Origin of the sequence: Paractinoplanes hotanensis (genome assembly GCF_023717965.1) — a bacterium.
GTDB lineage: Bacteria > Actinomycetota > Actinomycetes > Mycobacteriales > Micromonosporaceae > Actinoplanes > Actinoplanes polyasparticus.
Genome location: NZ_JAMQOL010000031.1, coordinates 1 through 55,241 on the forward strand (window position 1 = coordinate 1; position 55,241 = coordinate 55,241).

At 70.8% G+C, this 55,241-nt stretch carries 58 protein-coding genes and 1 tRNA gene (1 of these 59 running past the window's edge); 32 read left to right on the forward strand and 27 right to left on the reverse strand.

The features are described from left to right. Positions 1 to 73: 73 nt before the first annotated feature. The 8 genes from LXN57_RS22425 to LXN57_RS22460 form a co-directional block, all read right to left on the reverse strand. Positions 74 to 877 (reverse strand): RelA/SpoT-related domain-containing protein, encoded by an 804-nt coding sequence (locus tag LXN57_RS22425; protein ID WP_251800141.1) that lies wholly within the window; start codon positions 875 to 877, stop codon positions 74 to 76. Positions 878 to 1,001: 124 nt separating this feature from the next. After that, the gene (locus LXN57_RS22430) at positions 1,002 to 2,282 is read right to left on the reverse strand and encodes a glycoside hydrolase family 18 protein (RefSeq protein WP_251800142.1); all 1,281 of its coding nucleotides are present in this window, start codon (positions 2,280 to 2,282) and stop codon (positions 1,002 to 1,004) included. Positions 2,283 to 2,359: 77 nt separating this feature from the next. Further along, the gene (locus LXN57_RS22435; RefSeq protein ID WP_251800143.1) at positions 2,360 to 3,466 is read right to left on the reverse strand and encodes a bifunctional RNase H/acid phosphatase; all 1,107 of its coding nucleotides are present in this window, start codon (positions 3,464 to 3,466) and stop codon (positions 2,360 to 2,362) included. Between the two features lie 84 nt (positions 3,467 to 3,550). After that, positions 3,551 to 4,285: a zinc ribbon domain-containing protein gene (locus tag LXN57_RS22440; RefSeq protein WP_251800144.1), complete on the reverse strand. Its 735-nt coding sequence runs from the start codon at positions 4,283 to 4,285 to the stop codon at positions 3,551 to 3,553. After that, positions 4,282 to 5,103 (reverse strand): Nif3-like dinuclear metal center hexameric protein, encoded by an 822-nt coding sequence (locus tag LXN57_RS22445; protein WP_251800237.1) that lies wholly within the window; start codon positions 5,101 to 5,103, stop codon positions 4,282 to 4,284. The genes LXN57_RS22440 and LXN57_RS22445 overlap by 4 nt, the downstream gene beginning before the upstream one ends. Positions 5,104 to 5,186: 83 nt before the next feature. Beyond that, positions 5,187 to 5,714 carry a flavoprotein gene (locus tag LXN57_RS22450; RefSeq protein ID WP_251800238.1) on the reverse strand — a complete coding sequence of 176 codons (528 nt, stop codon included), beginning with the start codon at positions 5,712 to 5,714 and terminating at the stop codon, positions 5,187 to 5,189. A gap of 69 nt (positions 5,715 to 5,783) precedes the next feature. After that, a complete protein-coding gene (locus tag LXN57_RS22455; protein ID WP_251800145.1) occupies positions 5,784 to 7,013 on the reverse strand; it encodes a helix-turn-helix domain-containing protein in 1,230 nt (409 codons plus the stop codon). Positions 7,014 to 7,400: 387 nt separating this feature from the next. Further along, positions 7,401 to 7,991 carry a helix-turn-helix domain-containing protein gene (locus LXN57_RS22460; protein ID WP_251800146.1) on the reverse strand — a complete coding sequence of 197 codons (591 nt, stop codon included), beginning with the start codon at positions 7,989 to 7,991 and terminating at the stop codon, positions 7,401 to 7,403. A 47-nt stretch (positions 7,992 to 8,038) separates the two neighbouring features. Here LXN57_RS22460 and LXN57_RS22465 point away from each other — a divergent pair, with 47 nt between their 5' ends. Continuing rightward, positions 8,039 to 8,875, forward strand: a complete 837-nt coding sequence (locus LXN57_RS22465) for an NAD(P)/FAD-dependent oxidoreductase (RefSeq protein ID WP_251800147.1) — start codon at positions 8,039 to 8,041, stop codon at positions 8,873 to 8,875. Here the strand turns inward: LXN57_RS22465 and LXN57_RS22470 are convergent. After that, on the reverse strand, positions 8,835 to 9,695 hold the full coding sequence (locus LXN57_RS22470) for a hypothetical protein (RefSeq protein ID WP_251800148.1): 861 nt from the start codon (positions 9,693 to 9,695) through the stop codon (positions 8,835 to 8,837). The two genes, LXN57_RS22465 and LXN57_RS22470, sit on opposite strands and share 41 nt — an antisense overlap. A 223-nt stretch (positions 9,696 to 9,918) precedes the next feature. Between LXN57_RS22470 and LXN57_RS22475 the strand changes: the two genes are divergently transcribed. The 3 genes from LXN57_RS22475 to LXN57_RS22485 are packed head-to-tail and all read left to right on the forward strand — an operon-like array spanning position 9,919 to position 11,638. Beyond that, complete coding sequence (locus tag LXN57_RS22475) at positions 9,919 to 10,428, forward strand: ribonuclease FAU-1 family protein (RefSeq protein WP_251800149.1); 510 nt, start codon at positions 9,919 to 9,921, stop codon at positions 10,426 to 10,428. Continuing rightward, positions 10,425 to 11,057 (forward strand): maleylpyruvate isomerase family mycothiol-dependent enzyme, encoded by a 633-nt coding sequence (locus LXN57_RS22480; RefSeq protein WP_251800150.1) that lies wholly within the window; start codon positions 10,425 to 10,427, stop codon positions 11,055 to 11,057. The genes LXN57_RS22475 and LXN57_RS22480 overlap by 4 nt, the downstream gene beginning before the upstream one ends. Before the next feature lie 56 nt (positions 11,058 to 11,113). Further along, entirely contained in the window at positions 11,114 to 11,638 is a 525-nt protein-coding gene (locus tag LXN57_RS22485) for a hypothetical protein (protein WP_251800151.1), read from the forward strand. A gap of 163 nt (positions 11,639 to 11,801) precedes the next feature. Here the strand turns inward: LXN57_RS22485 and LXN57_RS22490 are convergent, their stop codons facing one another. Both LXN57_RS22490 and LXN57_RS22495 read right to left on the reverse strand, forming a co-directional pair. Further along, on the reverse strand, positions 11,802 to 12,770 hold the full coding sequence (locus LXN57_RS22490; RefSeq protein WP_251800152.1) for a zinc metalloprotease: 969 nt from the start codon (positions 12,768 to 12,770) through the stop codon (positions 11,802 to 11,804). A gap of 19 nt (positions 12,771 to 12,789) precedes the next feature. Then, the gene (locus LXN57_RS22495) at positions 12,790 to 13,098 is read right to left on the reverse strand and encodes a hypothetical protein (protein WP_251800153.1); all 309 of its coding nucleotides are present in this window, start codon (positions 13,096 to 13,098) and stop codon (positions 12,790 to 12,792) included. Between the two features lie 144 nt (positions 13,099 to 13,242). Between LXN57_RS22495 and LXN57_RS22500 the strand changes: the two genes are divergently transcribed. From LXN57_RS22500 to LXN57_RS22515, 4 genes are all read left to right on the forward strand, one after another. After that, a complete protein-coding gene (locus tag LXN57_RS22500) occupies positions 13,243 to 13,929 on the forward strand; it encodes a UCP032817 domain-containing protein (protein WP_251800154.1) in 687 nt (228 codons plus the stop codon). Between the two features lie 41 nt (positions 13,930 to 13,970). Further along, a complete protein-coding gene (locus tag LXN57_RS22505; RefSeq protein ID WP_251800155.1) occupies positions 13,971 to 14,663 on the forward strand; it encodes a class I SAM-dependent methyltransferase in 693 nt (230 codons plus the stop codon). A gap of 102 nt (positions 14,664 to 14,765) precedes the next feature. Continuing rightward, positions 14,766 to 15,341, forward strand: a complete 576-nt coding sequence (locus tag LXN57_RS22510) for an RNA ligase 1 family protein (protein WP_251800156.1) — start codon at positions 14,766 to 14,768, stop codon at positions 15,339 to 15,341. After that, the gene (locus LXN57_RS22515; RefSeq protein ID WP_251800157.1) at positions 15,338 to 15,580 is read left to right on the forward strand and encodes a hypothetical protein; all 243 of its coding nucleotides are present in this window, start codon (positions 15,338 to 15,340) and stop codon (positions 15,578 to 15,580) included. The genes LXN57_RS22510 and LXN57_RS22515 overlap by 4 nt, the downstream gene beginning before the upstream one ends. Before the next feature lie 136 nt (positions 15,581 to 15,716). On the opposite strand, the gene LXN57_RS22520 is transcribed toward LXN57_RS22515, so the two are convergent. From LXN57_RS22520 to LXN57_RS22535, 4 genes are all read right to left on the reverse strand, one after another. Further along, positions 15,717 to 15,788 (reverse strand) — tRNA-Val (locus tag LXN57_RS22520). 31 nt (positions 15,789 to 15,819) lie between these two features. Further along, positions 15,820 to 16,284 carry a peroxiredoxin gene (locus LXN57_RS22525; RefSeq protein ID WP_251800158.1) on the reverse strand — a complete coding sequence of 155 codons (465 nt, stop codon included), beginning with the start codon at positions 16,282 to 16,284 and terminating at the stop codon, positions 15,820 to 15,822. Positions 16,285 to 16,347: 63 nt separating this feature from the next. Then, positions 16,348 to 16,779 carry a DUF3052 domain-containing protein gene (locus tag LXN57_RS22530; protein ID WP_221376358.1) on the reverse strand — a complete coding sequence of 144 codons (432 nt, stop codon included), beginning with the start codon at positions 16,777 to 16,779 and terminating at the stop codon, positions 16,348 to 16,350. 96 nt (positions 16,780 to 16,875) lie between these two features. Then, positions 16,876 to 19,146: a thiamine pyrophosphate-dependent enzyme gene (locus tag LXN57_RS22535; RefSeq protein WP_251800159.1), complete on the reverse strand. Its 2,271-nt coding sequence runs from the start codon at positions 19,144 to 19,146 to the stop codon at positions 16,876 to 16,878. A gap of 54 nt (positions 19,147 to 19,200) precedes the next feature. On the opposite strand from LXN57_RS22535, the gene LXN57_RS22540 reads away from it, so the two are divergent. The 3 genes from LXN57_RS22540 (at position 19,201) to LXN57_RS22550 (ending at position 24,730) form a co-directional block, all read left to right on the forward strand. After that, the gene (locus tag LXN57_RS22540; RefSeq protein ID WP_251800160.1) at positions 19,201 to 19,605 is read left to right on the forward strand and encodes a YjbQ family protein; all 405 of its coding nucleotides are present in this window, start codon (positions 19,201 to 19,203) and stop codon (positions 19,603 to 19,605) included. A 158-nt stretch (positions 19,606 to 19,763) separates the two neighbouring features. Continuing rightward, positions 19,764 to 22,502 (forward strand): pyruvate dehydrogenase (acetyl-transferring), homodimeric type, encoded by a 2,739-nt coding sequence (gene aceE, locus LXN57_RS22545; protein WP_308206648.1) that lies wholly within the window; start codon positions 19,764 to 19,766, stop codon positions 22,500 to 22,502. A gap of 92 nt (positions 22,503 to 22,594) precedes the next feature. Continuing rightward, positions 22,595 to 24,730, forward strand: a complete 2,136-nt coding sequence (locus LXN57_RS22550; RefSeq protein WP_251800161.1) for a methyl-accepting chemotaxis protein — start codon at positions 22,595 to 22,597, stop codon at positions 24,728 to 24,730. Here the strand turns inward: LXN57_RS22550 and LXN57_RS22555 are convergent. Further along, positions 24,720 to 25,037 carry an ArsR/SmtB family transcription factor gene (locus LXN57_RS22555; RefSeq protein WP_251800162.1) on the reverse strand — a complete coding sequence of 106 codons (318 nt, stop codon included), beginning with the start codon at positions 25,035 to 25,037 and terminating at the stop codon, positions 24,720 to 24,722. The genes LXN57_RS22550 and LXN57_RS22555 overlap by 11 nt on opposite strands. Before the next feature lie 37 nt (positions 25,038 to 25,074). Further along, complete coding sequence (locus LXN57_RS22560) at positions 25,075 to 25,608, reverse strand: dihydrofolate reductase family protein (RefSeq protein ID WP_251800163.1); 534 nt, start codon at positions 25,606 to 25,608, stop codon at positions 25,075 to 25,077. A 199-nt stretch (positions 25,609 to 25,807) separates the two neighbouring features. Here LXN57_RS22560 and LXN57_RS22565 point away from each other — a divergent pair, with 199 nt between their 5' ends. The 3 genes from LXN57_RS22565 (at position 25,808) to LXN57_RS22575 (ending at position 29,451) form a co-directional block, all read left to right on the forward strand. Further along, positions 25,808 to 27,049, forward strand: coding sequence for an MFS transporter (locus LXN57_RS22565; RefSeq protein ID WP_251800164.1), 1,242 nt, complete (start codon positions 25,808 to 25,810; stop codon positions 27,047 to 27,049). Positions 27,050 to 27,062: 13 nt separating this feature from the next. Then, complete coding sequence (gene gltX / locus LXN57_RS22570) at positions 27,063 to 28,475, forward strand: glutamate--tRNA ligase (protein WP_285904659.1); 1,413 nt, start codon at positions 27,063 to 27,065, stop codon at positions 28,473 to 28,475. Positions 28,476 to 28,797: 322 nt separating this feature from the next. After that, complete coding sequence (locus LXN57_RS22575; protein ID WP_251800165.1) at positions 28,798 to 29,451, forward strand: hypothetical protein; 654 nt, start codon at positions 28,798 to 28,800, stop codon at positions 29,449 to 29,451. Positions 29,452 to 29,470: 19 nt separating this feature from the next. On the opposite strand, the gene LXN57_RS22580 is transcribed toward LXN57_RS22575, so the two are convergent. The 4 genes from LXN57_RS22580 to LXN57_RS22595 form a co-directional block, all read right to left on the reverse strand. Continuing rightward, complete coding sequence (locus LXN57_RS22580) at positions 29,471 to 30,244, reverse strand: hypothetical protein (RefSeq protein WP_251800166.1); 774 nt, start codon at positions 30,242 to 30,244, stop codon at positions 29,471 to 29,473. After that, positions 30,241 to 30,720 carry a SigE family RNA polymerase sigma factor gene (locus LXN57_RS22585; protein WP_251800167.1) on the reverse strand — a complete coding sequence of 160 codons (480 nt, stop codon included), beginning with the start codon at positions 30,718 to 30,720 and terminating at the stop codon, positions 30,241 to 30,243. The genes LXN57_RS22580 and LXN57_RS22585 overlap by 4 nt, the downstream gene beginning before the upstream one ends. Before the next feature lie 46 nt (positions 30,721 to 30,766). After that, on the reverse strand, positions 30,767 to 31,306 hold the full coding sequence (locus LXN57_RS22590) for a TetR/AcrR family transcriptional regulator (protein ID WP_221376368.1): 540 nt from the start codon (positions 31,304 to 31,306) through the stop codon (positions 30,767 to 30,769). An 88-nt stretch (positions 31,307 to 31,394) separates the two neighbouring features. After that, complete coding sequence (locus LXN57_RS22595; protein WP_251800168.1) at positions 31,395 to 31,619, reverse strand: hypothetical protein; 225 nt, start codon at positions 31,617 to 31,619, stop codon at positions 31,395 to 31,397. A gap of 204 nt (positions 31,620 to 31,823) precedes the next feature. Here LXN57_RS22595 and LXN57_RS22600 point away from each other — a divergent pair, with 204 nt between their 5' ends. The 5 genes from LXN57_RS22600 (at position 31,824) to fabF (ending at position 36,587) form a co-directional block, all read left to right on the forward strand. Next, a complete protein-coding gene (locus tag LXN57_RS22600; protein ID WP_251800169.1) occupies positions 31,824 to 33,020 on the forward strand; it encodes a PucR family transcriptional regulator in 1,197 nt (398 codons plus the stop codon). A 155-nt stretch (positions 33,021 to 33,175) separates the two neighbouring features. Beyond that, positions 33,176 to 34,120, forward strand: a complete 945-nt coding sequence (locus tag LXN57_RS22605) for an ACP S-malonyltransferase (RefSeq protein ID WP_251800170.1) — start codon at positions 33,176 to 33,178, stop codon at positions 34,118 to 34,120. After that, positions 34,117 to 35,067 (forward strand): beta-ketoacyl-ACP synthase III, encoded by a 951-nt coding sequence (locus tag LXN57_RS22610; protein ID WP_251800171.1) that lies wholly within the window; start codon positions 34,117 to 34,119, stop codon positions 35,065 to 35,067. Before LXN57_RS22605 ends, LXN57_RS22610 begins: the two co-directional genes overlap by 4 nt. A 49-nt stretch (positions 35,068 to 35,116) precedes the next feature. Next, positions 35,117 to 35,359: an acyl carrier protein gene (locus LXN57_RS22615; RefSeq protein WP_184953034.1), complete on the forward strand. Its 243-nt coding sequence runs from the start codon at positions 35,117 to 35,119 to the stop codon at positions 35,357 to 35,359. Between the two features lies 1 nt (position 35,360). Then, positions 35,361 to 36,587 carry a beta-ketoacyl-ACP synthase II gene (fabF, locus tag LXN57_RS22620; protein ID WP_251800172.1) on the forward strand — a complete coding sequence of 409 codons (1,227 nt, stop codon included), beginning with the start codon at positions 35,361 to 35,363 and terminating at the stop codon, positions 36,585 to 36,587. Between the two features lie 161 nt (positions 36,588 to 36,748). Here the strand turns inward: fabF and LXN57_RS22625 are convergent, their stop codons facing one another. After that, on the reverse strand, positions 36,749 to 38,476 hold the full coding sequence (locus LXN57_RS22625) for a glycoside hydrolase family 3 protein (RefSeq protein ID WP_438872900.1): 1,728 nt from the start codon (positions 38,474 to 38,476) through the stop codon (positions 36,749 to 36,751). A 223-nt stretch (positions 38,477 to 38,699) separates the two neighbouring features. After that, a complete protein-coding gene (locus LXN57_RS22630) occupies positions 38,700 to 39,191 on the reverse strand; it encodes a DUF3145 domain-containing protein (RefSeq protein ID WP_221376373.1) in 492 nt (163 codons plus the stop codon). Positions 39,192 to 39,425: 234 nt separating this feature from the next. Here LXN57_RS22630 and LXN57_RS22635 point away from each other — a divergent pair, with 234 nt between their 5' ends. Continuing rightward, complete coding sequence (locus LXN57_RS22635; protein WP_251800173.1) at positions 39,426 to 39,752, forward strand: hypothetical protein; 327 nt, start codon at positions 39,426 to 39,428, stop codon at positions 39,750 to 39,752. 107 nt (positions 39,753 to 39,859) lie between these two features. On the opposite strand, the gene LXN57_RS22640 is transcribed toward LXN57_RS22635, so the two are convergent. After that, complete coding sequence (locus LXN57_RS22640) at positions 39,860 to 40,480, reverse strand: carbonic anhydrase (protein WP_251800174.1); 621 nt, start codon at positions 40,478 to 40,480, stop codon at positions 39,860 to 39,862. Positions 40,481 to 40,658: 178 nt separating this feature from the next. Here LXN57_RS22640 and LXN57_RS22645 point away from each other — a divergent pair, with 178 nt between their 5' ends. Further along, positions 40,659 to 41,603, forward strand: a complete 945-nt coding sequence (locus LXN57_RS22645) for an alpha/beta fold hydrolase (protein WP_251800242.1) — start codon at positions 40,659 to 40,661, stop codon at positions 41,601 to 41,603. A gap of 153 nt (positions 41,604 to 41,756) precedes the next feature. Then, positions 41,757 to 43,880 carry a HelD family protein gene (locus LXN57_RS22650; RefSeq protein WP_251800175.1) on the forward strand — a complete coding sequence of 708 codons (2,124 nt, stop codon included), beginning with the start codon at positions 41,757 to 41,759 and terminating at the stop codon, positions 43,878 to 43,880. 3 nt (positions 43,881 to 43,883) lie between these two features. On the opposite strand, the gene LXN57_RS22655 is transcribed toward LXN57_RS22650, so the two are convergent. Continuing rightward, entirely contained in the window at positions 43,884 to 44,807 is a 924-nt protein-coding gene (locus LXN57_RS22655; RefSeq protein ID WP_251800176.1) for an SMP-30/gluconolactonase/LRE family protein, read from the reverse strand. A gap of 177 nt (positions 44,808 to 44,984) precedes the next feature. Between LXN57_RS22655 and LXN57_RS22660 the strand changes: the two genes are divergently transcribed. The 4 genes from LXN57_RS22660 (at position 44,985) to surE (ending at position 48,161) form a co-directional block, all read left to right on the forward strand. After that, a complete protein-coding gene (locus tag LXN57_RS22660) occupies positions 44,985 to 45,899 on the forward strand; it encodes a cation diffusion facilitator family transporter (protein WP_251800177.1) in 915 nt (304 codons plus the stop codon). Positions 45,900 to 46,002: 103 nt separating this feature from the next. Then, on the forward strand, positions 46,003 to 46,335 hold the full coding sequence (locus LXN57_RS22665) for a hypothetical protein (protein WP_251800178.1): 333 nt from the start codon (positions 46,003 to 46,005) through the stop codon (positions 46,333 to 46,335). Positions 46,336 to 46,389: 54 nt separating this feature from the next. Next, entirely contained in the window at positions 46,390 to 47,322 is a 933-nt protein-coding gene (locus LXN57_RS22670) for a 1-phosphofructokinase family hexose kinase (RefSeq protein WP_251800179.1), read from the forward strand. After that, complete coding sequence (surE, locus tag LXN57_RS22675; protein ID WP_251800180.1) at positions 47,319 to 48,161, forward strand: 5'/3'-nucleotidase SurE; 843 nt, start codon at positions 47,319 to 47,321, stop codon at positions 48,159 to 48,161. The genes LXN57_RS22670 and surE overlap by 4 nt, the downstream gene beginning before the upstream one ends. A 115-nt stretch (positions 48,162 to 48,276) precedes the next feature. On the opposite strand, the gene LXN57_RS22680 is transcribed toward surE, so the two are convergent. Further along, positions 48,277 to 48,639 (reverse strand): STAS domain-containing protein, encoded by a 363-nt coding sequence (locus LXN57_RS22680; RefSeq protein ID WP_221376381.1) that lies wholly within the window; start codon positions 48,637 to 48,639, stop codon positions 48,277 to 48,279. 312 nt (positions 48,640 to 48,951) lie between these two features. Between LXN57_RS22680 and LXN57_RS22685 the strand changes: the two genes are divergently transcribed. From LXN57_RS22685 to LXN57_RS22705, 5 genes are all read left to right on the forward strand, one after another. Continuing rightward, positions 48,952 to 49,368, forward strand: a complete 417-nt coding sequence (locus LXN57_RS22685) for a hypothetical protein (protein ID WP_251800181.1) — start codon at positions 48,952 to 48,954, stop codon at positions 49,366 to 49,368. Positions 49,369 to 49,438: 70 nt separating this feature from the next. Next, positions 49,439 to 50,014, forward strand: coding sequence for a YdeI/OmpD-associated family protein (locus LXN57_RS22690; RefSeq protein WP_251800182.1), 576 nt, complete (start codon positions 49,439 to 49,441; stop codon positions 50,012 to 50,014). 70 nt (positions 50,015 to 50,084) lie between these two features. Next, the gene (locus LXN57_RS22695) at positions 50,085 to 51,491 is read left to right on the forward strand and encodes a serine/threonine-protein kinase (protein ID WP_251800183.1); all 1,407 of its coding nucleotides are present in this window, start codon (positions 50,085 to 50,087) and stop codon (positions 51,489 to 51,491) included. 333 nt (positions 51,492 to 51,824) lie between these two features. After that, the gene (locus LXN57_RS22700; RefSeq protein WP_251800184.1) at positions 51,825 to 52,679 is read left to right on the forward strand and encodes a MerR family transcriptional regulator; all 855 of its coding nucleotides are present in this window, start codon (positions 51,825 to 51,827) and stop codon (positions 52,677 to 52,679) included. A 179-nt stretch (positions 52,680 to 52,858) separates the two neighbouring features. After that, complete coding sequence (locus tag LXN57_RS22705) at positions 52,859 to 53,200, forward strand: hypothetical protein (RefSeq protein WP_251800185.1); 342 nt, start codon at positions 52,859 to 52,861, stop codon at positions 53,198 to 53,200. Between the two features lie 138 nt (positions 53,201 to 53,338). Here LXN57_RS22705 and LXN57_RS22710 read toward each other — a convergent pair whose 3' ends face one another. Further along, positions 53,339 to 54,733 carry a bifunctional metallophosphatase/5'-nucleotidase gene (locus LXN57_RS22710; protein ID WP_251800186.1) on the reverse strand — a complete coding sequence of 465 codons (1,395 nt, stop codon included), beginning with the start codon at positions 54,731 to 54,733 and terminating at the stop codon, positions 53,339 to 53,341. A gap of 35 nt (positions 54,734 to 54,768) precedes the next feature. Here LXN57_RS22710 and LXN57_RS22715 point away from each other — a divergent pair, with 35 nt between their 5' ends. Beyond that, on the forward strand, positions 54,769 to 55,241 hold the 5' portion of the coding sequence (locus LXN57_RS22715) for a DUF6907 domain-containing protein (RefSeq protein ID WP_251800187.1). It continues 16 nt past the right edge of the window; only the first 473 of its 489 coding nucleotides appear in the window; it begins with the start codon at positions 54,769 to 54,771; the stop codon falls past the right edge of the window.

The window sequence follows — 55,241 nt, forward strand, 5'->3', positions numbered from 1 at the left end:
TCTGTTTCGAGGACCGCCCGAAACCACCGATTCACCCGTGTCATCCCGAATCGGCTGTCATTCCTTGCTGAGATCAGTTCACTGCACGCTTGAACGTGACTCGCAACCTCAGATAAAAACGCGCCGCGTCCGCGTCGAGATCTTTTATCTCACGCCCGAGGGAGTTGGCGATTCGACCTTCGAGCGGCGGAAGCGGCGTGTTCACCATCGACTCGATCTCCCGCTCCGCTTGCTCGATGCCGGCGATCTGCCCGGCGACTCTCCGCAGATCGTCGATGACGCGCTGGCGCGACACCGGTGAACCATCGCGGTGAATGACCCCTTCTGCGGGAAGGTGACCGTTCTGGGGGCTTTCGCCGTAGCGGACCCCTCGACCCCATCGGTCGGCGAGCCCTTCGACAATCTGCGCCCAGAAATTTTGCATCTGGGTCCTGATCTGGATCTCCACCGGAACACCATCAGGGAAGACGATCAGGTGGACGGCCCGATAGCCGTGGCTCGGGATAATCCTGCGGTCGACGACTTTTGTGGGCACACCGGTCCACCGGTTGAAGTGAGCCTTGAGAAGCTCCACCAATTCGTCCTGCTTGGTCCAGCCGCCTTCGACGACCGTGCGGGCGCCGGCAAGATCTTGAACGCGCGCCAAGGCCATTCCCTTCTCGCGCCGGAGCTTCTCGATCAAGACGCTCCTGGTCTTCACCCGGGAGGTCGAGGAAAGACCGATGAGCGAAAGTTGTTCCTCCACCGTCACCAGGATCTCCTGGTACGCCCTCAGCACGGCATTGAGCTGCTGGAGATCCTCTTTGGCCGGTGGCTCATTGACGGCAATACGGTCGCCCAGCTTGTTCAATTGCTTCTTCGAGGACGGCAGAGGCACGCCGGAAAGCTACTCGCTTTGATTGATCTACCTCCATGGGGGTGCGGCCACCGAAATCCGTTTCATCCGGAGTCGCACTCCGGCAAAGGCGGTAGCGGATCGGGATCCGCTACCGCCGGTTCGATCACGGAGTCCAGAGGCCCGTCGCGATGGCCTTGGTCAAAGAGGCGTTGGCGTCGTCGCCGTCGAGCGACCACATCATGGCGCCGCCGAGGCCCTTGGAGCGGATCCACAGCGACTTCTGCAGCAGCACTGCCGGGTCGTCGTAGGTCCAGAACGTGGTGCCGTCGTAAAGCCAGGCGTGGCCCGACTTGAGGTCACGGTGGACCTTGAAACCGGGGAGCGTCCTGACCGTCTTGTAGTCCTCGGTGCCGGCGGCGAACTTGCCGGGGGCCGGTCCCGTGGCCGGGGCGAACAAGCCGTTCCTGCTGCCGGTCACGCCGGTCCAGCCTTGGCTGTAGTACGGCACGCCGAGGACGAGCTTCTGACGCGGGGCACCCAGCGACAGCCACTTGTTGATGGCAACTTCGGACGAGAAGTCGGGGTTGTCGGGAGCGCCCGCCGGCACGCGCAGGGCCGACTGCTGGTTGGTCCGCGCCTCCCACGAGCCGTGGAAGTCGTAGCCCTGAACCGTGGCGAAGTCGAGGTACTTGAAGATCTTGCCTTCGAAGCCGGCGTCGACCTTCACCGGCGCGGCCGGCAGGAAGGCCGTGAGGTCGTAGCGCTTCTTCGTGGTCCGGCTCAACGCGGACAGCTGCGCCCGGAACTCCTCGGTCAGCAGCGTGAAGTTCTGCTTGTCCTCGGGGCGGATGACGTTGCCGACCTCGCCGGAGGAGCCGGGCCATTCCCAGTCGAGGTCGATGCCGTCGAGGACCCCGGCCGCCACCCCGGCCGGCAGACCGGGCAGGTTGCCCTTGATCCACAGGTCCACGCAGGACGACACGAGCTTTTTGCGGGAGGCGTCGGTGAGGGCCGCGTCCGAGAAGTACTTCGAGCCGGTCCAGCCGCCCAGCGAGATCAGCACCCGCAGCTTCGGGTTCTTCTTCTTCAGCTCGGCGATCTGGTTGAGGTTGCCGCTGATGGGCTGACCGGCGACGTCAGCGACGCCGTCGACGCTGTTCTCGGCCGTGAACGGGGTCTGCCAGTCGGCCCAGGGGTCGGCCGAGACGCAGAGGCCGTCCGCGGTGACCGGGCCGAACGCGTAGTTGATGTGGGTGAGGCGGGACGCGGCGCCGGATTGCTGCACATCGGCGAGCTGGAAATCGCGACCGTAAATGCCCCACTGGGTGAAGTATCCGACCTTGACATATGATTTTGCGCTTGCTTGTGCGGGTGTCGCTACGGCCGTCGATGCCACCGCGGCGACGGCCGCCGCGGCGATGAGACGGCGGGTCAGAACACGCATGAGCCCTCCGGGGCGAAACGTTGAACAAAGTTTCCTAATTGAGGAAGCTAAACGTCTCGGCCCCGGGAGGCAATGGGTCAGCGCAGATGCGCCGTTTCGTTCACCGAGCGCACCGCGATGTTGCCGTCGGGCCAGGCATCCATCGTGGACACCCCTGCCGTGTCGAGGTACAGCCGGTGCAGGAAGGCGTCCGACGCCGCCAGCGCGTCCCGCAGGATCAGCTTGATCGGCGAGACGTGCGAAACCACCACGACAACCCCACCGGCGTACGTCTGAAGGACCGTCGCCATCGCGCCGCGCACCCGCTTCGAGACCGCCTGGAACGACTCGCCACCCGGCGGCGCCACGCTCGTCGAGCCGAGCCACGCCTCCATCTCGCGCGGCCACTGCTCCTGCGCCTCGGCGAAGGTGAGCCCCTCCCAGACCCCGAAGTCGACCTCGATCAGGTCGTCGACGACCGTGACGGGCACCCCGCCGACCTCGGCCGAGATCAGTTCCGCCGTACGCACGCAGCGGCTCAACGGCGAGCTGACGATCGCCGTGACGTCGCGGGCGAGGCCCGCCACCCGCCCGCCGGCCGCCATCGCCTGCGCCTCGCCCTGTTCGGAGAGCGGCACGTCACCCCGGCCCGAGTAGCGGCCCTGGCTGGTCAGCGTGCTCTCGCCGTGACGCACCAGGATCAGCCGGGTCGCGTCGTCGAGCGACGGCGGCGCCCAGGACTTGGGAGCGGCCGGCGTGATCACCTCGGGAACGACGCGGTCGGCCACCGGCTTGCCCGCGGCCTCGTCCATGGCCCGGTTGGCCAGCGCGTCGGCCGCCTTGTTGCGCTCGCGCGGGATCCACTCGAACGTGACCTTGCCGATCCGCGCCACCAGCTGGGCCGCCTCGGCCGCGAGGGGACGCAGACCGGCGTTCTTGATCTGCCAGCGTCCGGACATCTGCTCGACCACGAGCTTGGAGTCCATCCGCACGGCGACTTCGGTGGCGCCCAGTTCGAGGGCCGCCTTGAGCCCCTCGATCAGGCCCGTGTACTCGGCCACGTTGTTGGTGGTGACGCCGAGCGACCCCTGCCGCTCGAGCAGCACCTGGCCGTCCGTGTCGAGCACGACCGAGCCGTACCCGGCCGGCCCCGGATTCCCCCGCGACCCCCCGTCCGCCTCGACCACAACCCTCAGTGCTTCCATGCTTCGCCCCTCATGCAGCGCCAAGATGACGACACCTTGCCTCCGCTGCGCTCCAGCAAGACGCCGCCGCGCCAATTCGAGGGCTCATAGTCCCGATTCCTTGGTGCGGACCATGATGCGGCGGCACTCCTCGCAGCGGACCACGTCGTCGGGCTCGGCCGCCTTGACCCGAGCCAGGTCGGCGCCGTAGAGCTCGATGCGGCAGCCACCGCAGCGGCCGGACTGGAACAGCGCGGCGCCCAGGCCCGACTCGAGCCGGATCTTGTCGTACAGCCCGACCAAGTCGGCCGGCAGGTCGGCGGCCAGCGGGCCGCGCGACGACGTCTTGAACTCCTGCTCCTTGGTGATGTCGGCCAGCGCTTCGTCCCGCCGCCGCTCGGCCGCCTGGCGCCGCTCGTTCGCCGCGTTCAGCCGGCCCTGCACCTCGGACAGCGCCGCGTCGGCGGTCTCCCGCTGCTCCATCAGCTCGAGCTCGGCGTCCTCGAGTTCGCCCTGCCGCCGGTTGAGCGTGGCCAGCTCGTGCTGCAACCCCTCGATCTCGCGCAGCGCGCCGCCGGCGTCGAGCCGCTGCTGGTCACGGTCCTTGCGGGCCCGCACCTGCTCGATGTCCTTCTCGAAGCGGCTGATGTCGCGGTCGAGGTCGTCCACCGCGACCTGGGCCCGCACCCGCTCGTCCTCGAGCGCGGCGAGCTCCCGCTGCACGGCTTCGATCTCGGCCAGCTCGGGCAGCGACTTGCGGCGGTGGGCGAGCTGGGCGAGGGCGGTGTCGACCGCTTGCAGGTCGAGCAAGCGGCGCTGGGCATCCGGCGAGGCCTTCACAGCAGGGGCTCCTTCTTTTCGGGAATGTCCCTGGCGTGCACGGTCCAGGGGTCGGTGTCCACATCAGACACGATGATTTCGGCGCCGGACTCCGCGCGCAGCCAGGCCGCGACGTCGTCGAGCCACGGGCGCTCGGTGGCCCAGTGTGCGACGTCGAGCAGCGCGGGCCCGCCCTCGGCGAGGTGCTCGCTGGCGGGATGGTGGCGAAGATCGGCACAGAGGTACGCGTCGACGCCGGCCCGAGCCGCGTCGCCCAGGAACGAGTCGCCCGCGCCCCCGCAGACGGCGACCGTACGCAGCACCCGCGACGGGTCGCCGGCGGCCCGGATCCCGCCCGCAGTGGTGGGCAGCCGCACCGCCGCGAACCCGGTGAACTCGGCCAAATCCATCGGTTCGGCCAGGTCGCCGATGCGCCCGACGCCGCGGCCCTCACCGGCGGCAGCGCCCGTGGCCGGCACGAGGGGCCGCAGGTCGCGCAGGCCGAGCCGGGCCGCGAGCGCGTCGGACACGCCCGGCCGGGCCACGTCGGCGTTGGTATGCGCGCAGTACAGCGCGACGTCCTGGCGGATCAGCCGGTGGATGATCCGGCCCTTGTACGTGTCGGGCGCGATCGATGAGACCGGCTTCAGCAGCAACGGGTGGTGGGCGACGATCAGGTCGGCCCGCTCGGACAGCGCCTGGTCGACCGTCTCGGGCACGCAGTCGACGACGCACAGGATCCGCCGGACGGGGTGCTCGAAGTCGCCGAGCACGAGTCCGACCCTGTCCCACGACTCGGCCCAGTCACGGGGATAGCGCCGGTCGAGGGCGCTGACCACGTCGAGGACGGTGGGGGCGGCGGCGGTGTCGGTCACGGCCGCCAACTCTATCGGGCCGCTCCGGCGGAATCGGCAGGACAGGCCTACGCCGGTTCGGCCCGGCTGCCGCTGCTCATGCTCACCGGGCTGCTGACCGCCTGGAGGGCGCGCCGCCAGGGGAACTGGCCCCGAAAACGATCGGTTTGCCCGGGTCCACCGAGCCGGCAGACGTCCTCGCCGTACAGAACGTGCACGCCCCAGTCGCGCAGCCGGGCCAGGCTCTCGTGCAGCGCCGGATGCAGGGCCATGACCTTGTTCGTGTACGGGACCACGGCCGTGGGCACGCCGTAGCCGTAGCCCTCAATCAGCAGGCCGAGAACCAGGGTGTCGGTGATCCCTGCGGCCCATTTGTTGACGGTGTTGACCGTGGCGGGCGCGACGATCATCGCGTCGGCCGGCGGCAGCACGTCGGGGTCACCGGGGCTCTTGTAGTAGGTGCGTACCGGATGACCGGTCTGTGCCTGGAGTGCGGCCACGTCGACGAACTTGCGCCCGTCGGGAGTCGTGATCACGCACACCTCCCAGCCTTCCTGCTGGGCCAGGCCGACCAGGATGCCGACGTCGCGGGCCATGGGCGAACCGCAGACCAGGACGTACAGCACACCACCGGGCGCGGCGTTACCGATCGTCACGAACCCACCTCATACACCGACTCCCATCTGCTCGGCCAGCTCCGCTATCGGAGCCGGCGGAGTGCCCCGCGTCCGGCGGAGCACGTCGGAAAGCACCTCGTGCGCGAGCGGGCGGCAACGGATCTCGGACGGGGCGAGCCGGTCGCCCTCGAGCAGCATCTCGCTGGCCTTCTCGATGTTGCCGATCTGCGTGTAGCCACGGGCGATGTCCAGGAAGTGGTGCGCCCGGCGTTCCGGCAGCAACGCGTTGAAGCCGACGACATCGATCTTCTCGTGCGTGTCGACCGCGGCCCGGCCGTCGCCCAGTTCGACCGCGGCCGCGCAGCGGTGCAGCTGGACGTTGGTGGGGCCGAAGCTGGTCCAGTAGTGGTTGAAGTCGCCGCCCAGTTCGAGCGACGCCTGCTCGGCGCCGCAGAGCAGGTCGCGCACGGTCGCGCTGTCGCCGATGCGTGCCGCCGCCATCGCACCGTTGAGCAGCAACATGCCGTACACCGACAGGCGCTCCCCCCGGTGCGCCGGCTCGTGCACGGGCGCCAGCCGGTTCGCGATGTTGACGTTGACCTCGAGCGCGGGACGGACCCGGCCCAGCGCCAGCAGCGCGCTGCCGACCCGGAAGCTGGCCAGACCGGCCAGCAACTGGTCGCCGGCCCGCTGCGAGACGGCGATCGAGCGGTCGGCCGCCAGCCACGACAGCTCGTGCTCGCCGACCTTGCGCAGCGCGGACGACGCGATCTGGTAAACCTGGCCCAGCAGGTGGGCCGCGTCCTTGGCGTCGGCGCCGGTCGCGTACGCGCTGTCGGCCGCCTGGGCGTCCCGCAGCAGCTTGGGCAGCATGCGGGCCAGCACCCCGTACTTGGCGTGCTGATAGGTCAGCCAGGCGTGGCTGACTGCCTTGTGCATCTCGGCCAGCGGCGGCGAATGTGGCACCGCTTGGAAAAACGCACTCATCTGGTCATAACGCTCCAGAGCGGCGCGAATCTCCTCAACTTCGACCTGGTCGATGCAGTTCTGGGTCTCCGGCCGGCGTTCCACATCCTTGCCCAGCAACAGCTGGACATCGACCTGAAGCACGTCGGCGATCTCGTAGACGACTGAGAACTTGTCGAGCCGGCGGACTCCCCGCTCCACCTTGTCGACCCAGCTCTTGGACTTTCCCAGCCGGTCCGCGAAGACCTGCTGGGACATCTTGCGTCGGCCGCGCCAATAGGCGACGCGGCGGCCGATCGGCAGCTCGTCCACGGTGCCTCCCCCGACTCGCCGGCGACCCCCGCCGGCAAGCCCTTGTGTCAACTCGCAGTCTGAACCCGCCACGTGTGCGAACGTCGCACAGCGTGTGTGATCGCCTGCTAACCGATGCTCTTAGTTTTGCCCGCAACTTGCAAAGGGTGGATCTGACGAAATCAACGAGGTGTGTCGTGCTTGGATACGGCGTCTCCGGCTGATATGGCGGCGGACCACCTGGATCGGGATTCATCGAGCCGTGCAGTGGACAGCGCATCGACCGTTCGTACCGCCGGCGATGATTGATCGTCGGCGTCCGCGCCGGGGCGGATGACGTAGTCGCCGCACAGTCGATCCGCATGTCGAGTGACACCGTAGTGTGCCGGAGGGTGACGGTCGAGTCACTCAGACGGATGAATCCCGCTTGGGCCGGGCCCGGACGTGGATGCGGGCGCCCTGACTGTCGAAGATCGACAGGAACTCGACCGCCTTGCCCTCGGCGCTGCCGAACCAGTGCGGCACCCGGGTGTCGAACTCGGCCGCCTCGCCCGCCGGCAGCACCAGGTCGTGCTGGCCGAGGACCAGGCGCAGGCGGCCGCTCATCACGTACAGCCACTCGTAGCCCTCGTGCGACTTGGGGTCGGGGTCCTGCCGCTGCCCGGCCTCGATGATGTGCTTGAACGCCTGCGGGCCGCCCGGATTGCGGGTCAGCGGCAGGATCGTCTGGCCGAACCGCTGGATCGGACGGGCGTACACGCGGGGATCGCCGGTCGGTGGCGCGCCGACCAGCTCGTCGAGCGGCACCCGATACGCCCGGGCCAGCGGCAGCAGCAGTTCGAGGGTGGCCTTGCGCTGCCCCGACTCGAGCCGGGACAGCGTGCTCACCGAGATGCCGGTGGTGTCGGCCAGCGCCGTCAGCGTGATGCCGGCGTCGCGCCGCAGGGCCCGCAGCCTCGGCCCGACCTCCCGCAGAACGTCCTCGTTATTTGCCGTCATGGCAAAGAAGTTTCTCGTATCCGGGAAAGCTTGGCCACCATGGGGACATGACCTACGACGTGATTGTTATCGGGGGCGGACCGGCCGGGCTCAGCGGCGCGGTGGCCCTGGGACGGGCGTTGCGCTCGGTGCTGGTGATCGACTCCGGCCAGGGCCGGAACGCCCCCGCCGAGGGCATCCACAACTTCCTGACCCGCGACGGGATGAGCCCGGCGGAGTTCCGCGCGGCCGGGCGGGCCGAGGTGGAGAAGTACGGCGGACGGGTGATCGACGGGGAGGTGGTCTCGGCCGTGCCCGGCTTCGAGGTCGCCCTGGCCGACGGCTCGGTCCACCGGGCGCGGCGCCTGCTGGTGACGGCGGGGGTAGTCGACCTGCTGCCGGACGTGCCCGGACTGGCCGAGGGCTGGGGCTCGACCGTGCTGCACTGCCCCTACTGCCACGGCTACGAGGTGCGCGGCAAGGCGATCGGCGTGATCGGGATGCCGGGCGAGGAGCAGACCGGCCACAAGATGCGGCTGTGGAGCCAGTGGAGCCCGGACGTGCGCCTGCTGGAGCTGGACAGGATCGCCGCGGTCGAGCCCGGCGGCGTCCGGATGACCGACGGCAGCCTGGTGGCACGGGACTACCTGGTGGTCACCACCCGGATCGAGGCCCGCGCCGGGTTCCTCGGCACGCTCGGGCTCGAGGCCGTCGAACACCCGATGGGCATCGGCACGTACGTGCCCGCGACCGACCCGACCGGACGCACCGCGGTCGACGGCGTCTGGGTGGCCGGCAACGTCGCCGATCCGATGGCCCAGGTGATCAGCGCGGCCGCCGCCGGCCTGACCGCGGGCGCGATGATCAATGCTGACCTGTTGCCGCCAGCTCCCGATAAGCCGTGATCACCGCGGCCGTACGGTCGGCCAGCTCCGGTCCGGCCCCGTCCACCGGCGCCGGCTGCTGGTCGGCCAGGCCGGACAGCACCAGCTCGGCCTGCCGGGCGGTCTCGCCGATCTCGCGCTCGCGCAGGAAGGCCTCGCCGACCAGCGCCGTCCGGTCGAGGCTGCGCAGGATGCGGTTGGCCTGCCCGCCGGTCTCGAGCCACAGCTCGTCGGCGCGCTCCCGCTGAGCGGCCAGGGCCAGGACGGCCGGGCTGTCGGCGGGGACGTCCTGATCCCGTACGCCGGCGATCTCCGCCCGCAGGCGGCGGAGCTCCTGCCGGCGTACGAGCAGACCGCCCAGCTCGTCGAGGGCGCCGGTCAGGGAGCGGTCGGCCAGCCCGGGATCGATCATGCCGGGCAGGCCGGGCCAGGTGCGGCGGATGCGGCGGGAGACGCCGACAGCCCGGCGGAAGACGGCTCGCTCCTGCTCCGCCCACAGGACGTGGACGCCCTCGCGGGCCGGGATCTCGAACGAGGCGGCGTGCGCGGCACGGTGCTGGCGCTGCCAGACGGCGGCGACGGCGGCCAGCGATGCGGCCAAGGGCAGCCACCAGAGCACGCCCACGGCGTAGAGAGCAGCCGAAACGGAGATCAGCGCGAGACTCAGGCGGGACGCGGAGGCCACCCGGGCCGCCCGGTCGGCGCCGCTCGGGTCGACGGGGACGACCTCGGTCACCGAACCGGCGCTGTGCCGGACGGCACGACCGGTGCGCAACCTCAGGGCGTACGGGGAAATGACGGTTTTCTCGGCATCCATGCCGATGTGCAGTTCCGCCGGCATGCGCCCTCCGCCTTCCGGGATTGCTGTGGTCGCAGGGCGGGCCCGATCGCCGGGGGGATGCCGACCGGGGCCCGCCCACCGGCGGGACATCCCGCCGGCACTCTCAGCAATCGGTGATCGGGCGGGCTGGTTGAGAATCCGCTCGGGTGCGAACCGGGTGCCCGTTCCGCGGCGCCGGCCGCCCGGGCCGGTCCCCCGATGGAGATCGGGGTAGCCTCGCGGCGTGGATGCGGTCGACCTGGTGCTGCGCAAGTTCGACGGACGGCCGCACCGCCAGGTGACGGGCCGCCTGCTCGGCGAGGACGCGTACGGCACCTGGCTGGGCACTCCGCGCGGCACCGTCGTCACCTACCACTACGGCGCCCGCCCCCTCGGGCGCACCAAGGTCTCGGCTGTGCGGCTGCTGCCCGCCGAGAAGTGGTGGATGGCGATGTTCCTGGCCGAACCGGCCAAGCGGGAGATCTACTGCGACGTGATCACCCCGCTCCGGTGGACCGGCCCGGCCGAGATCACCGTGATCGACCTCGACATCGACCTCGTGCGCTACCGCGACCACCGGGTCGAGGTGGAGGACGAGGACGAGTTCGAGCAACACCGCCTCGAGATGGGTTACCCGCCCGAGATCGTCGAGGGGTCGCTGAGCGGCGCGGCCTCGTTGCACGAGGCCCTCGTCCGCGACGACGAGCCGTTCGCCTCGCACTACCGCCGCTGGCTGACCCGGGTGGACGGGTGACGGACCCCGTACGGGCGGCGATCGCCGAGGAGCGGCGCCGGGTGGCCGACCTGGTCGACTCGCTGAGCCCGGCCCAGCTCGAGACGCCCAGCCTGTGCGGCGCCTGGACCGTCCGGCAGGTCGCCGGGCACCTGGTGGCCGCGGTCGAGGCGACCCGCGGGGCGATGTTCTCGGCGATGCTCCGCAGTGGATTCCGGCTGCACCGAGCCAACGCGCTGCTCGCCGTCGAGGTGGCCGCGCAGCCGCCGGCCGTGCTGGCCGACGCGCTGCGCCGCCGGGCCCACGACGACTTCCGGCTGCCGATCGTGGGCTATCCGGGCCAGCTCACCGACCTGCAGGTGCACGGGCAGGACATGCGCCGGCCGCTCGGGCTGCCGCACGGGCTCACGCTCGACCACGTCCGGATGTCGCTGGACTTCCTGACCAGCGGGCGGGCAGCCGGTTTCACCCCGCGCCGCCGACCGGCCGGGCTGCGCCTCGAGGCCACCGACCTGGACTGGGCGTACGGAGCGGGCGCGCTGGTCAGCGGGCCGGCCGAGGCCCTCATGATGGCGCTCACGGGACGCGCCCAGGTGCTCGGCGAGATCGACGGTCCGGGCGTCCGCGTGCTGGCCGCCCGGATCACCTGAGGCCGCCCGCCCGCCACCGCCGAAAACTGTCGGAGGGTAGCCCTAATGTCACCGCCATGAATGACACCGCCCTCCAGTCATCCCCCATCACCCTCGACCGGCGGCTCGTGCTCGGCGAGATCGACTATCAGGTCACCGCCTTCCCCACCGACGACCACCGCATCGACCTCTGCATCGTGAGCAGCGACGGCGACGGTCACGTGGTCAGCGAGATCAGCGGCGGCATCTCCCCGGCCGACCTGCCCACGCTCACCGACGTCCTCACCTCGACCCTGGCCGGCCTGATCGCGATGACCCAGCCGCCACCGTCGCCGGCCCCTTCGGGCCCCCCGCCCGACCAGCGCGACCGCCACCCCAACCAGGGCGCCCGCTGGACCACGGCCGACGACGAACGCCTGGTCGCGCGCCATCGGGCGGGCGCCCGCCCGCGCGAGCTGATGGCCGAGTTCGGGCGCAGCGAAGGCGGCATCCGGGCCCGGCTGGAAATCCTCGGCGAGCTGCCACCCAGCGGTCGCCGGCGGTTCGCCGGCGAATCCCCCGCCGGTGCCGGCTCCGCCGCTTCAACCGAGTCCGCCGACTGACAGTCGGTGGGGCCGGGCCCGGCGCACGGGCCCGGCCCCACCGATGCCACCACCTCCGGAGCGGCCGCCGGCCAACGGCCGTCCCCCGCTGGTGACGCGCCGGCGCGGTCGGCCGGTCCCGGGCGGGCGTGTGCCCGCGACCGGCCGCCGCTCCGGCGCCGTCCTATTCGCCGCCGGCCGGTTCGCTGCCGACCGGCACGCCGGCCACCGGCACGACCAGGTTCCGGCGCGGGCCGGCCAGGCACGCCTCGACCCGGAGGATCTGCCCGTGGGTGAACATGAACATCGCCACGTCGTCGGTGTAGTCCATGTAGTTCATGAACATGTCGCCGTCCGGCACGTTGTTGCAGGTGATCGACGGAAAAGTGGGCGTGCCGAAGTTCTGGCCGGACTGGTTGGGCGTGTCCGCCACGAAGTCGGTACCGCTGCACCCGGTGCCGTCGTCGCCGCCGATGTGGAAGAGGTTGAGCCAGTGGCCGATCTCGTGGGTGGTGGTCCGCCCCAGGTTGAAGGGCGCGGCCGCCGTCCCGGTCGTGCCGAAGCCGGTGTGGGTGATCACCACGCCGTCGGTGGCCGGCGGCCCGCCGGGGAACTGGGCGTAGCCGAGCAGACCGCCGCCCAGCTGACAGACCCAGACGTTGAGGTAGCGGTCGGCCGGCCACGCGTCGGCCCCACCGCGGGCGGTGAACTTGACCGCGTCGTTGTCCGAGAAGGAACGCACGTCGGTGCGCCGCCGGGTGACGCCCGTGGTGGGGTTGCCCTCCGGGTCGACGCTCGCCCGCCGGAACTCGAGGCGCGCGTCGGCGACCAGGCCCTGCCACACCTTCGGCACACCCTTGAGGTCGGCGTTCGCGGCCCGGAAGTCCTCGTTGAGCACGGCGATCTGGGTGTCGATCTGCTCCTCCGAGAGGTTCTGCTCGTCGGTGTTGTGCACGACGTGCACGACCACCGGGATCGTCACGACCTCGGCCCGGCTGGGCTGCTCCTCACCGGTCGCGAAGGCGAACGCGAGGTTTTCGATGGCGGCCCGGTTGAGCCGGTAGTTCAGGCTTTCGTTCAGCAGGCGGCGGTGCACGTCCTCGCTGCCGCAGCGGCGCCGCGCCGGGGTCTCGACGATGTCGGCGGTGTCCATCGGGCCTCATCTCCTCGCGCTATTTTCGGATCCTCAGCACCTGCTCGTCGTGCGCGACGATGTGCAGCACGCGACTCCCCGCGCCGGCCCGCACGCGCAGGGCGCCGCCCTCCCCCGGCTCCCAGCTGCCCTGGCTCGCGGCGGCCCGGTCGGCCGGCCCGGCGGCATACTCCAGATAGCCGCCCCCCGGCCGGAACTCGACGCTGGGCCGCGGCGCCCGGCTGGGCGGGAAGGCGAACTCGGCCGGCCGGTAGACAGCCTGATCGTCGGTGTCCTCCTCGAAGGAGCGGTACCACCGCCGGTAAAGATCCGGCGAGATCTCTGGCATGCTCCGCAACCCTTCGAACGGTGCCTTTGGTGGTGGCCAGGGTGACAGCATCACCGCTGGTGGGCCCGCCTGCGTCCGTGATCCGACACCGTTTCGGACGAACGACCGATGACCCTTGCCGAGGGTGGCGCGCACCGTCGAGCGATGAGCTGGAACCCGCGCACCGCGCACCGCGTGGCCGCGATCGACGCCTACCGCTTCCCCGCGGCCGTGCGCCAGCGCCTCGCGTCCGAACACGACAGCCTGTCCCAGGCCGGCCTCGACCAGGTCGAGTCGGCCACCCGCCAGTGGTTCCGCCTGGCCGCCCGCCATCCGCGGGCCAAGCTGACCATGCCTTCGCTGATCGCCGCCGCACTGTGGACCGAGTTGTCCCGCCAGGCCACCGAATACGCCGCCTTCTGCACCGAGGCCTTCGGCCGCGCGTCGCTCGACGGGCCTTCCCCATCCGGGCCGACAGCACCGGCTTCCCCATCCGGGCCGACAGCACCGGCTTCCCCATCCGGGCCGACAGCACCGGCTTCCTCATCCGGGCCGGCCGCGCTGGCCGACACGTTCCGGTTCGCCCGGCAGGACGAGAACTGCGGTCCGGCCGCGCTTCCCCTGCTCTTCCGGATCGACCAGCAGCTGGCGATCCGCGGCGGCTACCGCTACCTGGCCGACTGCGGCGGCCGAGGCACCTGCTACGACGTGCCCGGCGCCGTCTGCCTGCAACACCTCAAGGGCCACGGCCGACTGCTCCGCGGCCGCAACCGGTTCGGCCCGCCCCCACCCGGCAACTCCGGCCCCGCCGGCGGAGGCATGGCGTGTGGAGGCGGTTGCGGCTCGTCGTAATGCGTTGCGGCCACGGCCGACGAGCGGCCAGGCTGCGGGGCGTGACGAAATCTGTGATCGAGGTCTTCGACCGCGTCGCCGAGCGCTACGACGACGTCCTGCCGTTCTTCTCCGAGTTCGGGCGGCTCACCGCTCGGCGGTTGCCCGAGCCGCAGCCCGGCGGTCGCCTCCTCGACATAGGAACGGGAAGAGGCGCGATCGCCGTCCCGGCGCGGGAGCGCGGATACGAGGTCACAGCGGTCGACGCGGCGCCCGGCATGGTCGCGCGGCTGCGACAGGAACAACCAGGCCTGGACGCGCGACTGATGGACGCCGCCCGGCTCCAGTTCCCCGACGAGTCGTTCGACGTGGTCACCGCCGGCCTGGTCATGCACCTCGTGGACGACGCGGCAGCGGTCGCGCGCGAGGTGCGGCGAGTCCTGCGCCCGGGCGGACTGTTCGCATTCACGACCCCGGGCCGGGTGCCCGAGGGGTTCGAATTCGCCGACGGCGCCAACGAGCTGTTCGGCGAGTTCGCCCGGTACCTGCCGCCGCAGGGCAGCATGGGCGCGCCGTTCGACGAGGTCGACACGCTGACCGAAGCCGGGTTCGTGCCCGTGCGGCACACAGATCTCAGGCTGGAGCTGCCCGTCCCGACGCCGAGACCCTCTGGCAGTGGTTCCAGACGCACGGCACGCGCAAATACTTCGACGATCTGCCGCCCGGGCGCCGCGACGAGTTCCGCCGCCGGCTGATCGACGACCTCGAAAGTCGCCGCCGTCCGCTGCTTCTGCGACGGTACGCGTGGCTGCACGAGGCCCGGAAAAGCGATTGATCATGATGCGACGATCGAGCGCATGAAGAAGATTCCCACGCTGTTCCTGCGGGACCCCGACAACCGAAAGCGCCTGCTGCCCGAGGTGCACCCCGGCTGCGGCTGGGTGCTCGCCGGCGAAGGAGTCGCAACCCGCAAGTACGACGGCACGTGCGTGCTGCTCGACGAGGCAGGCGTGTGGTGGGCCCGGCGCGAGGTCCGCCCCGGCCGCACCCGCCCGCCCGGCTACCGCGCGGTGATGACCGACGAGGTCACCGGCAAAACGGTGGGCTGGGAACCGATCGCACAGTCGTCCTACGCCCGCTACCACGCCGAGGCCCTCGAGTCGGACCGCCGCGCCTTCAAGCCCGGCACCCACGAGCTGATCGGCGAGAAAATCAACGGCAACCCCGAGTCCGTACGCGGCCACGCCCTGGTGGCCCACGCCGAAGCCGACCGCTTCGACGTCCCCACAGACTTCGCCACCCTGCGCGACTGGCTGCTGGCCCACCCACACTACGAGGGCATCGTCTGGCACCACCCAGACGGCCGCCGAGCCAAGCTCAAGCACCGAGACTTCGCCCTGTCCCCGACAGACGCCCCGATCCTCATGATGTGACTGTCCACGCCCGCCCCGGCTTCGTCCGCACATTCCTGGCCGTATTCATCACGCTGATGGTCATGGACGCCCAGGTCGACCAGGACAGCCCCGCCGCCGGAGCCGCCGTCTACGCAGCTCTACTACTCGACCTCACCGCGAAGTTCACGATTGCGGGTAGGCCTCGACCGCCTGACGGCTGGCCCGACGTTCGGGGGCCCGAGGAAGTATGGGCGACGTCGGAGATGAAGTTCGCCTGAGATCGAGTCGCCGCCAGGCCGCCTGGCCGCCTGGCGCGACCAACGCGACGTGGGGTTTCCGGGGGCTCGGCCCCCGGAGCAGAAATGACGAGGCGGCCGGTCCGCGCTTTCCGCGGACACACTTCGCCCCGCCTCGTGGGCGCGGTAGGTTTCGAACCTACGACCCCTCGCTTGTAAGGCGAGTGCTCTCCCACTGAGCTACGCGCCCGGCATGGCCGGAGTGGCCATCGTACCCAAAGTCAGCTGGGCAGGTCGGCCAGGGCCGCGCGCCAGGCTTTCTGGTCTCGGGGGTCGCCCGGGCCCAGCATCTCGGCGAAGCGAATTGCGCCGTCGCGGTCGATGAGGAACGTGCCGCGGTTGGCCATGCCGCCGCCGTCGTGGAAGACGCTGTAGGTCTGGGCTACCTCGCCGTGCGGCCAGAAGTCGGCCAGCAGCGGGAAGTCGAAGCCTTCCTGGGTGGCCCAGACCTTGTGGGCGTAGACCGAGTCGACGCTCACGGCCAGGACCTGCACCCGGTCGTTCTGGTAGGCGGGCAGGTTGTCCCTGATCTCCGCCAGTTCGCCCTGGCACGTGCCGGTGAACGTGAAGGGGTAGAACACCAGCAGGACGGCCTTGCGGCCGCGGAATTGCGACAGGCGTACGGGCTGGTTGTTCTGGTCCTTCAGGGAGAATTCCGGCGCGGCGGCGCCGACGGGCAGCGGCATGGGGACAAGCCTAACCGGGCCGGCGCCCCGGGGGCGCCGACCGGTCCGACTCAGGGCAGCGAGCTACTTCTTCTTGTTGCCCCTGGGGGTGACCAGCCGGGCGCCGGTCCAGTCCTTGCCCGCGTTGACCGTCGAGGTCTGCTGCAGACCGGCCGTGGGGGCCGATTCGCTGATCTCGCTCGGTTCTACGTGGTTGTCCCGCCCGGCCTTGGGGGTCAGCAGCCACACCACGCCGTTGTCGGCGAGGGGGCCCAGGGCGTCGGTGAGAATTTCGAAAAGGTCACCGTCACCGTCGCGGTACCACAACAGCACCGCGTCGACGACCTCGTCGGTGTCTTCGTCGACCAACTCGCCGACACGTTCGGTCAGGGCGTCACGGAGGTCTTCGTCGACATCGTCGTCGTAGCCCATCTCCATGACCACCATGTTCGGCTCGAAGCCGAACCGGTCCGCCAGGCTGCGTACGCCGTCGGCCTGACCAGCGGTCGCGCTCACTGTCTAAGTCCTCCTAGCTGTCAATTCTGTAAACCTGTTGGGTAGTCCACACACTCCCGGGCCCCAGCGCAAGTGGCGCACCGAGTGTGAGGCAATTTACCGTGCCAGCAGGGCGTGGGCACCCTGTGTGATCGCATCCTCCCCCACCAGCACATGCTGTGCTGCCGGACCCAGGGGAATCAGCGAATCAGCCGATGCGATACGGCGGGCCGCTCCGACGAAACCGCCGTCCACCAGGGCCGCCAGAACACCCTCGCCGACGCCGCCGGAGCGGCGCGTCTCGTCGACGATGAGCACGCGGCCGGTGGCGGCGGCCTCGCGGACGAGGTCGTTGACGGGCAGCGGATTCAACCAGCGGAGGTCCACCACTCGGGATCCGTAGCCCTGTTCGGCGAGCTTCGCGGCGACGCGGAGCGACATGCGCACCCCGTTGCCGTACGTGATGATGGTCAGATCGGTGGCGCTGCCGACCGGGTACGTGCGGGCGCGGCCGATCGGCACGTGCTCGGTGGCCCAGGCGCCCGGGCCCGCGTACGGGGCCAGCCATTCGTTGTCGCCCTGCTGGTGCAGGTCGCGGGTGTGGTAGAGCGCGATCGGCTCGAGGAAGACGCAGACCGTGCCGTCGGCGGCGGCCGAGGCCAGGCAGGAGCGCAGCATCGGCGCGGCGTCGCTGGGCCGGCTGGGCACGGCGAGGACCAGGCCGGGGATGTCACGCAGCACGGCCACCGAGTTGTCGTTGTGGAAGTGCCCGCCGAAGGCCTGCTGGTAGGCGAGCCCGGCGACCCGCACGACCATCGGGTTGCGGTAGGCCCCGGACGAGAAGAACGACATCGTGGCCGCCTCGCCGCGCAACTGGTCCTCGGCGTTGTGCAGGTAGGCCAGATACTGAATTTCGGGTACCGGGAGCTGCCCGTCCAGCCCCGCGCCGAGGGCCAGCCCGAGGATCGTCGTCTCGTCGAGCAGGGTGTCGAACACCCTTTCCTCGCCGAACCGCTCCTGCAGGTGCTTCGTGACCCCGTACACGCCGCCCTTGCGCCCCACGTCCTCACCGAAGACCTGGACGCCCGGGTGGTAGGCCAGGGCGTCGGTGAGCGTGGCGTTGATGGTCTGGGCGAGCGTGAGCGGCCCGGACTGCTCGGGCAGCTTGCCGCCGAAGGCGCGGGAGCGGGCGGCCGCGCCGGGGCCGAGGGCGCGCGAGGCGACCTCGGTGATCTCGTGGGCGGCACGCAACGGGCGGCGCGGGGCGAGCGGGGCGACGATCTCGGCCACGTTGGCCAGCTTGGGCTCGCCGAGCACCTCCTCGGCCACCTTGCGCACCTGCCAGCCGACCTCGTCGTAGCGGGTGACCACCTCTTCCGGGGTGAGCAGGCCGGCCTCGACCAGCAGCCGGGCCGTGCCGATGAGGGGGTCGCGGGCCAGGTCGGCGTTGATCTCGTCGGTGGTGCGGTAGGCGACCTCGGCGTCGGCGCCGGCGTGTCCCATGAGCCGTACGGCCGAGAGATGCAGCACAGCGGGCCGGCGTTCCCGGCGCACGAAGCCCGCGGCCTCGCTCGCCGCGTCGTAGGTGGCCGCGAGGTCGCAGCCGTCGGCCGCCGAGTAGCGCAGCCCGGGACGTGATCCGAGCATGGCCGCCAGCCAGCCGTCGGGCGTGGGCACGCTGATCCCGAGCCCGTTGTCCTCGCAGATCAAGAGCAACGGCAGGCGTACGCCCGAGTGCTCGAACCAGCCGGCCGAGTTCAGCGCCGCGGTCGCCGTGGCGTGGTTGGCCGAGGCGTCGCCGAAGGACGCCACCGCGATCGCGTCGCGCACCCACCGGCTGTCCGAGCGCGACCGGGACAGCGCGTGGGCCAGCCCGACCGCCCGCGGCAGGTGCGACGCCACGGTGGAGGTGGTCGGGATGATGTTGAGGTCGGCGCTGCCGAAGACCTTGTGGCGGCCGCCGGCGATCGGTTCGCGGGCCGAGGCGACGACGCCGCGCAGCACGTCGCGGGCGGCGTCGGGCAGGCTCTTGGCCCGGGCGCAGAAGAACGCGGCCGACCGGTAGTGCAGCAGGGCCGGGTCGGTGGGCAGCAGGGCGGCTGCGACCGCGGCGTTGCCCTCGTGGCCGGACGATCCGATGGTGTAGAAGCCCTCGTTGAAGCTGCGCAGCCAGCGGGCCGCGAGGTCGAGGTGACGGCTGGCGAGCTGGGCGTCGAAGAGTTCGAGGGCGCGGGCGCCGGTGAGGCCGGAGCCGTCGCGGACGGGGTCACCAGGGGCTCGGCGGTCGCCTGGCGGGGCGAGCGCCGACACAGCGTCCCTGAAACGCTCGTCCAGGTTCTGCGGGGTGGTCACCGGACCAGCATTACCGACCGGGGCGAGCCCCGCCATGGGAGAAAAGCGCCCACCCGCCGGGACCTGCGGCGGGGCTGGCAGACTCGGGTCATGCGTACCGAAGTGATCACGGTCCGGACCGGGTCGCGTCCCGTGGTGCGGGACATCACCCGGGAGGCCGAGCGGTTCGTCGAGTCCGAAGGGGACGGGCTGTTGCACGTCTTCGTGCCGCACGCCACGGCCGGCCTGGCCGTCATCGAGACCGGCGCCGGTTCGGACGACGACCTGCTGACCGCGATCGACCAGCTGCTGCCCGCCGAGGACAGGTGGCGCCACCGCCACGGCTCGAAGGGACACGGGCGTGATCACGTGCTGCCGGCCTGGATCCCGCCGTACGCGTCGCTGCCCGTGATCGGCGGCCGGATAGCCCTCGGCACCTGGCAGTCGATCTGTCTCGTGGACACCAACGGGGACAACCCGGAGCGCCAAGTAAGGTTCAGCTTCCTGCCCGGCTGAGTCACGAAGGTGAAGTTACTGGTCAGTACGTGTGTTGCGAATCGCGTACCCGCACGGTAGGCGTGACGATGCGCACGGCGAAGGGGCAGGATGGAGTTACACCCGCGCGACTCACACAATGGGACGCTCGGTCCGACACCCGACCAAGAGGAATGCCTGTGGCCACGGAGCGCAAGCGCCCGGTGATCAGCGACGGCCTGCCGAGCCAGCTTCCGGACATCGACCCCGAAGAAACCAATGAGTGGGTCGAGTCGCTCGACGGAGTCATCGACGAACGCGGCGCCAAGAGAGCCCGTTACGTTATGTTGCGCCTGCTCGAGCGGGCCCGGGAGCGACAGGTCGGCGTCCCGCCCCTGACCTCCACGGATTACATCAACACGATCCCGCCCGAGCAGGAACCCTGGTTCCCCGGCGACGAGTTCGTGGAGCGCCGGATCCGGGCCTACATCCGCTGGAACGCCGCGATGCTGGTGCACCGCGCCCAGCGCCCCGAGATCGGCGTGGGTGGTCACATCTCGACGTACGCGTCGAGCGCCAGCCTCTACGAGGTCGGCATGAACCACTTCTTCCGCGGCAAGGACCACCCCGGCGGCGGCGACCACATCTTCTACCAGGGTCACGCCTCCCCCGGCATGTACGCCCGGGCGTACCTCGAGGGCCGGCTCAGCACCGACCAGCTCGACGGCTTCCGCCAGGAGCTGTCGCACCCGGGCGGCGGCCTGCCGTCGTATCCGCACCCGCGGCTGATGCCCAACTTCTGGGAGTTCCCGACGGTCAGCATGGGTCTCGGCCCGCTGAACGCGATCTACCAGGCGCGCTACAACCGCTACCTGCAGAACCGCGGCATCAAGGACACCAGCCAGCAGCACGTCTGGGCGTTCCTGGGCGACGGCGAGATGGACGAGGTCGAGTCGCTCGGCGCGATCGGCCTGGCCGCCCGTGAGGAGCTCGACAACCTCACCTTCGTGATCAACTGCAACCTGCAGCGGCTCGACGGCCCGGTACGCGGCAACGGCAAGGTCATCCAGGAGCTGGAGTCGTTCTTCCGCGGCGCCGGCTGGAACGTCATCAAGGTCGTCTGGGGCCGGGAGTGGGACCCGCTGCTCGCCGCGGACACCGACGGCGCGCTGGTCAACCTGATGAACGTCACGCCTGACGGCGACTACCAGACCTACAAGGGCGAGTCCGGGGCGTACGTACGCGAGAACTTCTTCGGCCGCGACCCGCGCACCCGCAAGCTGGTCGAGGGCATGACCGACGACGAGGTCTGGAACCTCAAGCGCGGCGGCCACGACTACAAGAAGCTGTACGCGGCCTACAAGTCGGCGACCGAGCACACCGGCCAGCCCACGGTGATCCTGGCCAAGACGATCAAGGGCTGGACGCTGGGCTCGCACTTCGAGGCGCGCAACGCGACGCACCAGATGAAGAAGCTGACGCTCGACGACCTCAAGGGCTTCCGCGACCGCCTCTACCTCGACATCAGCGACAAGCAGCTCGAGGACAACCCGTACCTCCCGCCGTACTTCCACCCCGGCGAGAAGTCCGACGAGATGCAGTACATGCTCGAGCGCCGGCGCGAGCTGGGCGGCTCGATCCCGTCGCGGCGCACCAAGGGCAAGGTGCTGCAGATCCCCGACTCCAAGGCGTTCGGGGACGTCAAGCGGGGCAGCGGCAAGCAGAAGATCGCCACCACCATGGCCTTCGTGCGCCTGCTGAAAGACCTCATGAAGGACAAGGAGTTCGGCGCCCGGTGGGTACCGATCATCCCGGACGAGGCGCGTACGTTCGGCATGGACTCGCTCTTCCCGACCAAGAAGATCTACTCGCCGCACGGCCAGACCTACACGTCGGTCGACCGCGAGCTCTTCCTGTCGTACAAGGAGGCGACCAACGGCCAGATCCTGCACGAGGGGATCAACGAGGCCGGGTCGACCGCGAGCTTCATCGCCGCCGGCACGTCGTACGCCACGCACGACGAGCCGATGATCCCGCTCTACATCTTCTACTCGATGTTCGGGTTCCAGCGCACGGCCGACGAGCTGTGGGCGGCGGCCGACCAGATGACCCGCGGCTTCCTGCTCGGGGCCACCGCCGGGCGCACCACGCTCAACGGTGAGGGCCTGCAGCACGAGGACGGCCACTCGCTGCTGATCGCGGCGACGAACCCGGCCGTGGTGGCCTACGACCCGGCGTTCGCGTTCGAGATCGCGCACATCGTCGAGGACGGCCTGCACCGCATGTACGGCGAGAAGCAGGAGAACATCTTCTACTACCTCACCGTCTACAACGAGCCGGCCGTGCAGCCCGCCGAGCCGGCCGGGGTCGACGTCGAGGGCCTGCTCAAGGGCATCTACCGGTACTCCCCGGCGCCCGAGGCGAACGGCCCGAAGGCGCAGCTGCTGGCCTCCGGCACCGGCATGGCCTGGGCGCTCAAGGCCCAGACCCTGCTCGCCCAGGACTGGGGCGTCGGCGCCGACGTCTGGTCGGTCACCTCGTGGACCGAGCTGCGCCGCGACGCGGTCGAGGCCGAGGAGCACAACCTGCTGCACGTCGGCGACGAGCCCCGCAAGCCGTACATCCAGCGGAAGCTCGAGGGCACCGAGGGTCCGGTCATCGCGGTCAGCGACTTCATGCGCGCCGTGCCCGACCTGATCTCACGCTGGGTGCCGAACGACTACACCTCGCTGGGCACCGACGGCTTCGGCATGAGCGACACCCGGCACGCGCTGCGGCGGCACTTCAACGTCGACGCCGAGTCGGTGGTCGTGGCCACGCTGCGCCAGCTGGCGTTGCGCGGCAAGGTGCCCTCGCACGTGCCGGCCGAGGCCGCCAAGAAGTACGCGATCGACGACGTCAACGCCGCGCCGGTCGGCGAGACCGGCGGCGACAGCTGACGCAGAAGCGCCCAGGACGCCGGATTCGACCGAAAGGTCGAATCCGGCGTCTCGCGTCTCAGCCGTCGTCGGAACGCACCGATATGACCTGAGTGAGACAGAGCTTTCACGGCGCCAAGATCAGCCACAAACTTGTCGCCCTGGGACTCGGCGGAGTGATCGCTACGGCCGCCGTCCTGGTGGCCGTGGGCGCGGTGGTGAGCGGTGACTTCGCCGCCGGCACCGAACGCGAGGTGGTCGCGCAGAACGCCACTCACCTGAGCCGCCGGACGACCGACGTGACGACACTGGTGGAGTCGGTCGGGAACGAGGTGCAGCACAGCGTCGATGTGAGCATGCGGGCCGCCGCCGATCTGCTGGCCCAGCGCGGCGGGGTGAGCTTCCTCGACCGCACGACCACGTGGACCGCCACCAACCAGACGACCAAGGCCAAGAAGTCGGTGACCCTGCCCCGGATGGCGGTCGGCGGCACCTGGCTCGGCCGTAACACCGATCTCGGCGTGACCACCCCGTTCGTCGACGACGCGGCGTCGCTGTCCAGCTCGACGATCACGGTGTTCCAGCGGATGAACGAGGCCGGGGACCTGTTGCGGGTCGGCACGACCGTCAAGAGCGCGAGTGGCGCGCGGGCGGTCGGCACCTACATCCCGGCGACGGGGGCGGACGGCAAGCCGAACGCGGTCGCCGCCGCGATCCGGTCGGGGAAGCCCTACCGCGGTGTGGCGCTGGTGGTCGACGCCTGGTTCATCTCGGTGTACGACCCCATCAAGAACGCGGCCGGTGAGGTGATCGGCGCGCTCTACGCCGGCGTGCCGCAGTCTCAGGCGCTGGAGAACCTGACCGCCGCCGTCAGCGCGGGCGAGGTCGGGACAAACGGCTGGATCACGCTCTTCAGCACGGCCACGGCGGACGCGGGACGGGTCATCGCGTCCAGCATCGACGGCGCGGCCGGCCAGTTGGACATCTCGTCGACCGACGCCGACGGCACCAGATACGTCGAGGAGATCGTCACCCAGGCGCGGACGCTGTCCGACGGCGGCACGTGGTCGAAGACCTACCAGCTGCCCGGGTCGGCGGGCGCGCCGGCCGGGCCGACCAGCACAACGGTCGCCTTCTACCCGCCGTACTCGTGGGCTGTCGCGGTCGGCGGCTACGACGCGGACACGGCGGGCGCGATCGAAACGGTTCGCGACGGCCGGCGGCAGATGCTGGTCACCTTCGTCGTGGTCGGGCTGCTGCTGGCCCTCATCGGCGGCACGATCGCCGTCGTGCTCGCCCGGCGGATCTCGCGTCGTCTGGCCGGGCTGACCGGTGGCCTGTCGCGGCTTGCCAAGCGCGACCTCACCGTGGCCGTACCGGTCAGCGGCTCCGACGAGATCGCGGTCGCCGGCGCCGAGCTGAACTCCGCGGTGGCCGAGCTGCGCGCCGTGATGGCTGACGTCACCGCCGCCTCGCACGACGTGGCCGGCACCGCCCAACGGGTCGCCTCGACCGGCGGCGAGCTGGCCGGTTCGGCCGAGACCGCCGCGTCGCGGGCCGGCACGGTCAACATCGCTGCCGAGGGTGTCTCGCAGGTGGTGCAGACGGTGGCGGCGGGCGCCGAGGAGATGGGCGCCTCCATCTCCGAGATCTCGAGCAACGCCCAGGACGCGGCTCGGGCCGGCCGGGACGGTGTGGGGCTGGCCGCGGCCGCAGCCGACGTGATCAGCGAGCTGCGCGTCTCGACCACCAAGATCGCCGACGTGGTGCGGCTGATCGCCGGCATCGCCGAGCAGACGAACCTGCTGGCCCTGAACGCGACGATCGAGGCGGCCCGGGCCGGCGAGACCGGCAAGGGCTTCGCCGTGGTCGCCACCGAGGTCAAGGAGCTGGCCCAGGAGACCGCGCGGGCCACCGAGGACGTGACGGAGCGCGTCGCCGCGATCGAGAGCGACACGAGCCGGGCGGTCACCGCGATCGAGGCCATCACGGCCCGCATCGCGCAGGTCAACGATTATCAGACGGCCATCGCGGCGGCGGTCGAGGAGCAGGCCGCGACGACCGCCGAGATGGCGCGCAACATCTCCGAGGTCGCCTCGGGCAGCCGGGACATCGCCAGCGGCATCGGCGCGGTCACTGGCGCCGTCGATGGAACCCGGCACTCGGTCTCGGTCTCGCACCAGGCGGCGGACGAGCTGAGCACCACCGCTCGCAGGCTGACCGGCCTGGTCGACCGGTTCACGGTGTGAGCTTTCTCCGGTGCCCCCAGAGGACCTGGTAGTGGCTCATCCAGCCGGCGGCGGCGCGCAGCGGCTCGGCCTCGAGCCGGCACGGCCGCCACTGGGCCTGCCGGCCGCGCGAGATCAGGCCGGCCCGCTCGAGCACCTTGAGGTGTTTGGAGACGGCCGGCAGGGTCATGGCGAACGGCTCGGCGATCTCGTTGACCGTGGCCGGGCCCTCGGCCAGCCGGTCCAGGATGGCCCGCCGGGTCGGATCGGCCAGCGCCGCGAAGACGACGCTCAGCTGGTCCGTGGCCGTCACCGTGGTCCCGTCCAACCGCCCCACCGCCGCCCGTGAAACGGACTGAAGGCTGTCATGCGGGGACGTAGGTGACCACGTCGACGCCGGTCTTCGTCTGCCAGGTGCCGGTGAGCGACAGGGCGATCTTCGTGCCCTCGGCCCAGAGCTTGCGGCCCTCGCCCTGAACGACCGGGAAGACCATGATCCGGTACTCGTCGATCAGGTTGTGCCGGGTCAGGTAGTTGACCAGGTCGGCGCTGCCGTTGATCAACAACGCGGCCGGACCGGCCTTGAGCTCGCGCACCGCGTCGGCCACCTCGCCCCGAAGGAAGGTCGCCTTCCACTCCGGCTCGGTGAGCGTCGTGGTGGCCACGTGCTTGGGCATTGAGTTCATCCTGACGCCGAAGTCGCCGGTGGCGGCCTCCATCTGCGGCCAGGCGGCCTTGAAGCCCTCGTAGGTCTTGCGGCCCAGCAGCAGCGCGTCGGCCTCGCGGAGATTCGCGTCCTGCCAGCCGCCGAGCTCGTCGTTGAAGTAGGGCCCGCTCCAGCCCGGCTCCTCGAAGACGCCGTCGAGGGTGACATATTCAACCGCAACGATCTTCCCCATGAAAATCCACTCCCAGCTCGCTATTTTATCTTCTGGTTAATTAACTGATCGGTAAATTACGGTCACCCCATGCACCCGTCAAGCCACGGAGGGTCTGGACCGGCACTCTCAGGTTTTCGTAAGCTCCCGGTGACAGACCTTCCCGAGAGGTCAGTGATCCTCTAATCTCCGAGGAAATTTCGCCTTTCGAGGAGGCCGGATGGCCGTCGCTCATGGAGTTCCGGTCCTCGCCACCCCGGTCGAACCCGTTCGGCGGTCGTGGATAGGACTGCTCTTCGCGGCCAATCTCGGACTCTGGATGGCGTACTTCACGCCCATCCAGATCCTGTTGCCGCTCCAGGTCGCCGAGATCACCCCGCAGCACAAAGAGCTCTGGCTCGGCATCGTGACCGGCATCGGCGCCGTCGTCGCCATCGTCATCAACCCGCTGGCCGGCATGCTGTCCGACCGGACCCGGATCAAGCTGTTCGGCCGCCCCTACGGCCGCCGGCACATCTGGACGCTCGCCGGCTGCGCCCTCTCGGTGCTCTCGATCGCCGTGCTGGCCGAGGCGCCCAACCTGCTGGTCGTGACGCTGGCCTGGTGCTTCGTCACCGTCGGGATCAACACGATGCTCGCTTCGCTGACCGCGGCCGTGCCCGACCGGGTTCCCGTGGTCCAGCGCGGCCTCGTCTCGGGCTGGATCGGCATGCCGCAGGCGCTCGGCCTGGTGATCGGGGCCATCCTGGTCACGGCCGTGTTCACCGACATCGGCACCGGCTACATCGCGCTCGGCCTGGGCCTGGTCATCCTGACCACGCCGTTCGCGCTGCTGACCCAGGACGACCCGCTGCCGCCCGACCACCCGATCAAGATCCGCTGGAAGATCGACCTGCGCGGCAAGCCTGACTACCTGTGGGCCTGGGGCACCCGCTTCCTGGTCCAACTGGGCAACGCGCTCGGCACGCTCTACCTGCTCTACTTCCTCAGCGACGCGGTCAAGCTGGCAGACCCGGAGACCGGCCTGCTGTACATGATCCTGCTCTACACGGTGGGCATGATCGGCACGGCCATGCTCGGCGGCTGGCTCTCCGACCGGCTCGGCCGCCGCAAGATCTTCGTGGTCTGGTCGGGCGTGCTGATCACGATCGCGGCCGCCCTGCTGGCGATCTGGCCGACCTGGCCGGTCTCCCTGGTGGCGGCGCTGCTGTTCGGGGCCGGCTACGGGGTCTTCCTGGCCGTCGACACCGCGCTGATCACCCAGGTGCTGCCGTCGGAGGGCGACCGGGCCCGTGACCTCGGCGTGGTCAACATCGCCAGCGCCGCCCCGCAGGCGCTGGGCCCGCTGCTGGCCGCCCCGATCGTGACCCACCTGGGCGGCTACCCGGCGCTGTTCGGCCTCACCGGCATCGTCACGCTGGCCGGAGCCCTGGCGGTGATGAAAATCCGTTCAGTGGCCTAGGTACCCTTAGCGGGTGACTGTTCGAGTACGCTTCGCCCCTTCCCCGACTGGCATGTTCCACGTCGGTGGCGCCCGCACGGCGCTGCAGAACTGGATCTACGCCAAGCAGCACGACGGCGTCTTCGTCCTGCGCATCGAGGACACCGACGCCGCCCGCAACCGTCCCGAGTGGACCGAGGGCATCCTCTCGGCGCTCGACTGGATCGGTATCGAACGAGGGACGTACGAGGGCCCGTACTACCAGTCCTCCTACGCGCAAGACCACCTCGCCGCCGTCACCCGCCTCTACGGCGAGGGCAAGGCGTACTACTGCGACTGCAAGCGTGAGGACGTCATCGCCCGCACCGGCAACCAGCACACCGGCTACGACGGCTTCTGCCGCGACCGGGCCCTCGGGCCGGGCGAGGGTCGCGCGCTGCGCTTCCGCACGCCCGACGAGGGCGAGACGGTGGTGGCGGACCTCGTGCGCGGCAAGCCCACGTTCGAGAACAAGCTGATCGAGGACTTCGTCATCGCCCGCAGCGACGGCTCCCCGCTGTTCCTGCTGGCCAACGTCGTCGACGACATGACCATGGGCATCACCCTGGTCCTGCGGGCCGAGGAACACCTGCCCAACACCCCCAAGCAGCAGCTGCTGTGGGAGGCGCTGGGTCACACCCCGCCGACCTGGGCGCATGTGCCGGTCATCGTCAACGAGAAGCGCCAGAAGCTGTCCAAGCGCCGCGACAAGGTGGCTCTGGAGAGCTACCGCGACGAGGGCTACCTGGCCGCCGCCATGAAGAACTACCTGATGCTGCTCGGCTGGGCCCCCAGCGGCGACCGCGAGATCGTGCCGTGGGAGGTCATCGAGGACGAGTTCCGCCTCGAGGAGGTCAACCACGCGTCGGCGTTCTTCGACATCAAGAAGCTGCGCGCGTTCAACGGCGACTACATCCGCGCGCTCTCGGTCGAAGAGTTCATCCAGCTCTGCACGCCGTGGCTGAGCGGCACCGACACCATCACGGCCCCGCCGTGGCAGCCGTCGGACTTCGACGCCGACGTGTTCACCGCGGTGGCGCCGCTGGCGCAGACCCGCATCGCCGTCCTGTCCGAGATCGTGGAGTACGTCGACTTCCTCTTCCTCGACGACCTCACGTACGACGAGGCGTCCTGGGCCAAGGCCATGAAAGAGGGCGCCGGCGAGATCCTGGACGCCACGCTGACCGCCTACGAGGCTCTCGAGGAGTGGGCGGCCGAGCCGCTCAAGGCCGCGCTCGAGGCGGTCGGCCTGGCCCGTGAGCTCAAGCTCGGCAAGACCCAGGCGCCCGTACGCGTCGCGGTCACCGGCCGCTCGGTCGGGCTGCCGCTGTTCGAGTCGATCGAGGTGCTCGGCCGGGAGCGCACACTCGCCCGCCTCCGGGCGGCGCGGGCGCGTCTTACCGCCTGAAAAGCACCCTTTATCGCATAGGGGGCCCGGTCGGCCATTCGCCCGCCACCGTAACGGTGGTGAAATCCGCTGAGCGGGTGACCGGGCCCCCGACGCGTTGCGCGGAGTGGGTACTATTCGGCCCGCTGATCAACGGCCGTCATCGTGTCGAACGTCATCCCCCAGATGGCACCAATTCGTCCGGCCCGAGATGCGCCCGGGCTTCCGCTCGGGAAGGCTGAAGGCCTCGGTCGTTCCACGGCGCCAGCCGCGGCAGCGATGAAAGGTGCGCGAAGCCATGTCCACCACGGGGCGGGGAGGCCGGACGATGGTTCGAGGGGCTATGAAACGGTTCGTGTCGGCGGCCGGAGTTGTCGCGATGACCGCGGCGCTCGCGATCGGGCTGGCGCCCGGCGCCGCCCTCGCCGCCGAGGCCGCACCGAAGCCCGCGGCCAAGCCCACCAACATCCAGATCGCCGGCAAGGACATCGACGAGACGATCGTCATCACGGTGCTCTCGAGCAAGCGGCTCTTCGGCAGCCTGCTGAGCGAGGTCAACTGGATGGCCTCGGCCCGCCCGCAGACGACCGCGCTCAAGGCCGACAAGCTCGGGCCGAAATACACCGTCACGGTACTGGCCAACAAGACCGCCCTGCAGAAGTACGAGCTGTTCCCGATGGCCGTGGGCGGCCCGCGGGCCCACCGCCCGGCCAGTCAGCCCGGCAACAAGAAGGTCACCGACGGCTGGTTCTACGGCCGGCTGACGATGTCCGAGACGCTGCGCGTCAGCGGCGTGCCGCTCAAGGCCAAGCCCGACGTGGTCGGCGGCATCGGCGGCGGCGTCGGCGAGGACCTCGACGCGGCCGCTCAGGAATCGGCCGACGCCGCGCAGGTGCTCGGCGAGATGCGCCGGCTCTACCTGCTCAACGGCGGGGTCCTGATGATCATTCTGGTCGGCCTGGCCGGCATCGCGTTCCTGATCCGCCGCCGGGTCTAGTGGCCGTTCGGAGCAGGCACTAGCGCACCGGGGTCGCGAACGCCGGGCAGCCGTCGTCGCAGTTCTCGTCGGCGTCGAAGGCGTCCAGCACCCGTTCGTCGGTGGCCACCTGTTCCACCTGGGAACCGGTCAGCGCCGGCTTCCCGCGCTGCGCGCCGGCGTCCCGCTCCCCCACCGCCATCACGGCCAGCGCGCGGTTGCCGCCGATCCGCCGGGCGATGGTCTGCCGCACCTGGCGGTCGGCGTCGCTCACGTCGTCGTAGCGGACGAACTCCAGGCCGCCCACGTGGTCCGGGCGGGCACAGGCGTCCGGCTCGGCCGCCACCGGGAAACACCATTTCCGGCGTACGTCGAAAATTGCGACCTGAACCGTGCCGCGTCCCCGCCCCTGCTCGTCGGCGATGCCGTACGCGCGCCAGCCGTCACCCCGCCGCTGCGACGCCGGCACGACCTCCAGCCGGCGGCCCTGGACCAGGGGCTCCACCACCTCGAGCACCCCGTCGGCGGTCGGCGGCGCGGGTGCCGGCGCCTGGCTGGGCGCCGCCGGCGTGACCGCCACGACGCCCGCGGCGCCGGTCGAGATGGTGGCCGGCGGCGACTCGATCAGGGTGGCGGTCAGCAGATAACCGAGCACGACGATCAGCCCCGCCGTCCCGGCCCCGGCCAGCAGCACGGCCTGGGTGCGGCGCCGGCGCACCCGAGCGGCCCGGCGGAAGACCGCGTCGACCTCGTCGCCGAGTTCCGGCTCCCCCTCGAGCACGTGCTCGAGCAGCTGTTTCAGCGGCCCGCTCATCCGGCCATCGCTGCCTCGGACTCGCCGAGCAGCTTCTCCAGGGCGGCCAGCCCGGCCCGCTCGTAGGCGACCACCTGGTCCTCGTCGAGGTCGAGCATGGCCCCGGTGGCGTCGGCGTCGAAGCCGTCCCAGTGGCGCAGCACCAGCACGGCCCGGCAGCGCGGGGTGAGCTTGTGCAGGGCGTCCAGCAGCAGGATCGACTCGGCCTCGATCCCGGCCGTGCCGGGCGACGCGACGAAGACGTGCTCGCGGCGGCGGTTGCGGCGGCGGCAGGCCTCCATCAGGTCGGCGTACGCGTAGATGTCCGGATCGGCGACCACGCCCCGCCGGCTGTCCGCCACCAGGCGGGCCAGGGTCGCGCGGGTCAGCTCGGTGGCCATCCGCCAGTCGCCGCACATGAGAAAGGCCGAGCGGCGCAGCTGGGGCAGGCGGCTGGTCACGAACTCGCGCAGGGACGTGTCGTTGTCGCCGGACATAGGCCCTTTATAGGTGCCGGACGGGCCGCTTCGGTGCCGAACCGGATTACGCCACCCGGACGGCGGCCTCGACCAGGCGCACGAGATCTTCGAGGTCGGCCTCGAAATCGCCGGGGCCCGCCGCGGGCGGCAGACCGCCGGTGACCTCGCCGGTCGCGTACCCCAGCAGGAACGCCAGAATCATGCGGGCCAGCCGCGGCACGTGCCCGCCGGGGACGCCGGCGTCGTGCAGGACCCCGCGCAGCGCGGCGCTGAGCCACGAGGCCGAGGCGCCGGCCGGGCGGTTCAGCAACAGCGGGAAAGCGCCCGGGTGACGGCCGGCGAGGGCACGCACGGCCCGCCCCAGCGCCCGCAGGCGATGCCGCCAGTCCGGTTCGCCGTTGTCGCCGACCTCGTCGCCGAGTTCGAGGTTGAGCAGGTCGACCAGGCCGTCGAGGAGTGCGTCCTTGCCGCCGACGTACGGGTAGAGCGCCATCGAGGTGAGCCCGACCCGCTCGGCCACCGCCCGCATCGACATGGCGGCCAGCCCCCGCTCGTCGACGAGCGCCAGCGCCTGGTCGAGGATCAGCCGTCTCTTGTCGTCCACCGGTTCACCGTTCCGGCTTCGCGGCCCGGGCGCCGGGACGCGCCCGGGAGCGGGCGGACGGCTCACCCGACCGGGGTACCGGGGTTGCTCAGCACCAGCGCCCCGGCGGCCTTCCCCGCCCGGCGGCGCGGCGGCGCGGGCGGACGGCGCCGTGCAGGTGGCCACCGGCCCAGCCGTGCAGTTCGGTGCGGCAGCCGACCCGGCTCGGTCCCGGGTCGTCCTGGACCACCGGTTCTTCTACCACCGGCACGGCGATCGCCGGAACCGGCGCCGTCTCGGCTGCCCGCTCGGGATCCATCTCCCGTTCCGTCATCTCGCCTCCCCTCAAACTGTCGCGGTCTTTCATCGGCAGTCCACGCCTCGCCCTTACCCGGACGGGCGCCGGTCTGCCGACGCTAGGACGACACCCTGCCAGGTCACCGACCGGAATCGCGGCAGGGGCGCACCGCTACTCCGGACCAAAACCTCGAATCGGCACGAAACTCACCCCTCCCGCGCTCGTGGCAGGCTAAGGGGCGTGTCCGAGACCGTGCCGGCCAAAGGTGCCGCGAAGCCGCCCCCGGCCGCCACCCTGCGCCGGATCGAGCGGCATGCCGGCGCATTGGCCACCTCGTCGGTCGCCCGCATGGACGAGACGCTGCCGTGGTTCCGCGCCCTGCCGGCCGACCAGCGCTCCTGGGTCATGCTCGTGGCCCAGGCCGGCGTCCGGTCGCTGGTCGAGTGGCTGCGTTCGGGTGGCGTGGTCGCCGCCACCACGCAGGAGATCTCCGACGAGGTCTTCGCCGCCGCCCCGCGCGCCCTGGCCCGCTCGCTCACGCTGACCCAGACCGTGCAGCTGATCAAGGTCACTATCGACGTCGCCGAGACCGAGGTGGCCGCCCTCGCCGCCCCGGGCGAGGAGGAGCCGCTGCTCCAGGCCATCCTGAAGTTCTCCCGTGAGATCGCCTTCTCGGCAGCCCGGGTCTACGCGCGCGCCGCCGAGTCCCGCGGCGCCTGGGACGCCCGCCTCCAGGCGCTGCTGGTCGACGCGCTGCTGCGCGGGGACTCGTCCGACGTGCTGGCCAGCCGGGCCGCGGCGCTGGGCTGGGCCGACGCACCCCCGGTGGCCGTGGTGGTCGGCCGCTCGCCGGGCGGCGACATCACCGCCGTGCTGCACGCCGTCTACCGGGCCGCCCGCCGGGCCCGCATCGAGGTGATCGGCGGCGTGCACGGCGACCGGCTCGTGGTGGTCATGGGCGGCGCGTCCGACCCGGTGGCCACGGCCGAGGCACTGGCCGACAGTTTCGGCGAGGGTCCGATCGTGGTCGGCCCGGCCGTGCCCTCGCTCGACCACGCCACCGTGTCGGCCCGCGCGGCCCTGGCCGGCTTCCGGGCGGCGCCCGCCTGGCCCGGTGCGCCGAACCCGGTGGCCGCCGACGACCTGCTGCCCGAGCGGGTTCTGGCGGGCGACATGGAGGCGCGGCGGACGCTGCGCCACGACGCCTACGGAGCCCTGGCCCGCGCCGGCAGCGGCCTGCTGGAGACGCTGGACGCCTTCTTCGCTTCCGGCGGCGTGCTGGAGAGCGCGGCCCGCGAGCTCTACGTGCACCCCAACACGATCCGCTACCGGCTCAAGCGGGTGACCGAGGTGACCGGCCTGTCGCCGCTCGACGGCCGCGGCGCCTTCGCCCTGCGGGTAGCCCTCACCGTGGGCCGCCTCGACCCTGCGACCTAATTCACTAACCGTCGTTCGATCTGAGGACGCCCCCTCAAAACGGACCATATAGGGCGATTCACGGGCGCGTTTGTAGGGTTTCTACAACCGTTGTCGTAGGGTTTGGTGGCCGCCGTCAACCCCGCAACCGCGCCCGATCCGGAAGAGTCGACTACGTGCTCGCCGTACTCTCCCCCGGCCAGGGTTCCCAGAAGCCCGGCTTCCTGTCCCCCTGGCTCGCCCTGCCCGGCGCCGAGACCAAGCTGCGCTGGTGGTCGGCCCTCGCCGGGGTCGACCTGATCCACCTCGGCACCGAGGCCGGCGCCGACGAGATCAAGGACACCGCCCGCACCCAGCCCCTGCTGGTCGCGGCGTCGCTGCTGGCCGCGGGCGAGCTCCCGCTGGATCGCGTCGACGTGGTCGCCGGGCACAGCGTCGGCGAACTCGGCGCCACCGCCCTCGCCGGCGTGCTGCCCGCCGAAGCCGCGGTCGCCCTGGCCGGCCTGCGGGGCCGCGAGATGGCCGCCGCCTGCGCCCTCGAGCCCACCGGCATGAGCGCCGTGCTCGGCGGCGACCCCGACGAGGTGCTGGCCGCGATCGAGAAGCACGGCCTGCACCCGGCCAACCTGAACGCCACCGGCCAGGTCGTCGCCGCCGGCTCGCTCGACGGGCTGGCCGCGCTGGGCGAGGAGCCTCCGGCCAAGGCCCGCGTCCGCGCCCTCGAGGTGGCCGGCGCGTTCCACACGCCGTACATGGCGCCCGCCGAGGCCGCCCTGGCTTTGATCGCCGGCGGCGTCTCCGTCGCCGACCCGGTCCGCACCCTGCTGTCCGACCTCGACGGCACCGCCGTCACCGGCGGCCGCGAGATGGTCGAGCGCCTGGTTCGTCAGGTCACCGCGCCCGTCCGCTGGGACCAGGTGATGCGCACGCTGGCCGGCCTGGGTGTCACCGGCGTGCTCGAACTGCCGCCCGCCGGCACCCTGGCCGGTCTCGTCAAGCGCGAGCTCAAGGGCGATGGGGCCCCCGAGATCGTCACCCTCAACACGCCGGACGACCTGCCCGCCGCCCAGGATCTGATCGCCCGGCACGGTGGACACCCGATCGAAGGAGCAACACGATGACCGCGGGCACCCGCATTCTCGCGATGGGGCATTACCAGCCCTCGCGCGTCGTCACCAACGACGACCTCGCGGCGACGATCGACACCAACGACGAGTGGATCAAGAGCCGGGTCGGCATCGCCGAGCGGCGCGTCGCCGACGGCGAGTCGGTCGCCGACATGGCCACCTTCGCCGCCGAGAAGGCGCTGGCCGCCTCCGGCCTCACCGCGGCCGACATCGACCTCGTCACGGTCGCCACGTGCTCCGCGGTCGACCGCTGTCCCAACGTCGCCACCCGGGTCGCAGCCCGCCTCGGCATCAACGCCCCGGCCGCCTACGACCTGAACACCGCCTGCTCCGGCTTCTCGTACGCCCTGGGCACCGCCGACCACGCCATCCGGGCCGGCGCCTCACGCAACGCCCTGGTCATCGGGGCCGAGAAGCTGTCGGACGTCACCGACTGGACCAACCGCACCACCGCCGTCCTGTTCGGCGACGGCGCCGGCGCCGCGATCGTCACCGGGGTGGCCGACGGCGAGCAGCCCGGCATCGGCCCGGTGCTGTGGGGCTCGGCGCCCGAGAAGGGCGACGCGCTGCGCATCGAGGGCTGGCAGCCCTACATCGAGCAGGACGGTCAGACGGTCTTCCGCTGGGCGACCACCGCGCTCGCCCCATTTGCGCTCGAGACCTGCGAGAAGGCGGGCATCAAGCCGTCCGAGCTCGCCGCCTTCGTGCCGCACCAGGCCAACACCCGCATCATCGACGGCATCGTCAAGCGGCTGGGCCTGGGCCCCGAGGTCGTCGTGGCCAAGGACATCGTGCACTCGGGCAACACCTCCGCGGCCAGTGTGCCGCTGGCCCTGTCGAAGCTGATCGAGAGCGGCGGGGTGCCCTCGGGCGCGCCGGTCCTGCTCTTCGGCTTCGGCGGCGGCCTCACCTACGCCGGTCAGGTCGTCCGCTGTCCGTAAGCGTCCGACCAGCCGGAGCAGTCCCCACCATTGAGAGGAACTACCAGTAATGGCTACTCGCGAAGAGATCACCTCGGGCCTCGCCGAGATCCTGGAGGAGGTCGCCGGCGTGAACCCCGACGACGTCGCCGAGGGCAAGTCCTTCACCGACGACCTGGACGTCGACTCGCTGTCCATGGTCGAGGTCGTGGTGGCCGCGGAGGAGAAGTTCGGCGTCAAGATCCCCGACAACGAGGTCCAGAACCTGAAGACCGTCGGTGACGCCGTCTCCTACATCGAGGCGAACCACTGACATGAGCAACGTCGACGTCGTCGTCACCGGGCTCGGCGCGACCACCCCGTTGGGCGGGGACGTCGCGTCCACCTGGGACGCCATGCTTGCCGGCCGCTCCGGGGTGAGTCGCCTCACCCTGGAGTGGGCTGAGCAGCTCACGGTCAAGATCGGCGCTCAGCTCAAGGTCGACCCGTCCGAGGTCATCGAGCGGGTCCGCATGCGCCGGCTCGACCGCTCCGAGGCGATCGCCCTGATCGCTGCGAAGCAGGCCTGGGCCGACGCCGGGCTCGAGGAAGCCGGGCTCGACAAGGAGCGCCTGGCCGTCAGCTTCGGCAGCGGAATAGGGGGTGCCCTCACGCTGCTCAGCCAGGACGACATCCTCGAGGAATCGGGCCAGCGCAAGGTCAGCCCGCACACGGTGCCGATGCTCATGCCCAACGGCCCCGCCGCCTGGGTCGGCATCGAGCTGGGCGCGCAGGCCGGGGTGCACGCCATGGCCAGCGCCTGCGCGACCGGAGCCGAGGCCATGTCGCTGGGTCTCGACATCATCCGCTCGGGCCGGGCCGACGTGGTCGTGGCCGGCGGCACCGAAGCGGTGATCCACCCGCTGCCGTACGCCGGGTTCGCCAACATGCGCGCCATGTCCACCCGCAACGACGAGCCGGAGAAGGCCTCCCGCCCCTGGGACAAGGGCCGTGACGGGTTCGTCTTCGGCGAGGGCGCGGGCGCGCTCGTGCTGGAGCGGGCCGACCACGCGAAGGCCCGCGGCGCGCACATCTACGCCCGGCTGGCCGGCGCCGGCATCACCTCGGACGGCTACGACATCGTCCAGCCCGACCCGGAGTGCAAGGGCGGCGCGCGCGCGATGACCCGGGCGATCCGCGACGCCGGTCTCACCGGCGCCGACATCGCCCACGTCAACGCGCACGCCACCTCGACCCCGGTCGGCGACATGGGCGAGATCATCGGCATCAAGGCCGCGATCGGCACCCACCCGGTGATCACCTCGACCAAGTCGATGTCCGGCCACCTGCTGGGCGCGGCCGGGGCGCTCGAGTCGATCGCCACCATCCTGGCCATCCGGGACAGCGTGGTGCCGCCCACGATCAACCTGGACGACCCGGACGACAAGCTCGACCTCGACGTGGCCGCGCACAAGGCCCGTCAGCTCGACATCCCCGCCGCGATGAACAACTCGTTCGGCTTCGGCGGTCACAACGTGGCGCTGGTCTTCACCCGCGCCTGATCGTTCCAGAATGAGGCCCGGCCGTCCGGCCGGGCCTCATTCTGTCTGCGCAGTTCCCAACACTCGGCGCGCGCCCGACGAGACGAGACGTCTCGTCTCGGCACGGAATGCGCGAGACGAGAAGGTTCGTCTCGTTGCGTCGGCGAGACGAGACGTCTCGTTCAGCAGGCGGTTCGGGGCAGGCCGGGCACGGCTACAGGTGACTTGCCGGGGGCCTTCGCCTTGCCGGCCAGCACGGCGGCCAGGGCGGTCAGCGAGAGCTTGCTCGACGAGTACGTGGCCACCAGCACCGGCGACTTGGCCGAGGCCAGCAGGTACGGGGTGTCCATCATGACTGTCACCCGGGCCGCCGGGTCGAGGTCGACGCTCTTGTCGCCGTACCCGACGAGATGCACCACCGTGCCGCCCGCCGCCCGCACCTGGAAGCCCTGAGCCTGCAGCGCCCGGACCAGGTTCACTCGCGCCACCTCGCGTCCACCGGAGGCGGTGACCGTGACCGGGCCGGTCAGCAGCGCCCCGGAGCAGGGCCCCTTCAGCACGGTGATCGAGGCGGCGTCGAGAGCCGCCACCGCCTTTTCGTGCTCCGTCGTAGCGGAGGCGGCCAGCGGCGGGCGGGTAGTGCCGCGGAACTTCAGCGTGAGGATGCGGGTGACGGCCTCGACCAGCCGTTCCTTCTTCAGCGAGCCGTTCTTCAGGCCGGCCAGGATGCCGTCGCGGGCCGCGCCGATGTTCGGCGGCATGAGCAGCATGTCGTTGCCGGCGTTGAGAGCTCGCACCGCTGCCTCGCCGGGCGCCCACTTCATCGCGGGCGGCATGTTCATGGCGTCGGTCATCGCCACGCCGGTGAACTTGAGCTGACCGCGGAGCACGTCAGTCATGATCTTTTTGGAGAAGGTGGCCGGCACGCCTTTGTCGAGCGCCTGCACGTCGAGGTGGCCGGACATCACGACGCCCGCGCCCGCTCCGACGCCGGACTGGAAGGGTGGCAGGTCCTGGGCTGTCCAGGCCGCCTTGCTCTGCGACACCACCGGCAGCCCCTCGTGGCTGTCGCCGCTCGTGTGCCCGTGGCCCGGGAAGTGCTTGAGGCCGGCCGCCACCCCGGAGCTCTCGAGGCCCCGAACGGCCGCCGCGACCTGCTGGGCGTTGGCCTTGGGGTCGGAGCCGAACGCCCGTGAGCCGATCACCGTGTTGGCCGGCGGCCCCAGCGTGTCGGCGACCGGGGCGAAGTCGACGGTGATGCCCATGGCGGCCAGTTCGGCGCCGGCTGCCTTCCAGGCCGCCTCGGTGAGCTTGGGCCGGCCCGCGGCGCCGGCTCCCATCGCCGAGGGCAGCATGGTCACGCCCTCGGTGATGCGGGTGACCACCCCGTACTCCTGGTCGGTGCCGATCATCAACGGGGCGCCACCGGGCAGCTTCGCCGCGGCCGCCTGCAAGCCGTCGGTCAGCTCACGCACCTGCTTCGGGTTCTCGACGTTGGTGGTGGGGTTGGTGGCGCCGGTCGGATCCTTGGCGGTGAAGGCGACCAGGATCAGGCCGCCCAGGTGGTACTTGGCGATCATCTCGGCCGGCGTGTCCACGCCGGCCAGGCCCTGATTGCCTGCGGCCGAGCCCTTGTCGACGGCCGTGGCGGAGCTGCCGTAGGCGTACGGCATGAGAACCTGACCGGCCAGGTCGGAGTCGCTCATCGCGGACACGGCGGACGCCGCCCGGGTTGCCGGGTCGCCGGTCTGGGCAGCCGATGAGGGCGCCACCGACGGCGGAGGCGCGGCGGATGTGCTCGTGGCGGGTTCCGGCTCCTCGTCCGAGCCGCACGCTGCCACGGCCAGCAGCAGCGGTACGACCAGAGCCGCCGTCTTCCTCACACCCGCCCGTTTCATCACGCCCGTCATCGAATCAGCACCGGGTTGCCCCGGCACCTCGGGGGCCCGAATTGCCCACCCTTCGGCGGACGGCCCGGGCCGCCCGGGATCGCATTCCCGGGCCACGGCGTGGCGGACGCGCGATACGGCCCGTGAAATGATCCGCGGCCCGGCCCGCCCCGGATCGCTTTCCCGGACCACGGCGTGGCGGACGCGCGACACCGCCCGGGAAGTGGATCATGAGTGGCGGGCGTCAGCCCACCCGGGTCAGCAACGTCACCGGCGCGCCGTCACCGGCGTACCGGTAGGGCTCGAGCTCGGAGTCCCAAGCGGTGCCCAGAGCCTTGTCGAGGGCATGCGAAAGGGCCTCCGGCGCTCGCGCGGAGGCCATGATCGCGCGCAGCCTGTCCTCGCCGATCTGGATGTCCCCCGACGCGCCCATGATCCCGTGAAAGAGGCCGCGACCGGGCACGTGCATGAAACGCTCGCCGTCAACACCCGGACTCGGTTCCTCGGTCACCTCGAAACGGATCATGGGCCACTGCCGGAGGGCAGCAGCCAGCTCGGCGCCAGTACCGGCGCGCCCGGTCCAGCTGCACTCGGCGCGCCGCATGCCGGGATCGACCGGCTGCGGCGTCCAGTGCAGGGTGACCGGCGCGGTCAGTACGCGCGCGATCGCCCACTCGACGTGCTGGCACACGGCGAGTGGAGTCGAGTGGACGTATACGACGCCACACGTTGGCACGGTGACCTCCCGGAGACCGAGGTGCGTCTTCCCCTACGACCTCGACCGCGGTTGATCGTGTCCCATGATGCCGGTTGCTACGGATGGTGCGCCAGAGAATCGGCAACATCGACATCGGATCGGCCGTAGTGGCACACCTTGAACAACGCTCCAACCTGCTCGGACGGCACGGTCCCGTCGACATCGTGTAGAGTTACCAAGGCCTTTTTTCTGCGTTCCTCAAGGAGTCCCGCCGTGGCGAGCAACACCTCAAAGACCGCCCGCGCATCAGTCCGCGCCGGCCAGGGATCTGGCGGCGCTCTGAGCGTGCTTGGTGAGTACAAATACCTCATCCCGCTCGCCAACGGCCGTTTCGCGTACGTGCGTAACCTGACCAACGGCAAGACCGCGCACCTCAAGACCGACTCGGACGCTTTCGTCGAGGAGGTCCGCATCCTGGCCGCAGCCGGCCACGGCGCCAAGATCCGCGCCGAGCTGACCGCGCTCGACGAGGCTCACCCCACCGACGGCTGGGGCGCCACCGAGAAGCGCCTCGTCGACGCCGGCGTCTTCGAGGGCTGAGCACCGATCGCTGAAAGGCGCCCCGGCCGATGGCCGTGGGCGCCTTTTCGCATGCTGAAGATCAACGCACGGAGATCATCCGGGCAGGATCACGACTTAACGGACGATCAGGGCAGCAGGTCGACCAGGCCCGTGTCGAGGTCGTAGACCGCGCCCACCACGGCGACCCGGCCCGACGTCACCGCGTCGGCCACCACGTCGACCGCGTTCAGCCGGCGCACCGTGCGGCCGACGTGGGCCCGCATCGCCTTTTCGGGCGCGTCGGGGTCGTCGACACCCACCCCGCGCACGGCCGGGGCGATCTCGTCGACCAGATAGCCGATCTCGCCGGCCGGGATCTCGCCCGCCCGCAGCGCGGCGACGGTCGAGCCGACAGCGCCGCAGCGTTTGTGGCCCAGCACCATGATCAGCGGAACGCCCAACTCGGCGACCGCGAAGCCGACCGACCCCAGCACGGCCCGGTCGAGCACGTGCGCCCCCGAGCGCACCACGCAGATCGACCCGAAGGTCTGGTCGAAGATCGCCTCGAGCGGCACCCGCGAGTCGATACAGCCGAGAACGACCGCGTGCGGCTGCTGGCGACCCGAGGCGGCGGCCGCGGCTGACACCTGATGCCCGTGCTCGGGGCGGCCACTCACGAATCGCTTGTTGCCCGCTAGCAGTTCTGCCAGGGCGTCCTCGGCGTCCGTGATCGGAACTGAGGGCCCTGCCGACGGGTCGGTGGTCATACGAGTGATTCTCACTCAGATCGGCCGCATGGACAGGGAGTGCGAGGCAACTCACGTTCCGCACGGGACTTTCGGCCCTACCGGTCTCCGTGTCCCGGAATCTGCCGGTGGCTTTTCCGGAGATCGCGAGTGATGATTATTACCCGTGGGTACGGAGGGGGTCGTGCGAATCTCGGAGGTGCCCATGGCGGAGCTGACCCTTCCCGATGACGTACGCCTGCATATCGAGGCACACGGCCCGGCCGACGCCCCGGTCACCGTCGTTCTGCTGCACGGGTGGTGCCAGGACAGGCGCACGTGGCAGCACCAGGTCGCCGCGATGCGGGTGCTCGGCGCCCGCCGCCCCCGCGTGATCACCTATGACACCCGTGGCCACGGCCGGTCCGGCGCCACCCGTCTGGCCGGCGCCACCCTGGCCCAGCTGGGTGACGACCTCGCCGAGGTGCTCCGCCGCTACGCGCCCACCGGTCCGATCGTCCTCGGCGGCCACTCCCTGGGCGGCATGACGATCATGGAGTACGCCGCCGCCCACCCGACCACCTTCGCCGACCGGGTGGCCGGCCTGCTGTTCGTCTCGACCACCGCCGAGGGCCACACCCACACCCAGTACGGCCTGCCGTCCCGGCTGGCCGCCCTGATGCGCGCCGGCGAGACCGTCGGGGCCGGCCTGCTGGCCCGCTCCGGCGCGTGGTGCCCGCACCGCGCGCTGCTGCCCGCGCTGCGCCCGGCGGTCCGCTGGCTCCTCTTCGGCGACGAATGCGACGACGAGGCACTCGAACTGGCCATGCGCGCCTTCGGCCGGGCGCCGTTGCGCTCGGTCGGCGGCTTTCGCGCCTCGATCGGCACCCAGCAGCGCCTGGAGACCCTGGCTGCCCTGGCCGACGTGCCGGCCGCGGTGCTGGTCGGCTCGCGCGACCGCCTCACCCCGCCGGCCTGCGCGCGCTCGATCGCCGGGGCCCTGCCCTTCGCCGACCTGAGCGTCCTGTCCGGGGCCGGTCACATGCTGCCGCTGGAGCGGCCGCAGGAGGTCTCGGCCGCCCTGACCGGAATCGTGGAACGCGTGACGCCGGCCCGTCGCCGGGTCAAGCGGCGTGCCGCCACGCAGCTCAAGAAGGCCGCGTAGCCGGTCCGAGCGCCCCCACCGGGTCGAATCACGCCGATGTCCAGGCCGGGTGAGACGCCAGTGGCGTCGGAGGAGTAGGTTCGAGTGCTCCCTTTTTTGCGAGCACGCTGCCCGAACGCGTGCACCGGGGGCCGGAAAGTGAGATTCACCGTCTTGAGCGACGCCACCGTTCTTCAGCAGGAGATCGCGGTCGAGCAGCAGCACGTCGACCTGGTCTACGCGCGCCTCGCCGAACTTCGCCGCGACGCCTCCCGCGCCGAGAGAGAGGGCTACCAGCTGGCCGGGGTCGGCACCTTCGGCGCGCTGGTCGAGCGGGACGCGATGGTCTACCACGCCGCCCGCCGCCGGCACGCCCTCGACACCGAGCACGAGGGCCTGGTCTTCGGCCGCCTCGACCTGAACACGGGCGCGACCCATTACGTCGGCCGGATGGGCATCCGCGACGACAGCTCGCAGCCCCTGGTCGTCGACTGGCGCGCCCCGGCCGCCGCCGCCTTCTACCGCGCCACCCCGGCAGATCCCCTCGGTGTCGTCCGGCGCCGGATGATCCAGTCGAGCCGCGAGCGGGTCACCGGCATCGAGGACGACCTGCTCGATCCCGAGGCGGCGCCGGCCGACATGCGGATCGTCGGCGACGGCGCGCTGCTGGCCAGCCTGTCCAAGGCCACCGGCCGCGGGATGCGCGACATCGTCGCGACCATCCAGCGCGAGCAGGACGACGCGATCCGCTCCCCCGCGGGCGGCATCACGATCGTGACCGGCGGCCCGGGCACCGGCAAGACGGCCGTCGCCCTGCACCGCGCGGCCTACCTGCTCTATTCCGACCGCAACCGGTTCGCCGGCGGCGGCATCCTGGTGGTCGGCCCGTCGGGCGTGTTCGTCCACTACATCGCGACCGTGCTGCCCTCGCTGGGTGAGGACACGGCGACCCTGCGCTCGCTGGGTTCCCTGGTGCCCGGCTACGACGCCGTCCGGGTCGACCCGAGCGACGTCGCCGCGATCAAGGGCTCACTGCGCATGCGCCGGGTGCTGGAGCGCGCCTCGCACGACGCGGTGCCCGACGGGCCCGTCGAGCTGCGCCTGCTCTACCGGGGTGCCCTGCTGCGGCTGAACCGGGCCGACCTCGACCGCATCCGTCGTTCGGCCCTTCCCCGCGGCGCCCGGCGCAACGAGGTGCGCGGCACCGGCTTCGACCGGGTCTTCGACGCCTTGTGGACCCAGGCCCGCCAGCAGAAGGTCAGCGGCCTGCCCGAGAAGCGCGAGTTCGAGGCGGAGCTGGCCGACCGCACCGACTTCCGCGACTTCCTCAAGGCCTGGTGGCCGCAGTTCACGCCGCTGCGAGTGCTGCGCTGGCTGGTCGACCCGGCACGGCTCCGGGCGTACGCGAACGGTTTGCTCTCCAAGGACGAGATCGCGCGCCTGCAGGGATCGTTCGACGCGCTCGCGGCCGAGGGCCCGACCATCGCCGACGTGGCCCTGCTGGACGAGCTGGACGAGCTGATGGGCCGCCCCCGCAAGCCCCAGCGCAAGTCGAAGAACCCGTTCCACGTCCGCGACGGCATCCAGGAGCTGAGCACGGCCAACGAGCGGCAGGCCGCGACCCGCGCCCAGCAGGTGCAGCGCGACGAGGACTACCGGGACTACGCGCACGTGGTGGTCGACGAGTCGCAGGACGTCTCGCCGATGCAGTGGCGGATGATCGGGCGCCGCGGCTCGTTCGCGTCGTGGACGATCGTCGGCGACCCGGCCCAGACCGCGTGGGCGGGCGACCCGGACGAGCTCGACCGGGCCCGCGACCGGGCGCTGGGTTCACGCAAGCGCAACGACTACGCGCTGACCACCAATTACCGGAACTCGTCGGAGATCTTCGCGGTGGCCGCCTCGGTGATCCGCCGGATCATGCCCGACCTGCCCCTGCCGAGCGCCGTCCGCAGCACCGGCGTCGACCCGGTCGACCTGGTGACCGACGCGACGCGACTGCCCGACCGGGTGCGCGAGGTGACCGAGAAGCAACTCGCCGACGTCGACGGGACGATCGGCGTGATCACCCCGGTGCTCCGCCGCGACGAGATGGCGGGGTGGGTCGCCGGCCTGCCGGAACGGGTCCAGGTGGTCACGGCGCTGGAGGCCAAGGGCATGGAGTACGACGCGGTGGTGCTGGTCGAGCCGGGCTCCCTCACGCGGGATCCGGCCGGCATGCGCACCCTCTACGTCGCTCTGTCCCGGGCCACCCAGCGCCTGACCACCGTCGGCACCGATGAAACCTGGCGCGGGTGAGAACTACGGAATGGGCACGGCCACGGCGTTGTACGTCGTGGTCGGCTCGGCGGGCGTGGTGAACCGGGCGTTCGGCAGATAGAACTTCCGGCCGTACTCCGCGATGGTGGTCGGCACGTCGAAGGTCGCGCTGCCGGTGCGGGAGACGACCTCGCCCGTACGGGCCTTGCGGTCCAGCGCGACCTCGGCGATCACGTTGAGCCGGTTCTGCACGACGTAGAGCGTTCGGCCGCGCAACCACAGGCCGTCGCCGTTGACGACCGTCTCGGCGCCGTTGAGCTTGATCTCCTGGCTGCGGCCGTCGTAGCCGACCCGGAAGAGCTTGCCCAGGTTGGACTGCACGATGATCAGGCCGCGGCCGTCCGGCGTACGGGAGATGCCGTTGGCGTTGTTGCCGGTGGTGTATTGGATGTCGCCGGTCAGCGGAACGGCCACCGGCTGCGACTTGAGGCTCAGGGGCACCTTCCAGAGCACCGGGTTGGCCGAGTCGGTGAACCAGGCGGCGTCGCGGGTGAGCACGACGTCGTTGATGAACCAGGTCGTGGTGCCGGGACCCTTCAACGTGTACGACTTCAGGATCCTGCCACTGCGCAGGTCGACCACGCGGGCGGTGCCGGCGCTGCCCCCGGCCACGAAGAGCCGGTGGTCGTCGATCTTGAGGCCGAGCGACGGGTTGCCGGCGCCGGGGCCCGCACTGAAGACCGCGCCCTTGCCCGTGCGCAGGCTGACCCGGTAGATGTCGCCGTCGACCCGGGAGCCGAAGTACGCGTACGGCTTGTCCCCGATGGCGATGCCCTCGGGCTGGAACCCGTCCGGCAGCGCCAGCGAGCTGGGCCACCTTTGGGAGGAATGCGCTGCGGCCGGCGCCGCGCCGGCCACCACGGCGAGCACCGTGGAGATGACAATCGCGAGGGTACGTCTGGACACGGATATCCCTTTCCAGGCGGAACTTGGCTGTCATCACCTTCCTACCCCGGTTTCGGCGTTCGGGTTCACCCCGCCGGGCGACCCGCCCACCAACCAGGAGCCCGAGGGAGCTCTTGCATATATAGCGATGTCCGCATACATTAGCGCGGTTGACGAACGGCGACGGAAGGTTGACTCATGGGGGCCGGGCACGATCACGGAGGCCAGGCGCTGCGCGCGGGGGCGAAACACCGCAAGCGGCTCTGGTGGGCTGCCGGCCTGCTCGCCGGCTTCATGGGCGTAGAGGCGGTGGCCGCGCTCCTGACCGGCTCGCTGGCCCTGCTCTCCGACGCCGGGCACATGTTCACCGACGTGCTGGGCATCGCGATGGCCCTGGCCGCCATCACCGCGGCCGGCCGCGCCGCCACCGACTCCCATCGCACGTTCGGCCTCTACCGCCTCGAGGTGCTGGCCGCGCTGGCCAACGCCGCGCTGCTGACCGCGGTGGCCGGCTTCGTCGTGGTGCAGGCGCTGCGCCGGTTGACCGACCCGCCCGAGGTGCCGGCGGGCGCGATGCTGGTCGTCGCCGTCGGCGGCCTGGTCGTCAACCTGATCGCCTTCGGGCTGCTGCGCAGCGGCGCCCAGGAGAGCATCAACGTCCGGGGCGCCTACCTCGAGGTGGTCGGCGACCTGCTCGGCTCCGCCGGCGTCATCGTGGCGGCCGCCGTCATCGGGCTCACCGGGTGGGCGTACGCGGACCCGATCGTCGCCGTGATCGTCGCGCTCATGATCCTGCCGCGCACCTTCGCGCTCGGCCGCTCGGCGGTCCGCATCCTCGTGCAGGCCGCTCCCGAGCATCTCGATATCACCCTGGTGCGGGCCCGGCTGGCCGAGGTGCCGGGCGTCTGCGACGTGCACGACCTGCACGTGTGGACGCTGACCTCGGGCATGGACGTGGCCTCGGCCCACCTCAGCCTCGAGCCCGAGGCGGAACTGGGCGACGTGCTCACCACCGCCCGCGAGGCGCTGCACGAGGACTTCCACATCGACCACGCCACGCTTCAGGTGGAGCCGATGGCCGCGGCCGGAAGATGTTCCCCCGCGGGGTGGTGAAGGTATGGCGATCATCACACCTCAGGGCGCACGATGATCACACCGGTCACCGCGTGTGCCGACTTCCGTCCGGCCCCGGGCAAGCTCTCTACGCTTGGTGACCATGTCATCACGGGAGGACACCAGCATGGCCACCGTCATCCACCAGCCGCGTGTCGCGTTCGACGCCGCCCGCGCGTTCGTGCTCGCCGCGGGCAGCCCACACTCCGAGGCCTTCGCCGCGCGGGTGCTCAGCCGGTTGGGCAGCGAGATGTACGGCCACTTCGCCGACACCCGTCAGCGGCTGCTGACCGCGCTGGTCGAGACCGGCGGCGACCGGCACATGGCCGACGTCGAGGCCGGCAAGTGGCGGGTACGCCTGGAGGACCTGTTGCGCGTGCGGCCCGAGCTGACCGGCCCGGTGCTCGAGCTGACGAACGACGGTTTCGAGCTCTGACGGCTTTTGCGGTAATCCGCACCTAAACGGAAGCCCTGCGGCAAGAATGCCTTTATGGGCGACGCTCGGGTGATGGTTTTCGCGCCGGCACCGCAACTCACGGTGACCATCGAACAGCAACACAACCAGCCGGAACTCCACGTTCATCCGGGCGGTCAAGGCATCTGGCAGGCCCGCATGGTCACCTCGCTCGGCGCCGATGTGACCCTCTGCACCGCGGTCGGCGGCGAGGTGGGCCGCGTACTCAGGCCGCTGCTCGACTTCAAGGGCGTCCAGCTGCGCACAGTGCCGCGCGAGAGCGGCAGCGGGTGGTACGTGCACGACCGCCGCAACGGCGCCCGCGTGGAGCTCGCCGAGCAGCCGGGCGCGCCCTTCACCCGCCATGAGCTGGACGAGCTCTACAACCTGGCGCTGGCCGAGGGACTCCGGGCCGGCAACGCCATCCTGAGCGGCCCGGCGCACCCCTCGGTGATCCGGCCCGAGGTCTACGGGCGGCTCGCCCACGACCTGCGCGCCCACGGCTGCCGGGTGATCGCCGACCTGTCCGGCGACCACCTCAAGGCGGTGCTGGAGGCCGGGCTCGACGTGGTCAAGGTCAGCCACGAGGAGCTGCTACGGGATGGCGTGATCAAGGACGACTCCGAGAAGACGCTGACCGAGGCGCTGATCAACCTGCACGAGAACGGCGCCGAGATGGCCCTGCTGTCCCGGGCCGACGCGGGCGCGCTCGCCCTCTTCGACGAACAGATCTACCGGGTCGGCATCCCGAAGCTGACCATCGCCGACCACCGTGGCGCCGGCGACTCGATGACCGCCGGGATCGCGGCGGTGCTGGCCAAGGGGGGCGAGATGACGCAGGCGGTGCGAACCGGGGCGGCCGCCGGCGCGCTCAACGTCACCCGGCACGGGCTCGGCACCGGGCACCTGGACGCCGTTCAGGTGCTCACCGAACGGGTCAAGCTCACCCCGATCAAGAAGGCGCGATGACAAGAATCCTGGTCACCAACGACGACGGCATCGACGCGCCGGGGCTGCGCTGGCTGGCGCGAGCGGCGGCCCGCGACGGCCACGACGTCGTGGTCGCCGCGCCGGTCACCGAGGCCAGCGGCAGTAGCGCCGCGATGACCGCCGTCGAGGAACACGGCAAGATCATTCTGCACAAGCGAGAACTGCCCCACGCCAAGCACATTCCGGCGTACGCGGTGGCCGCCTCCCCGGCCTACATCGTGCTGCTGGCCCTGCGGGAGGCGTTCGGCGAGCCGCCGGAGATGATCCTCTCGGGCATCAACCGGGGCGCCAACGCGGGGGCCGCGGTCGTGCACTCCGGCACCGTGGGCGCCACCCTGACCGGCTCGTACGCCGGCCTGCACGGGCTGGCCGTCTCGCTCGACGTGCTGTCGCCCCGGGTCTCCACGTCCCGCAGCGGGGGCGCGGCGCTGGCCGCGCTAGACCACGAGGAGGACGAGAAGCGGCACTGGGGCAGCGCGGCTGAGCTGGCCGTCCGCCTCCTGCCGACGCTGACCCATACGCCGGCCGGCACGATCTTCAACCTGAACGTGCCCGACCTGCACCTGGACGGGATCCGGGGGCTGCGCCGGGCGTCGCTCGCCCAGTTCGGGCAGGTGCAGGTGAGCATCGCCGAGGCCGGCGAGGGCTTCGTGCGCACGGCCGTTCAGGCCGCCGACGACACCCTGCAACCGGACACCGATCTGGCCGCCCTGGCCGAGCACTTCGCGGTGGTGACGCCGATCCGCCCGCCGCACGAGATGACCGAGGTCAAGATCAACCTCGAGGCCATCCCGCTGCACGCGTCGGCGCTGCAGTAGAACCGGCACGCATCTGCGCCCCGCTGGAGCGGCAGGCGTTGGCGGTACGGCGTGGGGCCGGAGGGCAAAATGAAGGCGGCCGGGTCGAATGACCCGGCCGCCTTCGTTGATCAGGTCAGGCGCCCGAAACCGCCGGCTGGGCCGCCCCGGCCTCACCGAAGGGCTGCGGATTGCCGAACAGGCCGAGCAGCCCGGTCACCCAGAGCTGACGATGCGCGAAGCGGCTGGGCCGCGTCACGACGAGTTTTACCTCACTGACCTGGGCGAGCTGGAACGCGGCAACGAGCGCGCTGATGCCCACCGAGTCGATGAAGGTCACGTTCTGCAGATTGAGCTCGATGCGTACGAGTTTTCCGGCCCCCAGCTGCGTCGCCACAGCCTCGCGGATCTCGTATGCGTTCTCGACGTCGATCTCGCCGCTGGGCGAGACCTCCACCACGTCGTCGGCAAGCGTCGACGTCATTATCGACAGCGTCACGCCAATTCCCTCCACCCGCCCGGGACTTCCGAGCGTCTTTCCTCGCACGCGAGGGACAACCTGAGCGAGCCGTTCTCGCCCAGTCACCCCCACGCCCGGGGGCAGTCGGACTACCCCCGGAAGGTTCGGTGAAACTGACCAAAAGGTTAGGACCCGAACCTGTCAGACACCTGAGTGCCTCGTGTGAACCGGGTCAAGAGTACCGGTGGGTGGCAACTTGTTTCCGAAACGTGATGGCGTCCACACCGGACACGTTTGCTGAACGCGGCACGAGGGCAGGGTTAAGGGTGAGCGAGCCGGGAGGTAAGAGAAATGTTCTCCACCAAGAGCAAAACGGAACGAACCGCCACGCAGGCTTGGGAGTACCTGACGGCTGCCATGGCAGCAGCAACGGACACCGCCAAGGACACGAGCGACAAAGCCGCCAAACTGGCCGGCAAGGCCAGTGGTCAGAGTCACAAGCTGGCCGGCCGGAGTCAGCAGCTCGCGGGCAAGGCGGGCGGCAAGGCTGACGTGGCGTGGGCCCGGGCCAACGCCGCCGCGGCCGCCCTGGCCGGGCGGAAGCCCTCGCGGCCATGGGGCCTGATCGCCGGAGTCGGGCTGCTCGGCGTCGCCGTCGGCTGGGCCGTGGCCACCTCGGCCCGGGCCGCCCTGGAGCAGCAGGCCGAGGCCGAGGAGCGTGAGCTGGCCGAGACCGCGGTCGTGGTCACGCCCACGTACGACAACTGACTCGACACGTCCCGGGCGGCGCCTTCGTGCCGCCCGGGACGTGTCGTACCCCACTTCTAGGCTCTGGGGCATGGCAGCAGAGTTCTTCGATACCCCGTCCGAGCTGCGCGCGTGGTTCGAGCAACATCACGAGACCGCGCCCGAGCTGTTCGTGGGCTACTGGAAGAAGGGGTCGGGCCGCACCGGGATCACCCACCCCCAGGCCATCGAGCAGGCGCTCTGCTTCGGCTGGATCGACAGCGTCGGCCGCACCATCGACGACCGGCGCTACCAGGTGCGCTTCACCCCGCGGCGCAAGGGCAGCGTGTGGAGCGCGATCAACGTCGCCAAGATCGCGGAGCTGACCGAGGCCGGGCTGATGCATCCGGCCGGCCGGCGGGCCTTCGAGCAACGCAAGCCCGACCGGGTCGCCGTGTACTCGTACGAGCAACCCGCCGACGCCGTCCTCGACGACTCGCAAACCGCCCGATTCCTGGCAGATGATGCGGCCTGGCAGTGGTTTTCGGCCCAGTCCCCGTCCTATCGGCGGGCGGCTGTGCACTGGGTGGTCAGCGCGAAGCGGGCCGATACCCGCGAGCGCCGCCTGGCCCAGCTCATCGCCGATTCGGCCGCCGGCCGCAAGGTGCCCCCTCTGACCCCCCGCTGAGCTTGCGGGCCAGTTACAGTTTCGCCGTCGCTCCGCTGTGGTTCGCCACCCGATTAGATAAGGTCCGTTGGTGCTTGCTGCCGGACACCTGCTGGGCAACCGTTACCGGTTGGACGAGCGCATCGCCACAGGCGGGATGGGTGACGTCTGGCGCGGCACCGATGTCGTGCTGGGCCGGGTCATCGCCGTCAAGGTGCTGCGCTCCAACATGATGGCCGACCCCGAGTTCGCCGCCCGTTTCTACGGCGAGGCCCGCATGATGGCGGCCTTCCGTCATCCCGGCGTCGTCGAGGTCTACGACTACGCGAGCGCCGGCGAGTCCGGCGGCGACGACGGCATGGCCTACCTGGTCATGGCCTATGTCGAGGGCGAGCCGCTCTCGACCCGGGTCAAGCAGGGCCCCATGCCCGTCCCCGAGGTCATGTCGATCGTGGGGCAGGCGGCCGACGCGCTGCACGCCGCCCACCTGGCCGGCACCGTCCACCGCGACGTCAAGCCGGGCAACCTCATCGTCAAGCCCAACGGCACGGTCGTGCTGGTCGACTTCGGCGTGGCCCGCTCGGCCGCGGTGACCAGCGTGACGGCGGTCAACGCGATCGTCGGCACCGCGCTCTACATGGCCCCCGAACAGGTGGCCAAGGGCAACGTCAGCGCGGCCACCGACATCTACGCGCTGGGCGCGGTGGCCTACCACTGCATCGCCGGCCACCCGCCGTTCGACGGCGACAACGCGCTCCAGGTGGCGCTGCGCCATCTCGAGGACGAGCCCGAGCCGCTGCCCGAGCACGTTCCGCTCGAGGTGCGCCAGCTGATCGAGCGGGCCATGGCCAAGCAGCCGGGCGACCGCTTCCAATCGGGTGAGGAGTTCGCCGAGGCCGCCTTCGCCGCGGCCGGGCCGCTGGACTGGAAGAGGATGACCGGCACCACCATGGTTGCCCCGCTCAGCCCGGCTGCGCCCACCCGGGCCGTGCCGATGCCCCGCGACCTGCCGCCCAAGGTGCCGCCGACCGCGCTGGCGTCGCTCACCTCGACGTCGCTGGGCGCCAAGCGCCCGCCCCGCAGCCAGACCGCGCTGCTGGTCGCCGTGATCGCCCTGCTCGTGCTGGCGGGCGGGCTGGCCTTCGCGATCGCCCTGAGCGGCGATGACGACAAGGCCCCGGTCAACAACTCCGTGCCCCCGGGCGTCTCGGCCGACCCGACCACCGGCCCCAGCTCCGAGGTCTCCGCGGAACCGAGCGAGACGCCGACGAGCCAATCGACCAGGCGCGGCAACGTTCCCAACCGCACCCGCACGCCGAGCCCGACGAACACCTCGGCGTCGTCGTCCGCGCCCGCCACCACACCGCCCGCCACCACACCGCCGGCGACGACACCGGCAACCACGCCGCCGACCACCCCTCCGACCACACCGCCGACCACTCCCCCGGTCACCACCACGCCACCGGTCGAGCCGCCCGTCGAGGGCGTCAACCCGTAGGGCCCGTCTCCCCGGACCACGCGTCACATGTGGCCGCTTCGCTTTGATGTGGCCGAGCGCGGTCACCAGCGGCTGCCCTGCCGCGGGAGGGAGGCGAGGTCCGGATGGTGGCTGACGGCGGCCGTCGGGCGCCGGGTGGAGGGCTACGCCGGGGACAGGCTGCGCGGGGAGCAGGGTGCGGCCGCTTTCGCACCGGGTCTTCGCGGTCAGCGGCCGGGGCCAGGTCAGCGTCTCGTGGACGCGGTGCCCGGCAACGCCGCGGCCCGCGTCATCGGGGAGACGGGCCATTCCGGTTGACCCTCACACAGTGTCAGGCCCGAGAGTGAGGGGACCATGTTCAGTATCGGAGAGTTCGCGGGCCTCGGCCGGGTGTCGGTGCGCATGCTGCGCCACTACGACGCCATCGGGCTGTTGCGTCCCGCCCAGGTCGATCCGCACAGCGGATACCGGTCCTACACGGCTGCTCAGCTGCGTCTGCTCAACCGCGTGACCGCCCTCAAGGGTCTCGGCTTCAGCCTGCAGCAGGTGCAGACGCTGATCGACGAGAAGGTCGACACGCAGGAGCTGCGCGGCATGCTGCGCCTCCGGCGGGCCGAGCTGGCGGCGCGGATGGTGCAGGACACGGCCCGTCTGGCCCAGGTCGACGCGCGCCTCCGGATGATCGAGAGTGAGGGGCACATGGACACGGGAGATGTCGTCCTCAAGAGCGTTCCGGCCACCCGGGTGGCCATGCTTTCCGCCACCGCGACCAGTTACGACGACCCGACGTCGATCACCGAGAACCTCAGCCCGCTCTATCCGCGGCTGATGGAGCTCATGGAGAAGCACGGCGTGCCGATGACCGGTGCGCCGATCGCCTACTACACCGAGGCGCCGACCGGGCCGGGCGACGAGACGATCGGCGTGCACGCCGCGTTCCCGATCGGCGACGCCGCGGTTCCGGCCGACGCCGGGTTCGACGCGGTCGTGGTGCCGCCGGTCGAGCAGGCCGCCACCGCGGTGCACCACGGTTCGATGTCCGAGGCTTTCCGCACCGGTCAGAAGCTTGCCAACTGGATCGACGACAACGGCTACCGCGCGGTCGGCCCCGGGTTCGCGGTCGAGGTCTACCTCGACTGCCCGCCCGGCGACTTCGACAAGTGGATCACCGAGATGCAGGTGCCGGTGCGGGTCGCAACCGGGAACTAAATCCCGTTTCGGAAGGGGGGTCGAGTCGCGGTGCGGTCCAGGCGTCGTCTGGCCGCTGGGCCTCGTCGCGGCCGGCGCCCATTCCGAAACAGGAGCTAACCTCAGGTCGGGGTGTGGGCGGCCGATGGGGCGGGACGGCACGGAAAATGCAACCGGGCCGCTACCGAAAGGCCGCGACCATGACAGCCCCGATCCCGTACGCGCAATACCCGACCAACCCGCCCTGGGTGACGCCGGAGCCGGACCCGGCGCCGGCCGCGGCGACGGGTCCGCACACGGACCACGGCCGGCTGCTCGTGCGCTTCCCGGAAGAGATGGCGCGGGCAGCCCGGCCGCAGGCGCCGTCGTGGGCCCCGGTGGTGTTCTGGACGTTGCTGCTCGGCGTGCCCGGGGTGGTTTCGGCGGTCCGCCGCGGCGCGGAGGCGCACCGCGGCGGTAACGAGCGCTACCCGTACTGGATAGCCTTCGGCACCGTGCTCACCGCCGCCGTCGTGGCGTTCCTGACACTCCGGACGACGTGAGACGACCGCCGGCCACCGACGCGGTAACGGGAGCGCCAGTCACGGACACGGTGACGCGACCGACGGTCACGGTGACGCCCGGCGCCGGTCACCGACTACGGTGACGGAGCGGTGGTCGCCGACCGGGTGACGCGGTGGTCAGAACACGACGGGCACGCCGTCCCGGACGAGCTGCCAGTTCTTGACGAAGAAGTCGGCCGGGTCGATGGCGCCCTTGGCCTGCGCCCACTCGATCAGTAGCTGCCGGATCTCCTGCTGGGCGTTGTAGACCTGCGTCTTCACGATCCCGGGGAAGTTGCCGCCCCCGGAGCGGCGGTAGTTGTTGACGGCCACGACGAAGCGCGCCGCCGGGTCGACGTCGGCGCCGGCGATCCGCAGGCGGGTGATGCGGGAGCCGACCGGCTTACTGATGTCGATGTCGTAGTCGACGCCGGAGAGAACGTCGTAGTTGTAGTCGGGCACTGCGGGGTCGCTGATCGTGGCCGGGTCGGCGGGAGCACCGGGCGCGAGCGTGACGAAGTACTTCGCCGAGTATTCGAGGTACGCCTTCACCTCGGCGCCGGTCAGCACGACGGCCTCGAGCGTGTTGTCGTAGATGTAGAGGCCGGCCACGTCCTTGATCTTGACGTCGCCCTGCGGGAAGACCGCGGTGCGGCTGAACGGGGCGGCGATCGACAGTACCGGCAGGCTCGCGTGCTCGGTCCCGGCCAGCGCCGCGGTGACCGTGTCGGTCTGCACCTTGTTGATGTAGTCGAGGATCGGGGTGTCCTCGTAGCGGGAGGACGTCGCGGAGAGTTCCTCGGTCGAGGTGGCCACGACCTGGTTCACGTACGCCACGGTCTTGTTGTGCTGGGCCCGCACCGCCGCCAGGACGTGCGGGTCGGGCTCGACCGTGTTGGTGTTCAGGGTGGCCGACGACTTGGTGGTGACCGCCCAGCGGCCGTTGCGGCGCACCAGGTCGAAGTCCATCTTCGTGAGGCGCTGACCCCACTTGGACGGTTCGGAGAGCAGCACCTGCCTACCCGTGCGCGCGTTGGTCACGAACCGCTGCGCCACCTCGGCGTGCGCGTGCCCGAAGAGGATGGCGTCGATGCCCGGCACCTGCTCGGCGATGAGCGCCGACGGGTTCTCGTTGGGCAGTTCGGGCCCGTACGACGAGGTGCCGCTGTCGCCGCCGTGTGCCGAGATCAGCACGATGTCAGCACCACGGGCGCGCATGATCGGCACCCACTTGGCCGCGGTCGCCACCAGGTCGAGGAACTCGAGCTTGCCCTCGACGTTGGCCCGGTCCCAGATCGCCACGCCGGGGTTGGTGAGCCCGAGGATGCCGACCCGCAGGGTGGGCGCGTGCCGCCCCGGCGAGACCTTCTTGATGACGTACGGGGTGAACGCCGGCCGGCCCGTCCGCGCGTTCACCGCGTTGGCCGCCAGCGCCGGGAAGCCGAGCTGGCGGATCCACAGGTCGAGCAGCGGCAGCCCGTAGTTGAGTCTCCTACCCACATAGTTCGGGCCCGGACGCGGTGCTACCAACACCGGCCGAGCCCTTGATCGCTTCTGAGGAGCGACCCATGAGCACCGTACCGACCCCGACCAACAACGGCGACCGGATCAACGACAGCATCGTCCTGGCCGCCATCGCTGCACTCGCCGTGTTCGCACCGACCAGCCGGGAGCAGGTCGCCGACATGCTCCTGTTCTGGGTGCGCCGCGCCGAGATGACCGCGGCCGACCTGGCCGAGATCCAGCGGCGGATGTTCCCCAATTCCAACTGCCCGGACTGGTGCATCCTCACGCACGACCAGGAAGACGACGAGCGCGACGGCCTGGCCCTGCACATGGGCGCCGACCACACCGACGCCACCGTCCGCCGGCTGCTCGATGCTCACCACCTCGAGCTCCAGGTGGCCCGGACGGACAACCTCGACGAGGGCACTCTCGGCAGGCCGAACCTCTACGTCCGCATGGAGGTCGAGCTGACGACGTGGGAGCAGGCGGCCGAGCTGGCCCGCACGATCCTCGACGGCTTCGGCTACCTGGCCGG

Coding starts and splice junctions, on each gene's coding strand:
- LXN57_RS22585 (WP_251800167.1), bottom strand. CDS start 30,720: ATGTCCGGCGACAACGACACGTCCCTGCGCGAGTTCGTGACCAGCCGC.
- LXN57_RS22485 (WP_251800151.1), top strand. CDS start 11,114: ATGAATGACACCGCCCTCCAGTCATCCCCCATCACCCTCGACCGGCGG.
- LXN57_RS22465 (WP_251800147.1), top strand. CDS start 8,039: ATGACCTACGACGTGATTGTTATCGGGGGCGGACCGGCCGGGCTCAGC.
- LXN57_RS22460 (WP_251800146.1), bottom strand. CDS start 7,991: ATGACGGCAAATAACGAGGACGTTCTGCGGGAGGTCGGGCCGAGGCTG.
- LXN57_RS22430 (WP_251800142.1), bottom strand. CDS start 2,282: ATGCGTGTTCTGACCCGCCGTCTCATCGCCGCGGCGGCCGTCGCCGCG.
- LXN57_RS22685 (WP_251800181.1), top strand. CDS start 48,952: ATGTTCTCCACCAAGAGCAAAACGGAACGAACCGCCACGCAGGCTTGG.
- LXN57_RS22610 (WP_251800171.1), top strand. CDS start 34,117: ATGACCGCGGGCACCCGCATTCTCGCGATGGGGCATTACCAGCCCTCG.
- surE (WP_251800180.1), top strand. CDS start 47,319: ATGACAAGAATCCTGGTCACCAACGACGACGGCATCGACGCGCCGGGG.
- LXN57_RS22640 (WP_251800174.1), bottom strand. CDS start 40,480: ATGACCACCGACCCGTCGGCAGGGCCCTCAGTTCCGATCACGGACGCC.
- LXN57_RS22580 (WP_251800166.1), bottom strand. CDS start 30,244: ATGAGCGGGCCGCTGAAACAGCTGCTCGAGCACGTGCTCGAGGGGGAG.
- LXN57_RS22625 (WP_438872900.1), bottom strand. CDS start 38,476: ATGACGGGCGTGATGAAACGGGCGGGTGTGAGGAAGACGGCGGCTCTG.
- LXN57_RS22565 (WP_251800164.1), top strand. CDS start 25,808: ATGGCCGTCGCTCATGGAGTTCCGGTCCTCGCCACCCCGGTCGAACCC.
- LXN57_RS22575 (WP_251800165.1), top strand. CDS start 28,798: ATGAAACGGTTCGTGTCGGCGGCCGGAGTTGTCGCGATGACCGCGGCG.
- LXN57_RS22510 (WP_251800156.1), top strand. CDS start 14,766: ATGAAGAAGATTCCCACGCTGTTCCTGCGGGACCCCGACAACCGAAAG.
- LXN57_RS22690 (WP_251800182.1), top strand. CDS start 49,439: ATGGCAGCAGAGTTCTTCGATACCCCGTCCGAGCTGCGCGCGTGGTTC.
- LXN57_RS22500 (WP_251800154.1), top strand. CDS start 13,243: ATGAGCTGGAACCCGCGCACCGCGCACCGCGTGGCCGCGATCGACGCC.
- LXN57_RS22525 (WP_251800158.1), bottom strand. CDS start 16,284: ATGCCGCTGCCCGTCGGCGCCGCCGCGCCGGAATTCTCCCTGAAGGAC.
- LXN57_RS22670 (WP_251800179.1), top strand. CDS start 46,390: ATGGGCGACGCTCGGGTGATGGTTTTCGCGCCGGCACCGCAACTCACG.
- LXN57_RS22560 (WP_251800163.1), bottom strand. CDS start 25,608: ATGGGGAAGATCGTTGCGGTTGAATATGTCACCCTCGACGGCGTCTTC.
- LXN57_RS22490 (WP_251800152.1), bottom strand. CDS start 12,770: ATGGACACCGCCGACATCGTCGAGACCCCGGCGCGGCGCCGCTGCGGC.
- LXN57_RS22495 (WP_251800153.1), bottom strand. CDS start 13,098: ATGCCAGAGATCTCGCCGGATCTTTACCGGCGGTGGTACCGCTCCTTC.
- LXN57_RS22615 (WP_184953034.1), top strand. CDS start 35,117: ATGGCTACTCGCGAAGAGATCACCTCGGGCCTCGCCGAGATCCTGGAG.
- fabF (WP_251800172.1), top strand. CDS start 35,361: ATGAGCAACGTCGACGTCGTCGTCACCGGGCTCGGCGCGACCACCCCG.
- LXN57_RS22470 (WP_251800148.1), bottom strand. CDS start 9,695: ATGCCGGCGGAACTGCACATCGGCATGGATGCCGAGAAAACCGTCATT.
- LXN57_RS22540 (WP_251800160.1), top strand. CDS start 19,201: ATGCGTACCGAAGTGATCACGGTCCGGACCGGGTCGCGTCCCGTGGTG.
- LXN57_RS22700 (WP_251800184.1), top strand. CDS start 51,825: ATGTTCAGTATCGGAGAGTTCGCGGGCCTCGGCCGGGTGTCGGTGCGC.
- LXN57_RS22435 (WP_251800143.1), bottom strand. CDS start 3,466: ATGGAAGCACTGAGGGTTGTGGTCGAGGCGGACGGGGGGTCGCGGGGG.
- LXN57_RS22665 (WP_251800178.1), top strand. CDS start 46,003: ATGTCATCACGGGAGGACACCAGCATGGCCACCGTCATCCACCAGCCG.
- LXN57_RS22535 (WP_251800159.1), bottom strand. CDS start 19,146: ATGGCGGGGCTCGCCCCGGTCGGTAATGCTGGTCCGGTGACCACCCCG.
- LXN57_RS22595 (WP_251800168.1), bottom strand. CDS start 31,619: ATGACGGAACGGGAGATGGATCCCGAGCGGGCAGCCGAGACGGCGCCG.
- LXN57_RS22705 (WP_251800185.1), top strand. CDS start 52,859: ATGACAGCCCCGATCCCGTACGCGCAATACCCGACCAACCCGCCCTGG.
- LXN57_RS22450 (WP_251800238.1), bottom strand. CDS start 5,714: ATGGCCCGCGACGTCGGCATCCTGGTCGGCCTGGCCCAGCAGGAAGGC.
- LXN57_RS22660 (WP_251800177.1), top strand. CDS start 44,985: ATGGGGGCCGGGCACGATCACGGAGGCCAGGCGCTGCGCGCGGGGGCG.